Annotated in this window: 48 protein-coding genes and 3 tRNA genes; 31 read left to right on the forward strand and 20 right to left on the reverse strand. The window is 67.9% G+C overall.

All coding sequences use genetic code 11. The annotated features are described in order from the left end of the window. From OEL49_RS13665 to OEL49_RS13680, 4 genes are all read right to left on the reverse strand, one after another. Positions 1-116: GTP-binding protein (locus tag OEL49_RS13665; RefSeq protein WP_287875394.1), on the reverse strand; the 116-nt coding region annotated here is incomplete at its 3' end. 49 nt (positions 117-165) lie between these two features. After that, positions 166-240, reverse strand: a tRNA-Thr gene (locus OEL49_RS13670). A gap of 26 nt (positions 241-266) precedes the next feature. Continuing rightward, a tRNA-Gly gene (locus tag OEL49_RS13675) sits at positions 267-340 on the reverse strand. Between the two features lie 64 nt (positions 341-404). Continuing rightward, positions 405-489, reverse strand: a tRNA-Tyr gene (locus OEL49_RS13680). A gap of 172 nt (positions 490-661) precedes the next feature. Here OEL49_RS13680 and OEL49_RS13685 point away from each other — a divergent pair. The 4 genes from OEL49_RS13685 (at position 662) to OEL49_RS13700 (ending at position 8,783) form a co-directional block, all read left to right on the forward strand. Next, the gene (locus OEL49_RS13685) at positions 662-2,059 is read left to right on the forward strand and encodes an FAD-binding oxidoreductase (RefSeq protein WP_287875186.1); all 1,398 of its coding nucleotides are present in this window, start codon (positions 662-664) and stop codon (positions 2,057-2,059) included. A 257-nt stretch (positions 2,060-2,316) separates the two neighbouring features. Next, positions 2,317-5,868, forward strand: a complete 3,552-nt coding sequence (locus OEL49_RS13690) for an indolepyruvate ferredoxin oxidoreductase family protein (protein WP_287875188.1) — start codon at positions 2,317-2,319, stop codon at positions 5,866-5,868. A gap of 157 nt (positions 5,869-6,025) precedes the next feature. Further along, positions 6,026-6,838, forward strand: coding sequence for a class I SAM-dependent methyltransferase (locus OEL49_RS13695; protein WP_287875190.1), 813 nt, complete (start codon positions 6,026-6,028; stop codon positions 6,836-6,838). Between the two features lie 40 nt (positions 6,839-6,878). Next, positions 6,879-8,783, forward strand: coding sequence for an ATP-binding protein (locus OEL49_RS13700; RefSeq protein ID WP_287875192.1), 1,905 nt, complete (start codon positions 6,879-6,881; stop codon positions 8,781-8,783). A 1-nt stretch (position 8,784) separates the two neighbouring features. Here OEL49_RS13700 and OEL49_RS13705 read toward each other — a convergent pair whose 3' ends face one another. After that, positions 8,785-9,435 carry a response regulator gene (locus OEL49_RS13705; RefSeq protein ID WP_014235497.1) on the reverse strand — a complete coding sequence of 217 codons (651 nt, stop codon included), beginning with the start codon at positions 9,433-9,435 and terminating at the stop codon, positions 8,785-8,787. A gap of 123 nt (positions 9,436-9,558) precedes the next feature. Between OEL49_RS13705 and OEL49_RS13710 the strand changes: the two genes are divergently transcribed. Further along, entirely contained in the window at positions 9,559-10,071 is a 513-nt protein-coding gene (locus tag OEL49_RS13710; RefSeq protein ID WP_205229791.1) for a PhaM family polyhydroxyalkanoate granule multifunctional regulatory protein, read from the forward strand. Positions 10,072-10,167: 96 nt separating this feature from the next. Here the strand turns inward: OEL49_RS13710 and mpl are convergent, their stop codons facing one another. Next, positions 10,168-11,517, reverse strand: a complete 1,350-nt coding sequence (mpl, locus tag OEL49_RS13715) for a UDP-N-acetylmuramate:L-alanyl-gamma-D-glutamyl-meso-diaminopimelate ligase (RefSeq protein ID WP_287875197.1) — start codon at positions 11,515-11,517, stop codon at positions 10,168-10,170. Positions 11,518-11,569: 52 nt separating this feature from the next. Between mpl and OEL49_RS13720 the strand changes: the two genes are divergently transcribed. The 13 genes from OEL49_RS13720 (at position 11,570) to OEL49_RS13780 (ending at position 22,091) form a co-directional block, all read left to right on the forward strand. Continuing rightward, positions 11,570-12,181 (forward strand): hypothetical protein, encoded by a 612-nt coding sequence (locus tag OEL49_RS13720; protein ID WP_130459909.1) that lies wholly within the window; start codon positions 11,570-11,572, stop codon positions 12,179-12,181. Then, positions 12,178-12,726: a TlpA family protein disulfide reductase gene (locus tag OEL49_RS13725; RefSeq protein ID WP_014235501.1), complete on the forward strand. Its 549-nt coding sequence runs from the start codon at positions 12,178-12,180 to the stop codon at positions 12,724-12,726. The genes OEL49_RS13720 and OEL49_RS13725 overlap by 4 nt, the downstream gene beginning before the upstream one ends. Before the next feature lie 55 nt (positions 12,727-12,781). Continuing rightward, positions 12,782-13,282, forward strand: a complete 501-nt coding sequence (gene aroQ, locus OEL49_RS13730; RefSeq protein WP_014235502.1) for a type II 3-dehydroquinate dehydratase — start codon at positions 12,782-12,784, stop codon at positions 13,280-13,282. An 88-nt stretch (positions 13,283-13,370) separates the two neighbouring features. After that, positions 13,371-13,820 (forward strand): acetyl-CoA carboxylase biotin carboxyl carrier protein, encoded by a 450-nt coding sequence (accB, locus tag OEL49_RS13735; RefSeq protein ID WP_130459907.1) that lies wholly within the window; start codon positions 13,371-13,373, stop codon positions 13,818-13,820. 12 nt (positions 13,821-13,832) lie between these two features. Then, positions 13,833-15,200: an acetyl-CoA carboxylase biotin carboxylase subunit gene (accC, locus tag OEL49_RS13740; RefSeq protein ID WP_014235504.1), complete on the forward strand. Its 1,368-nt coding sequence runs from the start codon at positions 13,833-13,835 to the stop codon at positions 15,198-15,200. A gap of 6 nt (positions 15,201-15,206) precedes the next feature. After that, positions 15,207-16,094 (forward strand): 50S ribosomal protein L11 methyltransferase, encoded by an 888-nt coding sequence (gene prmA, locus OEL49_RS13745; protein WP_287875201.1) that lies wholly within the window; start codon positions 15,207-15,209, stop codon positions 16,092-16,094. Beyond that, positions 16,091-17,092, forward strand: coding sequence for a DUF3426 domain-containing protein (locus tag OEL49_RS13750; protein WP_287875203.1), 1,002 nt, complete (start codon positions 16,091-16,093; stop codon positions 17,090-17,092). The genes prmA and OEL49_RS13750 overlap by 4 nt, the downstream gene beginning before the upstream one ends. Positions 17,093-17,188: 96 nt before the next feature. Then, on the forward strand, positions 17,189-17,575 hold the full coding sequence (locus OEL49_RS13755) for a diacylglycerol kinase (RefSeq protein WP_014235507.1): 387 nt from the start codon (positions 17,189-17,191) through the stop codon (positions 17,573-17,575). Positions 17,576-17,657: 82 nt separating this feature from the next. Continuing rightward, positions 17,658-18,893, forward strand: a complete 1,236-nt coding sequence (locus OEL49_RS13760; RefSeq protein ID WP_130459903.1) for a glycosyltransferase family 4 protein — start codon at positions 17,658-17,660, stop codon at positions 18,891-18,893. A gap of 65 nt (positions 18,894-18,958) precedes the next feature. Continuing rightward, entirely contained in the window at positions 18,959-19,894 is a 936-nt protein-coding gene (locus OEL49_RS13765; RefSeq protein ID WP_014235509.1) for a carbohydrate kinase family protein, read from the forward strand. 22 nt (positions 19,895-19,916) lie between these two features. After that, positions 19,917-20,384: a glycine zipper 2TM domain-containing protein gene (locus OEL49_RS13770; protein WP_014235510.1), complete on the forward strand. Its 468-nt coding sequence runs from the start codon at positions 19,917-19,919 to the stop codon at positions 20,382-20,384. 124 nt (positions 20,385-20,508) lie between these two features. Further along, positions 20,509-21,267 carry a GNAT family N-acetyltransferase gene (locus tag OEL49_RS13775; protein ID WP_014235511.1) on the forward strand — a complete coding sequence of 253 codons (759 nt, stop codon included), beginning with the start codon at positions 20,509-20,511 and terminating at the stop codon, positions 21,265-21,267. Further along, on the forward strand, positions 21,264-22,091 hold the full coding sequence (locus OEL49_RS13780; RefSeq protein WP_014235512.1) for a lysophospholipid acyltransferase family protein: 828 nt from the start codon (positions 21,264-21,266) through the stop codon (positions 22,089-22,091). Before OEL49_RS13775 ends, OEL49_RS13780 begins: the two co-directional genes overlap by 4 nt. Here the strand turns inward: OEL49_RS13780 and galE are convergent. From galE to OEL49_RS13805, 5 genes are all read right to left on the reverse strand, one after another. Further along, positions 22,088-23,101, reverse strand: a complete 1,014-nt coding sequence (gene galE / locus OEL49_RS13785) for a UDP-glucose 4-epimerase GalE (protein WP_014235513.1) — start codon at positions 23,099-23,101, stop codon at positions 22,088-22,090. The genes OEL49_RS13780 and galE overlap by 4 nt on opposite strands. Before the next feature lie 2 nt (positions 23,102-23,103). Further along, positions 23,104-23,934, reverse strand: coding sequence for a symmetrical bis(5'-nucleosyl)-tetraphosphatase (locus tag OEL49_RS13790; RefSeq protein ID WP_014235514.1), 831 nt, complete (start codon positions 23,932-23,934; stop codon positions 23,104-23,106). A gap of 1 nt (position 23,935) precedes the next feature. Then, positions 23,936-25,798, reverse strand: coding sequence for a polysaccharide biosynthesis protein (locus OEL49_RS13795; RefSeq protein WP_014235515.1), 1,863 nt, complete (start codon positions 25,796-25,798; stop codon positions 23,936-23,938). A gap of 121 nt (positions 25,799-25,919) precedes the next feature. After that, the gene (locus OEL49_RS13800) at positions 25,920-26,924 is read right to left on the reverse strand and encodes an NAD-dependent epimerase (protein ID WP_014235516.1); all 1,005 of its coding nucleotides are present in this window, start codon (positions 26,922-26,924) and stop codon (positions 25,920-25,922) included. A 19-nt stretch (positions 26,925-26,943) separates the two neighbouring features. Continuing rightward, the gene (locus OEL49_RS13805) at positions 26,944-27,723 is read right to left on the reverse strand and encodes a glycosyltransferase family 2 protein (protein WP_014235517.1); all 780 of its coding nucleotides are present in this window, start codon (positions 27,721-27,723) and stop codon (positions 26,944-26,946) included. Positions 27,724-27,820: 97 nt separating this feature from the next. Here OEL49_RS13805 and waaC point away from each other — a divergent pair, with 97 nt between their 5' ends. Beyond that, complete coding sequence (waaC, locus tag OEL49_RS13810; protein ID WP_050804249.1) at positions 27,821-28,777, forward strand: lipopolysaccharide heptosyltransferase I; 957 nt, start codon at positions 27,821-27,823, stop codon at positions 28,775-28,777. A gap of 6 nt (positions 28,778-28,783) precedes the next feature. Beyond that, a complete protein-coding gene (gene waaA / locus OEL49_RS13815) occupies positions 28,784-30,067 on the forward strand; it encodes a lipid IV(A) 3-deoxy-D-manno-octulosonic acid transferase (protein ID WP_014235519.1) in 1,284 nt (427 codons plus the stop codon). On the opposite strand, the gene OEL49_RS13820 is transcribed toward waaA, so the two are convergent. From OEL49_RS13820 to OEL49_RS13845, 6 genes are all read right to left on the reverse strand, one after another. Next, on the reverse strand, positions 30,045-31,388 hold the full coding sequence (locus tag OEL49_RS13820; RefSeq protein WP_014235520.1) for a TolC family outer membrane protein: 1,344 nt from the start codon (positions 31,386-31,388) through the stop codon (positions 30,045-30,047). The two genes, waaA and OEL49_RS13820, sit on opposite strands and share 23 nt — an antisense overlap. A gap of 9 nt (positions 31,389-31,397) precedes the next feature. After that, complete coding sequence (locus OEL49_RS13825; RefSeq protein WP_014235521.1) at positions 31,398-31,721, reverse strand: rhodanese-like domain-containing protein; 324 nt, start codon at positions 31,719-31,721, stop codon at positions 31,398-31,400. 9 nt (positions 31,722-31,730) lie between these two features. Further along, complete coding sequence (locus OEL49_RS13830) at positions 31,731-32,396, reverse strand: protein-L-isoaspartate O-methyltransferase family protein (RefSeq protein ID WP_014235522.1); 666 nt, start codon at positions 32,394-32,396, stop codon at positions 31,731-31,733. Positions 32,397-32,461: 65 nt separating this feature from the next. Continuing rightward, positions 32,462-35,665 carry an efflux RND transporter permease subunit gene (locus OEL49_RS13835; protein WP_014235523.1) on the reverse strand — a complete coding sequence of 1,068 codons (3,204 nt, stop codon included), beginning with the start codon at positions 35,663-35,665 and terminating at the stop codon, positions 32,462-32,464. After that, entirely contained in the window at positions 35,662-36,816 is a 1,155-nt protein-coding gene (locus OEL49_RS13840) for an efflux RND transporter periplasmic adaptor subunit (protein ID WP_014235524.1), read from the reverse strand. The genes OEL49_RS13835 and OEL49_RS13840 overlap by 4 nt, the downstream gene beginning before the upstream one ends. Positions 36,817-36,842: 26 nt before the next feature. Further along, the gene (locus OEL49_RS13845) at positions 36,843-37,478 is read right to left on the reverse strand and encodes a TetR/AcrR family transcriptional regulator (protein WP_014235525.1); all 636 of its coding nucleotides are present in this window, start codon (positions 37,476-37,478) and stop codon (positions 36,843-36,845) included. A 369-nt stretch (positions 37,479-37,847) separates the two neighbouring features. On the opposite strand from OEL49_RS13845, the gene OEL49_RS13850 reads away from it, so the two are divergent. Genes OEL49_RS13850 through OEL49_RS13885 form a run of 8 tightly spaced genes read left to right on the forward strand, consistent with a single transcriptional unit; the run spans position 37,848 to position 46,751 of the window. Next, positions 37,848-39,458 carry an ABC transporter substrate-binding protein gene (locus tag OEL49_RS13850; protein WP_014235526.1) on the forward strand — a complete coding sequence of 537 codons (1,611 nt, stop codon included), beginning with the start codon at positions 37,848-37,850 and terminating at the stop codon, positions 39,456-39,458. 47 nt (positions 39,459-39,505) lie between these two features. After that, positions 39,506-40,459, forward strand: coding sequence for an ABC transporter permease (locus OEL49_RS13855; RefSeq protein ID WP_014235527.1), 954 nt, complete (start codon positions 39,506-39,508; stop codon positions 40,457-40,459). Positions 40,460-40,472: 13 nt separating this feature from the next. Further along, the gene (locus tag OEL49_RS13860) at positions 40,473-41,366 is read left to right on the forward strand and encodes an ABC transporter permease (RefSeq protein ID WP_014235528.1); all 894 of its coding nucleotides are present in this window, start codon (positions 40,473-40,475) and stop codon (positions 41,364-41,366) included. Then, positions 41,363-42,421, forward strand: a complete 1,059-nt coding sequence (locus tag OEL49_RS13865; protein ID WP_014235529.1) for an ABC transporter ATP-binding protein — start codon at positions 41,363-41,365, stop codon at positions 42,419-42,421. The genes OEL49_RS13860 and OEL49_RS13865 overlap by 4 nt, the downstream gene beginning before the upstream one ends. Next, positions 42,418-43,398 (forward strand): ABC transporter ATP-binding protein, encoded by a 981-nt coding sequence (locus tag OEL49_RS13870; protein ID WP_014235530.1) that lies wholly within the window; start codon positions 42,418-42,420, stop codon positions 43,396-43,398. Before OEL49_RS13865 ends, OEL49_RS13870 begins: the two co-directional genes overlap by 4 nt. After that, entirely contained in the window at positions 43,398-44,135 is a 738-nt protein-coding gene (locus tag OEL49_RS13875) for a GntR family transcriptional regulator (RefSeq protein ID WP_014235531.1), read from the forward strand. Before OEL49_RS13870 ends, OEL49_RS13875 begins: the two co-directional genes overlap by 1 nt. 17 nt (positions 44,136-44,152) lie before the next feature. Further along, positions 44,153-45,742: a gamma-glutamyltransferase family protein gene (locus OEL49_RS13880; protein ID WP_014235532.1), complete on the forward strand. Its 1,590-nt coding sequence runs from the start codon at positions 44,153-44,155 to the stop codon at positions 45,740-45,742. A gap of 34 nt (positions 45,743-45,776) precedes the next feature. Beyond that, positions 45,777-46,751: a bile acid:sodium symporter family protein gene (locus OEL49_RS13885; RefSeq protein ID WP_014235533.1), complete on the forward strand. Its 975-nt coding sequence runs from the start codon at positions 45,777-45,779 to the stop codon at positions 46,749-46,751. On the opposite strand, the gene OEL49_RS13890 is transcribed toward OEL49_RS13885, so the two are convergent. After that, positions 46,744-47,286, reverse strand: a complete 543-nt coding sequence (locus OEL49_RS13890) for a hypothetical protein (RefSeq protein WP_014235534.1) — start codon at positions 47,284-47,286, stop codon at positions 46,744-46,746. The two genes, OEL49_RS13885 and OEL49_RS13890, sit on opposite strands and share 8 nt — an antisense overlap. Before the next feature lie 141 nt (positions 47,287-47,427). Here OEL49_RS13890 and OEL49_RS13895 point away from each other — a divergent pair, with 141 nt between their 5' ends. After that, positions 47,428-48,837, forward strand: coding sequence for a PLP-dependent aminotransferase family protein (locus OEL49_RS13895; RefSeq protein ID WP_014235535.1), 1,410 nt, complete (start codon positions 47,428-47,430; stop codon positions 48,835-48,837). Between the two features lie 58 nt (positions 48,838-48,895). On the opposite strand, the gene OEL49_RS13900 is transcribed toward OEL49_RS13895, so the two are convergent. Next, positions 48,896-50,332 (reverse strand): carbonic anhydrase, encoded by a 1,437-nt coding sequence (locus OEL49_RS13900; RefSeq protein ID WP_014235536.1) that lies wholly within the window; start codon positions 50,330-50,332, stop codon positions 48,896-48,898. A 330-nt stretch (positions 50,333-50,662) separates the two neighbouring features. Here OEL49_RS13900 and thiC point away from each other — a divergent pair, with 330 nt between their 5' ends. Then, entirely contained in the window at positions 50,663-52,579 is a 1,917-nt protein-coding gene (gene thiC, locus OEL49_RS13905) for a phosphomethylpyrimidine synthase ThiC (RefSeq protein ID WP_287875219.1), read from the forward strand. Between the two features lie 50 nt (positions 52,580-52,629). Here the strand turns inward: thiC and OEL49_RS13910 are convergent, their stop codons facing one another. Continuing rightward, positions 52,630-53,688 carry an AI-2E family transporter gene (locus OEL49_RS13910; RefSeq protein WP_287875221.1) on the reverse strand — a complete coding sequence of 353 codons (1,059 nt, stop codon included), beginning with the start codon at positions 53,686-53,688 and terminating at the stop codon, positions 52,630-52,632. Positions 53,689-53,901: 213 nt separating this feature from the next. Here OEL49_RS13910 and OEL49_RS13915 point away from each other — a divergent pair, with 213 nt between their 5' ends. Then, a complete protein-coding gene (locus OEL49_RS13915) occupies positions 53,902-56,322 on the forward strand; it encodes a phosphoketolase family protein (protein WP_287875223.1) in 2,421 nt (806 codons plus the stop codon). Positions 56,323-56,324: the final 2 nt, after the last annotated feature.

The raw sequence follows: 56,324 nt of genomic DNA on the forward strand, positions 1-56,324 counted from the left end.
TTCTTGGACAGAATGGTGGTGATAGCAGCAGTCAGCGTGGTCTTACCGTGGTCAACGTGACCGATGGTGCCCACATTAACGTGCGGCTTCGTACGTTCAAACTTTTCCTTGGCCATTGCGGTACCTCGAATTTAGAAAATGTAAAAAAAACTTCGGGGCAATCAGTGGTGCCCATGGGCAGGATTGAACTGCCGACCTCTCCCTTACCAAGGGAGTGCTCTGCCACTGAGCTACATGGGCATCCGCTTTCAACCAACCGTGCGGAGTGGAGCGGGTGAAGGGAATCGAACCCTCGTCTTAAGCTTGGAAGGCTTCAGCTCTACCATTGAGCTACACCCGCGTTCGATTTTTCACCCACGACGCCCAAACTTCAGAACCGGACATCGCTAACCGCAACAAAAACTTGGTGGAGGAGGAAGGATTCGAACCTTCGAAGGCAGAGCCGTCAGATTTACAGTCTGATCCCTTTGACCGCTCGGGAACTCCTCCAAAACGAAGCCGCGAATTATGGCTATGCCGGTTGCCCGTGTCAAGCCCTGCATCGCGAAGCGAGGGCGCATTATAGCAAAAGATTCCCATACGTCCAGCCCGATTTGTACGAATTCGCTTCCCGCCCCTCTCGGCCTAGAATGCCGCCTTTGCTCAAGCCCCCACACTACCTATGACCATAGCCTCCGCGCCCCTGCCCGCCGCCCTCGTTGAAGCCCTGCGCCAGCAGTTCGGCACCCGTTACTCCCAGGGCGAATCCGTGCGGCTGCAGCATGGCCGCGATGAATCCAAGCACGAGCCCATGCTGCCCGACGGCGTGGTGTTCGCCGAAAGCACCGAGGAAGTGGCAGCCGTCGTCCGCCTCTGCCGCGAATACCGCGTACCCGTCATTCCCTACGGGGTCGGCAGCTCCGTCGAAGGCCATGTGCTGGCGGTACACGGCGGCATCAGCATCGACCTGTCCGGCATGAACCGGGTGCTGTCCATCCATGCCGAGGACCTGGACGTCACCGTCCAGGCCGGTGTCACCCGCAAGCAGCTGAACGACGAACTCAAGGGCACCGGCCTGTTCTTCCCCATCGACCCGGGCGCCGACGCCACCCTGGGCGGTATGGCCGCCACCCGGGCCTCCGGCACCAACGCCGTGCGCTACGGCACCATGCGGGAAAACGTGCTGAGCCTGACCGTGGTCACCCCCGAGGGCAAAATCGTCCGCACCGGCAGCCGGGCCCGCAAGTCCTCCGCCGGCTACGACCTGACCCGCCTTTTCGTCGGCTCCGAGGGCACCCTGGGCATCATCACCGAGCTGACGGTGAAGCTGTACCCCATTCCGGAAGCCATGTCTGCCGCCGTTTGCGCCTTTCCCTCGGTGGATGCCGCCGTGGACACGGTGATCCAGACCATCCAGCTGGGTGTGCCGGTGGCCCGGGTGGAACTGCTGGACGCCCTCACCCTGCAGGCCATCAACCGCTACTCCAAGACCACCCTGCCGGAAGCGCCGACCCTGTTCTTCGAATTCCACGGCAGCGGCAGCGGCGTCCAGGAGCAGGCCGAACTGACCCAGGAAATCGCCCAGGGTAACGGCGGCCAGGACTTCCAGTGGGCCACCCGCCAGGAGGACCGCAGCCGCCTGTGGCAGGCCCGCCACGACGCCTATTTCGCCTGCCTGCAGCTCAAGCCCGGCGCCCGCTGCTTCCCCACCGACGTCTGCGTACCCATCTCCCGCCTGGCCGAATGCATCCACGCCACCAATGAGGACATCGCCCAGGTTTCCCTGCCCATCGCCCTCTTCGGCCACGTGGGCGACGGCAACTTCCATCTGGTGGTGCTGGTGGATACGGACAACCCCAAGGAAATGGCCGAGGGCGAGTGGATCAGCCAGCGCGTGGTGGAACGGGCCATCGCCATGGAAGGCACCTGCACCGGCGAACACGGCATCGGCCTGGGCAAGCAGCACTACCTGCTGCAGGAGCACGGGGAAGACGGTGTGGCCCTGATGCGCACCCTGAAGACCGCCCTGGACCCCCTCAACCTGATGAACCCGGGCAAGATCCTGCCGCCCCAGGCCTGAGGCGCCACCTCCCCCACCAAGGGCGCTGCGGCGCCCTTTTTCATCGCATCTGCCGTTGCGTGCCGCGCCTGCTGCAACGCAACGTTACGCGCCCTCCGTGGTCCCATACAATGCCTGCGTCGCCCACCCGCGACGTATGACAAGACCGGCACAGCCCACAAGGCAGCGACCGGACAGACCAACCTGCCAACGCGATCCTGCCCGCCCGCAAACGGGATGAAGGCGAGACGCCGGCGACCAATGGAGGAGCAAATCGCATGAGCGATCTCTCTTTGCACGTCCCCAAGGAGCTGGCGTCCGCCAGCCTGGACGACAAGTACACCACCCTTTCCGGCCGCGCCTTTCTCACCGGCACCCAGGCCCTGATCCGCCTGCCCATGCTGCAGCGGCTGCGGGACCAGGCCCAGGGGCTCAGCACTGCCGGCTTCATTTCCGGCTACCGGGGCAGCCCTCTCGGCGGTCTGGACCAGGGCCTGTGGAAAGCCCAGAAATATCTGGCGGAAAACCACATCACCTTCCAGCCCGGGGTCAATGAGGACCTGGCCGCCACCGCCGTCTGGGGCAGCCAGCAGGTCAATCTCTTCCCCGGCGCCAAGTACGACGGGGTGTTTGCCCTGTGGTACGGCAAGGGCCCGGGGGTGGACCGCAGCGGTGACGTCTTCCGCCACGCCAACGCCGCCGGCAGCTCCCGGCACGGTGGCGTGCTGGTGGTGGCCGGCGACGACCACGCCGCCAAGTCCTCCACCCTGCCCCACCAGACCGAGCACGTCTTCAAGGCGGTGATGATGCCGGTGCTGTATCCGGCCAACGTCCAGGAGTACCTGGAATACGGCCTGCACGGCTGGGCCATGAGCCGCTATTCGGGCTGCTGGGTGGCCTTCAAGGCCCTGGCAGACACGGTGGAAACCTCGGCCTCGGTGTGGGTGGACCCCATGGCCCTGGACATCCGCCTGCCGGATGATTTCGAACTGCCGGCCGACGGCCTCAACATCCGCTGGCCCGACCCGCCCCTGGTGCAGGAGGCCCGCCTCACCCACTTCAAGCTCTACGCCGCCCTCGCCTACGCCCGGGCCAACCGGCTCAACCGCATCGTCATCGACTCCCCGGCACCGCGCCTGGGCATCATCACCGCCGGCAAGTCCTATCTGGACGTGATGCAGGCCCTGGACGAGCTGGGCATCGACCAGCAGCTGGCCGCCCAGATCGGCATCCGCCTCTACAAGGTGGGCATGGTCTGGCCCCTGGAATCGGAAGGGGTGCGCCAGTTCGCCGAGGGGCTGGACGAAATCCTGGTGGTGGAAGAGAAGCGCCAGATGCTGGAATACCAGTTGAAGGAAGAGCTCTACAACTGGCGCGAGGACGTGCGCCCCCGGGTGGTGGGCAAGTTCGACGAGAAGGGCGAATGGGCCCTGCTGCCCGACGGCAAGGGCCACCTGGCCCACGGCGACTGGCTGCTGCCGGCAGCCGGCGAACTGTCCGTGGCCCAGATCGCCCGGGCCATCGCCAGCCGCATCGAGCGCCACTTCACCAGCCCGGCCATCAAGGCCCGCCTGGACCTCATCGAGGCCAAGCAGAAGGCCCTGCAGACGCCCCTGATCCTCACCCAGCGCACGCCCCACTTCTGCTCCGGCTGCCCCCACAATACCTCCACCCGGGTGCCGGAAGGCTCCCGGGCCGTGGCCGGCATCGGCTGCCACTACATGGTGACCTGGATGGACCGCAGCACCTCCACCTTCACCCACATGGGCGGCGAGGGCGTCACCTGGGTCGGCCAGGCGCCCTTCACCGAAGAAAAGCACATCTTCGCCAACCTGGGGGACGGCACCTACTTCCACTCCGGCCTGCTGGCCATCCGCCAGTCGGTGGCGGCCAAAACCAACATCACCTACAAGATCCTCTACAACGATGCCGTGGCCATGACGGGCGGCCAGCCGGTGGACGGCATCCTCTCCGTGCCCCGCATCACCCGCCAGCTGGAGGCCGAAGGGGTGGGCCGGATGGTGATCGTCACCGACGAGCCGGAAAAATACGCCGAGGTGACGGACCTGGCGCCCAACGTGCCGGTGCGCCACCGGGACGAGCTGGACGCGGTGCAGCGGGAACTGCGGGAAATTCCCGGCACCACCATCCTCATCTACGACCAGACCTGCGCCACGGAAAAGCGACGACGCCGCAAGCGGGGCAAGCTGGCCGACGTGGACCGCCGGGTCTTCATCAACGAGGCAGTGTGCGAGGGCTGCGGCGACTGCTCGGTGCAGTCCAACTGCCTCTCGGTCATCCCGGTGGAAACCGATTTCGGACGCAAGCGGGCCATCGACCAGTCCAACTGCAACAAGGATTTCTCCTGCCTCAAGGGCTTCTGTCCCTCCTTCGTCACCCTGGAAGGGGCAAAGCTGAAAAAAGGCCAGGCCCTGGCCATGGACGAACAGGACTGGCCGCCGCTGCCCGAGCCCGTGCTGCCGCCCACCGCGCGGCCCTACAACCTGCTGGTGACGGGGGTCGGCGGCACCGGCGTGGTGACCCTGGGCGCCCTCATCGGCATGGCCGCCCACCTGGACGGCAAGGGCGTCTCGGTGCTGGACATGACCGGTCTGGCCCAGAAATACGGCGCCGTGTTCACCCACCTGCGCTTCGCCGACCGGCCGGAGGACATCCACGCCGCCCGCATCGCCACCGGCGAGGCGGACGCCATCCTGGGAGGCGACGTGGTGGTGACGGCAGGCAACGAGGCCCTGTCCAAGATGCTGGAAGGGCGCACCCGGGCCGTGGTGAACTGCACGGAAACCCCCACCGCCGAATTCACCCGCAACCCGGACTGGCAGTTCCCCCTGGCCCGCATGCAGCAGACGGTGGCCGCCACCGTGGGCGCCGACCACGCCTGGTTCCTCGACGCCCAGGCCCTGGCCACGGCCCTCATGGGCGACGCCCTGTATACCAACATGTTCCTCCTCGGCTACGCCTGGCAGAAAGGCCTGGTGCCGGTGAGCCTGCCGGCCCTGGGCCGGGCCATCGAGCTCAACGGTACTGCCGTGGCGGCCAATCTCCAGGCCCTCGACTGGGGCCGCCGCGCCGCCGTGGACGAGGCCCGGGTACGCCAGCTGGCAACGCCTGCCGCCGACACGCCGCCGCCCCGGCCTGACGCCGCCCTGGAGGAAGTGCTGGCCCTGCGGGAGCAGGAACTGACGGACTACCAGGACGCCGCCCTGGCCCGCCGCTACCGCCAGCGCATCGAAGCCCTGCGCCAGGCCGAGGCGCCCCTGGACCCGGCCCTGCCGGTGACCCTGGCCGCCGCCCGCAACTACTTCAAGGTTCTGGCCATCAAGGACGAGTACGAAGTGGCGCGACTGCATACCCGGCCCGAGTTCTTCGCCCGTCTGCGCCAGACCTTCGCCGGCGAACCGGGCAAGGACTACGCGGTGCATGTGCACCTGGCCCCGCCCCTGTGGGCCAGGCCGGATCCGCGCAGCGGCCAGATCCGCAAGCGGCAGTACGGCCCCTGGATGCTCGGCGCCCTGAAACTGCTGGCCCGCCTCAAGTTCCTGCGCGGCACGGCCCTGGACGTTTTCGGCCACACCGCCGAAAGGCGCATGGAACGGGCGTTGCAGGCCGGCTACGAGGCAGACCTGGAGCGCATTCTGGAGGCCCTGGCCGCCGGCAGCGCCCACCCGGCCCTGCTAGAACTGGCGCGGCTGCCGGAAAGCGTGCGCGGCTACGGCCACGTCAAGGCCGCCAGCGCCGAGAAAGCCCGACAGCAGCGCCAGGAGCTGCTGCGGCAACTGGAAGGGGGCGGAGCGGCCCCAGCGGTCTGAGGTCTGAGGTCTGAGGTCTGAGGTCTGAGGTCTGAGGTCTGAGGTCTGAGGTCTGAGGTCTGAGGTCCGAGGTCCGAGGTCCGAGGCCGGCGAGCCCGTCCGGGCCGGAACGGCGGGTCGGTTACAATGACCGACCCGCTTTTTTTCAGGCTCCGCCGTGCCCGCTTCTTCCCGCCAACTCGCCCTCCAGTTCGCCGCCGTCCTCCTGGTGCTGTCCCTGGCCTGGCCCTATTACGGCATGAAGGCCGAGCTGCTGCCCTGGGACCAGGTGGCCCTGGCCATCGGCGGCACCGCCCTGGTCTTCGCCACCCTCAGCCGCCAGGCCTGGTGGTGGCGCCTGATCCACGCCTGCTTCGCCCCCCTGGCCTGGGCCGTGGCCCAGCTCGACATTACCCCGGGCTGGTTCCTGCTGGCCTTCGTTCTCATGCTGCTGGTGTACCGGGGCGCCGTCTCCGGCCAGGTGCCGCTCTACCTCTCCAACCGGGAAACGGCGGCCGCCCTGGCCAACCTGGCCCGGGAGCGGGGCAGCCGGCGCATCCTGGACCTGGGGGCAGGCATCGGCAGCCTGCAGGCGCCCCTGGCCCGGGCCCTGCCCGAAGTCCGGGTGGATGGCCTGGAGAACGCCCCCCTCACCTGGCTGCTTGGCCGCCTGCGCCTCTCCGGCCAGGCCAATGCCGCCCTGCGCTACGGCGACATGTGGCGCACCGACCTGGCCGGCCACGACCTGGTGTACACCTTCCTTTCCCCCGAACCCATGGACTGGCTGGGCCAGAAGGCCGCCGCGGAACTGCCGGCCGACGGCCTGCTGGTGAGCAACAGCTTCCCCGTGCCCTGGGCCGAGGCGGATCGCATCATCGAAGTGGGCGACCGCCGCCGCACCCGCCTTTACTGCTACACCCCGGAGAGTCTGCGCACCCAGTTGGCCGCCGCAGTTGCCGCGGAAGACGCATCCGGGGACAATCCGGCCTAGCCTAACGTCATCAACCTTCCTACCGACAGCAGCCGCCATCTTGAAAAACTGGGGCATCCAGACCCGCATCCTCCTGCTCGCCCTGGCCCCCGCCGTGGCGGTGGCCGGCGCCCTCAGCGTCTACTTCGTCCTCGCCCTGCTCTCCGACCTGGACCGGGACCTGCGGGACCGGGGCTTGGGCCTGGCCCGGCAGCTGGCGGCCATCGCCGAGTACAGCACCTACTCCGGCGACCGCCAGACCCTGGGCAGCGTGGCCCTGGCCGCCCTGGAGGAAGCCCACGTGAACAGCGTCGAGGTCTACGACCAGGAGGGCGAGGCCCTGGCGGCCAGCGGCGCCCTGCCGGCGCCCCTCTCGCCCCTGCCGAGCCCGACCCAGAGCGACGTCATCCACGAGGACGAGGACCATCTGCGCATCGCCGCCCCGGTGCTGCGCCACCGCTTCGACATCCAGGACCCCTTCCTCGCCGAGTCCCCGGTAGCCGGCCGCCCCGAGCCGCCGCCCCTGCTCGGCTGGGTGGTGGTGGAAATGTCCCGCCAGTCCCTGGAGACCCGCCGCCAGGAAACCATCGCCTTCACCCTGACCCTGGTGCTGCTGACCGTGGCCGCCACCAGTCTGCTGGCCATGATCCTGACGCGCCAGGTGAGCCGCCCCATCGTGCGCCTGGAAAAGGCAGTGGAGCGCATCCGCGCCGGCCAGCTCAACCTGCAGCTGCCCGCCGACAGCGGCGGCGACCTGCAGCGCCTGGAGGAAGGCTTCAACACCATGGCCCAGGCCCTGCAGGAAGCCCGGGACAACCTGGAAGGCAAGATCGCCGACGCCACCCGGGAACTGGAACGCAAGCGGGCCGAGGCGGAGCGCTCAAGCCTGGCCAAGTCCCGCTTCCTGGCTGCCGCCAGCCACGACCTGCGGCAACCCCTGCACGCCCTCAACCTGTTCGCCTCCGACCTGAAGAACCACGCCCGGGGCCCGGACCAGGAAAAGCTGGCCGGCCAGATCGGCACCTCCATCCGCAGCATGTCGGAACTGCTGGACGCCCTGCTCAATATCTCCCGCCTGGATGTGGCCGGGGTCAATCCCCAGCCCCTGGCCACGCCCCTGCAGGCCATCTTCGACAAGCTGCAGCAGACCTATGCCCGGGAAGCGGAGAACCGGGGGCTGCGCCTGCGCTTCCGCCCCACCCGGGCCTGGGCCCATACGGACCCGGCCCTGGTGGAACGGCTGCTGGGCAACCTCATCACCAATGCCCTGCGCTACACCGAGCGGGGCAGCATCCTGGTCGCCGCCCGCCGCCGGGGCCAGGCCTGGCGGGTCGAGGTAAGGGACAGCGGCGACGGCATCGCCCCCGAGTTCCAGCGGGCCGTGTTCGAGGAATTCGTCCAGGTCGGCAATGCGGAACGGGGCCAGGGCAAGGGCCTGGGCCTGGGCCTGGCCATCGTGGACCGGCTGGCCAAGGCCATGGAGGCCCCCCTGGATCTGCGCTCCGCCCTGGGCCAGGGCTCGGTGTTCGCAGTCCAGCTGCCGGCCTGCGCGGCCGTGGCGGAGACGCCCGCCGCCGAACTGGAACAACGCCCGCCCCTGGCCGCCCTGCTGGCCTACGGCCCGGGCTTCATGGCCGAAAGCGCCGAGCAGCTGGAGGCCTGGCTGCGGGACTGGGGCCTGCGCTGCCGTCGGGTGGAATCGGTCGCCGCGGCCCAGGCCCTGCTGGCCGAGATGGCTGCCGGCAGCGAAGGCCCCTTCCTCTGGCTGGCGCCGGGCAACGGCACGACCTTGCGCGAAGTGCTGGCCCTGGCGCCGGAGCGCCCGGCCGTGATCATCGGCGGGGAAGAGCAGGAGGGAATGGCGGATGGGGGCTGGTTCAGCCTGCCCCATCCGGCGCGACCGGCCAAGCTGCGTGCCTTGCTGCAGCGCCTGGCCGGCGAACTGGAAAAGACGGAAAACGCCTAGGTCAGACCTTGATGCCCAGGCGGCTGACGGCCACCAGGGCCTGGGTCCGGCTGGAAACGCCGAGGGCCTTGAAAATGGCGGTGATGTGGATTTTCACCGTGCCTTCGGAGAGGCCCAGCAGATTGGCGATGTCCCGGTTGGACTTGCCCTTGGTCATCAGCCCCAGCACCTCGGCCTGACGCTCGGTCAGACCGAATTCGGAAGCGGGCGCTTCCTGCACCGCCGGCGTGGGCGCCAGTTCGGCCCCCAGGTTCACCGGCATGGTCTGCTCCGGCTTGTGGATGCTGCCGCCCAACACCTGCCGCACCGCCGCCACCAGCTTCTCGGTGGAATAGGCCTTGGGAATGAAGCCCAGGGCGCCGTGCTTGAGCGCCCGGTTCACCGTATGGGCATCGTCGTAGGCGGAAACGACCACCACCGGAACGGCGGGGAAGCGGCTGCGGAAGAGGTCCAGGCAGGCCAGGCCATCAAGCCCCGGCAGGGCGATGTCCAGCAGCACCAGATCCAGGTCCGCTTCCTTTTCCAGCACGGCGAGGGCGGAATGGCAATCGCCAGCCTCGAAGACGGTCACCTCCGCTTCCAGCTGACGCAGTACGCGAACCAGGCCCTCCCTGACGAGCGCGTGGTCTTCGATGACGAGCAAATTGAGCATAGGGTTATGGGATGACGTTGTTGTTTTGGCGCTAATTTAGCACTCCGGCGGACTCCCGGCTATTCCGGCGCAGAAAATATTCGCTACTATGGCAGGATACGGCGCCAACAAAGGAGACCCACCATGAGCCTCAACAACGGAAGCAACGATCCCCTGGATTTCGTCAAGAACATGTGGGGCAATATGGGCTTCTCCCTCCCCGGCATGGTCACCCCCACCCTGGACACGGACGAGCTGCAAAAGCAGATCACCGACCTGAAGGCAGTGGAAGGCTGGCTGCGCATGAACCTGTCCATGCTGCAGATGACCATCCAGGGCATGGAAATGCAGCACTCCACCCTCACCGCCGTAAAGACCATGGGAGCCATGGCCGCCCAGCAGCGGGAGGAAATGGCCCAGGACACCTCGGGCACGGCCGAAGCCGCCGGCGCCGCCGCCGAAGCCGCGGCCAGCGCTTTTTCCCAGGCTGCCATGTGGCCCTGGAACATGATGAACCAGGTACAGGAACACCTGCAGCAACAGCAGGCCGCCCAGCCGGAAGCCCCGGCCGAACCGCCCAAGGCAAAGGCTGCCGCCAAGACGGCAGCCAAGCCAAAAAAGCCTGCCGCCGGCAGCCGCAGCAAGAAAACCCAGTAACTTCTGGCAACAGCACCAATAAAAAACCCGGGACTAGCCCGGGCTTTTTATTGGCAGCGAAATAGGCGGCACGACGAGGCGGCGCGACGGCAACGCTCAGGCAGCCAGGGCCGTCAGCAGCTTCTGGTGGATACCGCCGAAGCCGCCATTGCTCATCACCAGCACCTGGTCTCCCGGCCTGGCGGCGGCGGCGATGCGGGCCACCAGCCCCTCCAGGTCGTCCAGCACCACGGCCCGCTCGCCCAGGGATGCCAGGGCGGCAGCCGCATCCCAGCCCAGATCCCGGGAATAGCAGAAGACCAGATCCGCATCCACCAGGCTGCCAGCCAGCCGGTCCTTCATCACGCCCAGTTTCATGGTGTTGGAGCGGGGCTCCAGCACCGCCAGGATGCGGCCGGAGCCTTTGCCCAGCTTGTGCCGCAGGCCGGCCACGGTGGTGGCGATGGCGGTCGGATGGTGGGCGAAATCGTCCAGCACCGTGATGTCGCGCACCGTGCCCCGCACTTCCATGCGCCGCTTCACATTCTGGAAGGAGGACAGGGCCTGCAGGCCGTCCTCGGGCCGCACCCCCACGTGACGGGCAGCCAGGATGGCGGCCACGGCGTTCTGCCGGTTGTGCTCGCCGGTCAGGCCCCAGGTGGTGCGGGCCACTTCCCGGCCATCCTGCAGCAGGACCAGAGAACCGTCGCCGTCGTCGCCGATGGCGGACCAGCTGTCGCCGCCGAACCACTCCACCCCAGACCAGCAGCCCCGGGCCAGCACCCGCTGCAAGCTTTCCTCCCGGGCATTGGCCACCACCAGGCCGGAACGGGGCATGGTGCGCACCAGATGGTGAAATTGGGTCTCGATCGCCGCCAGATCGGCAAAAATGTCGGCATGATCGAACTCAAGGTTGTTCAGCACGACCGTCCGCGGCCGGTAGTGGATGAACTTGGAGCGCTTGTCGCAGAAGGCCGTATCGTATTCATCCGCCTCGATGACGAAGAAAGGCAGGTCGGTGAGGCGGGCCGACAGGCCGAAATTCTGGGGCACGCCGCCGATGAGAAAGCCCGGGTTGAGGCCGGCGCACTCGAGAATCCAGGCCAGCATGGAACTGGTGGTGGTCTTGCCGTGGGTGCCGGCCACGCCCAGGACCCACTTGCCTTGCAGCACATGCTCGGCCAGCCACTGGGGGCCGGACACATAGGGCAGCCCCTGGTCGAGAATGGCCTCGAGCAGCGGATTGCCACGGGAAATGGCGTTACCGACGACAAAAATGTCGGGATCGACGGCGATCTGGCCAGCATCGTAGCCCTCGGTCAGTTCGATGCCCTGAGCCTCCAGCTGGGTGCTCATGGGCGGATAGACATTGGCATCGCAGCCGGTGACGCGATGGCCGGCAGCCCGGGCCAGCAGGGCGATACCGCCCATGAAGGTGCCGCAGATGCCGAGAATGTGAATATGCATGCAATATTCCGCCGGTTAGAATGAGGCCTGATTCTAACAGCCGGGGTCTGCCATGAAGCCATCCTCTCGCCGTGCCGATGCCCAGGCCTCCCGCAACGCCCACCTGCGCCAGCTCATCGCCAGCACCGCCGCCCGCCTCATGGCGGAAGACGGCATCGCCGACTACCCATTGGCCAAGCGCAAGGCAGCCCGGCAGCTGGGCAGCCCGGATACGGACGCCCTGCCCACCAATGCCGAGGTGGAAAGCGAGCTGCGGGCCTACCAGGCCCTCTACCAGGAGCGGGAACAGAAGGAACGGATCGACGAACTACGGGGAAAAGCGGCAGAAATGATGGAGATCATGACGCCATTTCACCCCTATCTCACCGGTTCCGTCCTGGACGGCAGCGCCGGCCGCTACGCCGAGGTGGACATTCTGCTCTACCCGGACAGCGCCAAGGAGGTGGAGATATTCCTCCTCAACCGGCAAATCCCCTTTGAACACACCACGCCCCGCCACGACCGGGTGGATGCGGTGCTGCAACTGGATATGGAAGGGGACACCATCAATCTGGTGATCTACCCGCCCCAGGACGAACGCACCGCCTACCGCAGCCGGGACGGCCGCCTGCGGGAGCGGGCCCGCCTGGAAGCCGTGCGCGCCCTGCTACCGGCAAATCCATGAAACCGACACGCCCCTTGTTAATGCGCCTGGCCCTGGCCATCGGCCTGGCCGCCACAGCCTTCGCCGCCGGCCTCTATTTCGGCCGGGGCGAGCACCCGGCCTTTACCCCCGAACCGCCGGCGAAGGCCGTACGGCAGCTCCTGCAACTGCAGCTGCCGACGGCTGACGGCAAACCCCAGGCCCTGGCCCAGTGGTCCGGGCAGGTACGGGTCATCAATTACTGGGCCACCTGGTGCCCGCCCTGCCGGGAGGAAATGCCCGAGTTTTCCCGCCTGCAGCAGGAGCTGGGGAGCAAGGGGGTGCAATTTATCGGCATTGCCCTGGATTCTGCCGACAGCGTGCAGGAATTCGCCGCCAAGCAGCCAACCGCCTACCCCCTGCTGATCGCCACCCCGGAAGCCGTGGGCAACCTGAAAAATCTGGGCAACAGCCGGGGCGGCCTGCCCTTCACCCTGGTGCTGGACCGCCAGGGCCAGGCCCGCCACGTACGCCTGGGCGGACTCAACGGCGCCGAACTGGCTGCCATCCTGCAACCCCTGCTATGACTTTCGAAAGAGGCAAACTGGACAAACTGTCGCGAATTGCGGCAAACTTGCCGCCATGAAGAAGCAAACTTCATCTTCCGCCAAGGGCAAGACCCAGGCAGAACAAACCATTCCGCCGCGCCTGCTGGTCCTGCACGGCCCCAACCTGAACCTGCTCGGCACCCGGGAGCCCCAGATTTACGGGAGCACCACCCTGGCCGACATCAACCGGGCTCTGGCCGTGCGCGCCGAATCTGCCGGCGTCGAACTGGAAGCTTTCCAAAGCAACCATGAAGGCGCCCTGATCGAACGCATCCATGCGGCCCGGGAGCAGGGAGTACGCTTCATCCTCATCAACCCGGCGGCCTACACCCATACCAGCGTTGCGCTGCGGGACGCCCTGGCCGCGGTCGGCATCCCCTTCGTCGAAGTGCATCTCTCCAATGTCTTCGCCCGGGAGCCGTTCCGGCACCACTCCTATTTTTCCGATCTGGCGATCGGGGTCATCAGCGGCCTGGGGTCCGAGGGATATTCCCTGGCCCTGGAGTTCCTGCTGAGCCGACTCAACGCCGACTGAGCTGCCACGCCAGACCCGGTTTCCGGTTTTTCACATCTAGCTACTTCCACCGCCAACTCAATAGGGCGGATTTTCGAGGGAGAATTCAATGGATCTGCGTAAACTCAAAAAACTCATCGACCTGGTACAGGAATCCGGCATCTCCGAGCTGGAGGTCACCGAAGGCGAAGAGAAAGTCCGCATTGCCAAGCATGTCGCCGCCCCCGTGGGCCAGCCCATGACCTACGCCGTGCCCGCCGCCGCACCGGCTGCCGCACCGGCCCCCAGCAGCGTGAACCTGGACGACACCGACGACCTACCGGAAGGCCACGTGGTCAAGTCGCCCATGGTCGGCACCTTCTACCGCGCCTCCTCCCCCGGCGCCGAGCCCTTCGTGCAGGTGGGCCAGACCGTCAAGCAGGGCGACACCCTGTGCATCATCGAAGCCATGAAGCTGCTCAACGAGATCGAAGCCGACGCTTCCGGCACCATCAAGGCCATCCTGCTGGACAACGGCGAACCGGTTGAATTCGGCGAACCCCTGTTCGTCATCGGCTAAGGAGTTTTCTCCATGTTCGAGAAAATCCTCATCGCCAACCGGGGCGAGATCGCCCTGCGAGTCCAGCGGGCCTGCCGTGAACTGGGCATCAAGACCGTGGTGGTGCACTCCGAGGCCGACCGGGAAGCCAAGTATGTGAAGCTGGCGGACGAATCCGTCTGCATCGGCCCGGCCTCCTCCGCCCTCAGCTACCTCAACATTCCGGCCATCATCTCCGCCGCCGAGGTCACCGACGCCCAGGCCATTCACCCGGGCTACGGCTTCCTCTCCGAAAATGCGGACTTCGCCGAGCGGGTCGAATCCTCCGGCTTCGTCTTCATCGGCCCCCGGGCCGAGACCATCCGCCTCATGGGCGACAAGGTTTCCGCCAAGGACGCCATGAAGGCTGCGGGCGTGCCCTGCGTGCCCGGTTCCGATGGCGCCCTGCCGGAAGACCCCAAGGAAATCATCAAGATCGGCCGCGCCGTCGGCTACCCGGTGATCATCAAGGCTGCCGGCGGCGGCGGCGGTCGCGGCATGCGCGTGGTGCATACCGAAGCCGCCCTCATCAACGCCGTGGCCATGACCCGCCAGGAAGCCCAGACCGCTTTCGGCAACCCCATGGTGTACATGGAGAAGTTCCTGGAGAACCCGCGCCACGTGGAAATCCAGGTGCTGGCCGATGAGTTCAAGAACGCCGTCTACCTGGGCGAGCGGGACTGCTCCATGCAGCGCCGCCACCAGAAGGTGATCGAGGAAGCACCGGCTCCCGGCATCCCCGCCCGCCTCATCGCCCGGGTCGGCGAACGCTGCGCCGAAGCCTGCCGCCGCATCGGCTATCGCGGCGCCGGCACCTTCGAGTTCCTCTACGAGAACGGCGAGTTCTACTTCATCGAGATGAACACCCGGGTTCAAGTGGAGCATCCGGTGACCGAACTGATCACCGGCATCGACATCGTCCAGGAACAGATCCGCATCGCCGCCGGCGAGAAGCTGCGCTTCAAGCAGCGGGACATCCAGTTCCGCGGCCACGCCATCGAATGCCGCGTGAACGCCGAAGATCCCTTCACCTTCGTGCCCTCTCCCGGCACCATCAGCTGGTGGCATCCGCCCGGCGGCCCCGGCGTGCGCGTGGATTCCCATGCCTATTCCGGCTACAAGGTGCCGCCCCACTACGATTCCATGATCGGCAAGATCATCACCTTCGGCGACACCCGGGAACAGGCCATCCGCCGCATGCGCATCGCCCTTTCCGAGACCGTGGTGCAGGGCATCAAGACCAATATCCCGCTGCATCAGGAACTGATGCAGGACGCCCGCTTCGTCGAAGGCGGCACCAGCATCCACTACCTGGAGCACAAGCTGGCCGCCAAGAACGAAGTGAAGTCGGTGGAAGGCTAAGCGCCGATGGCCTGGCTCCAGCTCCGCTGCGACACCGACGCTGCCAGCGCCGAAGCCCTCACCGACGCCCTGATGGAGGCGGGGGCACTCTCCGCCGGCATCGAGGATGCGGATGCGGGCACGCCGGAAGAGACGCCCCAGTTCGGCGAACCGGGCATGGACATCGCGGCGGCCTGGGACCATTCCCGCATCGCCGCCCTGTTCGAGGCCGATGCGGACGCGGGGGCGGTACTCGCCGCCTGCTGCGCCGGGCTGGGCCTGCCGACGCCCGCCTTCACCCTGGAAACGGTGGAAGAGCAGAACTGGGTGCAGCTGACCCAGTCCCAGTTCGACCCCATCCGCGTCTCCGACAAGCTGTGGATCGTGCCCTCCTGGCACGAGACCCCGGCCCCGGACGCCATCAACCTGATTCTGGACCCGGGCATGGCCTTCGGCACCGGCTCCCACCCCACCACCCGGCTCTGTCTGGAATGGCTGGAGCGCTACGTCACCGCCGATTGCAGCCTGCTCGACTACGGCTGCGGCTCCGGCATCCTGGCCATCGCCGCCGCCCGTCTCGGCGCCAACCCGGTGACCGGGGTGGACATCGATCCCCAGGCGGTGGATGCGGCCAAGGCCAATGCCGAGCGTAACGGGGTCAGCGCCCACTTCGCCGATTCCCGCGAGCCCATTGACGGCCAGTTCGACATCCTCATCGCCAACATCCTGGCCAACCCGCTCAAGGCCCTGGCCCCGGCCCTGGCCGCCCACGTCCGCCCCGGCGGCTGGCTGGCCCTGTCCGGCATCCTGGTGGAACAGGAAGAGGAACTGATGGCCATCTACAGCCCCTGGTTCGCCATGGCCGTGGCCGACCGCCGGGAAGGCTGGGTCTGCCTGGAAGGCCGCCGCATATGATCCTCACCCGCTGCCCCCAACCTGAGTGCCAGACGACCTTCCGGGTCACGCCGGAACAGCTCAAGGCCCGGGGCGGCAAGGTCCGCTGCGGCCAGTGCCAGCACGTCTTCAATGCCCTGGAGCACCTGCTGGACGAAGGCGGCGAGGAAGCCGCCTCCCCGCGCCCCGCCGCGCCGCCGGCCGGCCCGGTGGATGCGGGCGAGGTGGAACTCGCCACCGCAGCCACCGCAACGAGTACTGCGCCAGCGGGCGCAATGGAAGCCGATCTCCAGGCGGCCGTACCGGAGAACGGCGACACTCCTGACTCCCAGCCAGACACACTCGAAGACGACCGCCAGGAGCCGATCCTGGACGCCTCCGCCATCGAGGAGCCGAACGACGCGCCGGTGCTGGCCGACGCCGGCGCCGCGCCGGCCGATCTGGCCCATGACCCGGAAGACCCGATCCTGCCCCGGGAAACCACCGCCATTCCCGGCTACAGCAAATGGGCCGAGCGTCCCCTGGCCGGTGGCGGCGCCCTCATGGCCGAACCGGCGCGCAAGCCCCGCTGGCCCTTCCTGCTGGCCATCCTGATCCTCTTCTCCGTCCTCCTCGGCCAGATGGCCCACCGCTTCCGCAGCGACCTGGCCATCGCCCTGCCCTCCCTGCAGCCCCTCATGCTCGCCGCCGGCTGGGACATTCCCCTGCCGCGCAAGGCCGAGCTGGTGAGCATCGAAGCCTCCGACCTGCAGGCCGACGCCGCCAAGGGCCAGCTCATCCTGATGGCCACCCTGAAGAACCGGGCGCCCTACGTGCAGGACCTGCCGGCCCTGGAACTGGCCCTCACCGACACCCAGGATGCGGTGGTCTCCCGCCGCGTCCTGCAGCCCGCCGACTATCTCACCGGCACCGCCGCCCCCGCCGGCTTCCAGGCCAACGGCGAAATCCCCGTCAAGCTGTGGATCGAGGCCAAGGATCTGGTGCCCTCGGGCTACCGCCTCTACGTCTTCTACCCGTAATCCCCCGGTAACACGGCCACGGTAGGCTCTGTGGCGTTCGGAATGTTCGGCCCTTCCAGGCGGAAGGGCTTTTTTTCATCCCTGCACCCCGACCCCATGAGCCACGACTCCCAAAACGAAAGCCCGTTCAAGGGCAAGACCGGCCTCACCCGCCTGTGGAACGCCCTGCACTACTCCATCGACGGCCTGCGTGCCGCCTACCGCCATGAGGATGCCTTCCGCCAGGAGGTGTGGCTGGCCGTGCTGCTCATCCCCGTGGCGGTGCTGCTTCCCGGCAGCGGCATCGGCAAGGCCCTGATGATCGGCAGCGTGCTGTTGGTGCTGGTGGTAGAACTGCTCAACTCGGCGGTGGAAGCCACGGTGGACCGCATCTCCCTGGAAAACCACCGCCTCGCCAAGCGGGCCAAGGACATCGGCAGCGCCGCCGTGCTCATTTCCCTGGCCAACGTGGCCGCCGTGTGGAGCCTCGTGCTGCTGGACTAGGCATGGCCGCCTGCCGGCAACGTCAGCGAAACTTCATCGAACGGTCACACAAAAGTCACCATTGGTCGCCAGCATGGGCTCCATGCACGAAGACGACCTGCCCCCGCTCTGCGTCCACGACTACGCGCCCAGCCAGCCCCAGCTGCGCATCGCCGTGGTGACGGAAACCTACCCGCCGGAAGTCAATGGCGTGGCCATGACCTTGAGCCGCATGGTGGATGGATTGATCCGCCGCGGCCACCGCATCCAGCTGGTGCGTCCCCGCCAGCACGCCCAGGAGCGCCCGGCCAGCGGCCACGCCCTGGAGGAGGTGCTGGCCGCCGGTGTGCCCATCCCCAGCTATGCCGGCCTCAAGCTGGGCCTGCCCGCCAAGCGCGCCCTCACCCGCCTGTGGTCCCTGCAGCGGCCGGACGTGGTGCACGTGGTGACCGAAGGCCCCCTGGGCAGTTCGGCCATCGCCGCCGCCCGCAAGCTGCGCCTGCCCGTCACTTCCGATTTCCACACCAACTTCCACGCCTACAGCCACCACTACGGCATGGGCTGGCTGAAGCGCCCCATCGCCGCCTACCTGCGCCGCTTCCACAACAAAACCGACGCCACCTTCGTCCCCACCGGGCAGCTGGCCCGGGAACTGGGCGACAACGGCTACGACAACCTGCAGGTGGTGGCCCGGGGCGTGGATACCGCCCTGTTCCACCCGGAGCGCCGCTCCGCCGAACTGCGCCGCTCCTGGGGCGCCACCGACAACAGCCTGGTGGTGCTGTCCGTGGGCCGCATGGCGCCGGAGAAAAACCTCAATCTGGTGCTGGAGGCCTTCGCCGCCATCCAGGCCCGCCAGCCGGAGGCGCGCCTGGTCTTCGTCGGCGACGGCCCTGTGCGGGCGGGGCTGCAGGCCCGCCATCCCCAGCACGTCTTCGCCGGCATGCGCAGCGGCAGCGACCTGGCCAGCCACTACGCCTCCGGCGACCTGTTCCTCTTCCCCAGCCTCACCGAGACCTTCGGCAACGTCACCCAGGAGGCCCTGGCCTCCGGCCTGCCGGTGGTGGCCTACGACTACGCGGCGGCCTCGGAACTGATCGTGCCCGGCCGCAACGGCCTGCTGGCCCCGGCCGGCGACGCGACCGCCTTCGTCGCCGCCGCCCGGGAGGCGGCCGAACCCAATACCCTGCGGGTGCTGCGCAACCACGCCCGCATGAGCGTGGTGGGCAACGACTGGGAGCACATCCACGACGCCTTCGCCGCCGCCCTCGGCCAGGCCGTGCGCAGCCACGAGCGCCGCTACCAGGCCGCCACCGCCATCGTCATGGCGCCGGACTAGGGCCGGGCCGCCGGGCGGCGGCCCGGGTATAATCGCGGGCTTAATCCATTTACCCGACGATTCCCATGCGCGCACTCATCTGCGGTTCCATCGCCTACGACAACATCATGGTCTTTCCGGACCGCTTCAAGAACCACATCCTGCCGGAACAGATCCATATCCTGAACGTGGCCTTCCTGGTGCCCGAACTGCGCCGCGAATTCGGCGGCTGCGCCGGCAACATCGCCTACAGCCTCAAGCTGCTGGGCGGCGAGCCGGTCATCATGGCCACCGTCGGCGAAGATGCCGCCCCCTACCTGAAGCGCCTCGACGATCTGGGCCTGTCCCGGGAGCACGTGCGCCCCGTGGCCAACAGCTACACCGCCCAGGCCTTCATCACCACCGACCTGGACGACAACCAGATCACCGCCTTCCACCCCGGTGCCATGACCTTCTCCCACCTCAACAGCGTGGGAGAAGCCAAGGACATCGGCCTGGGCATCGTCGCCCCGGACGGCCGCGACGGCATGATCGGCCACGCCAAGCAGTTCGCCGAAGCCGGCATCCCCTTCATCTTCGATCCGGGCCAGGGCATGCCCATGTTCTCCGGCCACGAACTGCTGGATTTCCTGGCCCAGGCCGAATACGCCACCTTCAACGACTACGAGGCCAAGCTGCTCACCGACCGCACCGGCAAGTCCCTGGAAGAGCTGGCCAAGCTGGTCAAGGCCCTGGTGGTGACCCGGGGCGGCGAAGGCTCCCATATCTACGTCGGCGGTCAACGCCTGGATATTCCCTGCGTTAAGGCAGAAGAGGTGGTCGATCCCACGGGCTGCGGCGACGCCTACCGCGCCGGTCTGCTCTACGGTATCGCCAACGGCATGGACTGGGACCAGATCGGCCGCCTCGCCGCCCTCGTCGGCGCCATCAAGATCGCCCGTTCCGGCCCCCAGAACCACACCTTCACCCGTGAAGAAATCGGCGAGCAATACCACCAGGCCTTCGGCAGCCGCCTGTGGTAAGCCCCGCCGGCAAGGAGAAAGCATGACCCGTATCCCCTCCCTCGCCATCGCCGGCCTGGCCGGCCTGCTGCTGCTCGGCAGCCTGGCCGGCTGTGCCAACAGCCAGTCCGGCAGCTCCTACGGCCGCAGCAGCACCCGTCAGGAAATGACCGTGCGCCAGGGTGTCGTCGAATCCGTGCGCAAGGTCACCATCGAAGGCGGCAACACCCCGGTGGGCACCGTCGCCGGTGCCGCCATCGGCGGCATGGCCGGCAGCAACGTGGGTAGCGGCCGCGGCAGCACCGTCGGCGCCATCCTCGGCGCCGTCGCCGGCGGCATGGCCGGCAGCGCCCTGGAAGAGAAGATCAGCAAGAAGGACGGCGTCGAAATCACCGTCAAGCTGGACAACGGCAATCTGGTGGCCATCGTCCAGGAAGCCGACGAGGAATTCCATCCGGGCGAGCGGGTGCGCATCCTCTCCGGCAACGGCAGCAGCCGCGTCAGCCACTGAGTCCGACCCCGTGCCGGCACCACGCCGGCACGGCTCCCCGCTTCATCCAAACTTCACTACGGCGCAACCTCGGCGTAACAGACGCTCTCTAGATTCTGTCCTCATGACTCAAGGAGGACAGACCATGCAGAACGAACAGACGTCGCTGGAACAAAGCCGCCGCATCTACGCCCGCAACCTTTCCGTCGGCCTGGCCGAGAGCGAACGGGAAATCCTCGAAGCCCAGAAACTGCGTTACCGCGTCTTCGGCCAGGAGATGGGCGCCAAGCTGCCCAGCCGGGTGCCGGGCGTGGATCAGGACATCTACGACCCCTATTGCGACCACCTGGTCTGCCGCAACGAGGACAGCGGCGAGATCATCGGCACCTACCGCATCCTGTCGCCGGAAAAGGCCCGCAAGATCGGCGGCTACTACACCGAAAACGAATTCGACCTGACCCGCCTGCAGCACCTGCGCCCGCGCCTGGTGGAAGTGGGCCGCTCCTGCGTCCATCCGGATTACCGCACCGGCGCCACCATCACCCTGCTGTGGTCCGGCCTGGCCCGCTACATGCTGGAAAACGGCCACGAGTATCTGGTGGGCTGCGCCTCCATCAGCATGGCCGACGGCGGCCACGCCGCGGCGGCTCTGTATAATCAGCTGCAGGACCACCTGAGCCCCCTGGAGTACCGCGTCTTTCCCCGCTGCCCCCTGCCCCTGGAGGCCCTGCGCAACGAGGTGAAGGCCGAGACCCCGCCCCTGATCAAGGGCTACCTGCGAGCCGGCGCCTGGATCTGCGGCGAACCGGCCTGGGACCCGGATTTCAACACCGCCGACCTGCCGGTGCTGCTGCCCATGTCCAAGGTGGACGCCCGCTACGCCAAACACTTTCTGGGACGTTGAAACTGGATACATCGCCACTCCGCAGCGGGGCTGAAGCCCATCCCCTGCCCCGCCCCATCCGCTGGTTCCGTCTGTCCCGCCTGATGCTGCACCTGGTGCACGGCATCCTGGTGGTGGCCCTGTGGTATCCCCTGATCGGCACGGAACGGCGCCTGCGCCTGAAGCAGGCCTGGTCGGAGAAGCTGCTCAACATCCTCGGCGTGCACCTGCAGGCCCAGCTGCAGGGTCTGCCCCCGGGCAGCCTGCTGGTGGCCAATCATGTCTCCTGGCTGGACGTCTATCTGATCAACGCCGCCCAGCCGGCCGCCTTCGTCTCCAAGGCCGAAGTGCGGCAGTGGCCCGTCATCGGCTGGCTCTCGGCGCGCACCGACACCATTTTCCTGCGCCGCGGCAGCCGCGGCCACGCCCGGATCATCAACGAAGAAATCGGCGCCATCCTGGGCCGGGGCCACATGGTGGCCCTCTTCCCGGAAGGCACCACCACCGACGGCGGCAGCCTGCTGCACTTCCACGGCGCCCTGCTGCAACCGGCCATCGAGGCCGGACGCCCCATCGTTCCCCTGGCCCTCTCCTACCATGACCGCAACGGCCGGCGCAGCACCGCTGCCGCCTACGTGGGGGAAACCAGTTTGTGGCAATGCCTGCAATCCATCCTGGCGGCCGGCTGGCTGGAAGGTCGGGTGGAGGCATGCCCGCCCCTCACCGTGGAGGCCGCGGGAGGGCGCAAGGAACTGGCCCAGCAGGCCCGCCAGCAGATCGCCACGCGCCTCATGCTGGGCAGCAACGAGACAGGGGCAGTCGCGCCCCTGCAGGACGCCGCCTAGACCAACCCCAACGTCACCGCAGTCTGCTGCCAGCGCCACGTGTCGCGGCACATGGCGGCCAGGTCCCGCCGGGCGGTCCAGCCAAGGAGGGATGCCGCCAGGGCGGGGTCGGCGTAACAGGCGGCAATGTCGCCCGGCCGCCGTGGGACGAAATCGAAGGGAATGGTCCTCCCGCTGGCCGCTTCGAATGCCCGCACCAGATCGAGGACGCTGTAACCACGCCCTGTTCCCAAATTAACCGTCAGCATCCCTTCCCCACGCGCCAGGGCTGCCAGGGCTGCCAGATGCCCCTGGGCCAGGTCCACCACATGGATGAAATCCCGCACCCCGGTACCGTCAGGGGTGGGATAGTCGTTGCCGAAGACAGACAGGCGGGCACGCAGGCCGGCAGCAACCTGGGCCACATAGGGCATCAGGTTGTTGGGAATGCCGTTGGGCGCCTCGCCAAGCAAGCCGCTCTCGTGAGCCCCCACCGGGTTGAAATAACGAAGCCGGGCAATCCGCCATTGGGAATCGGCGGCCGCCATGTCGGCCAGCACCTCTTCCAGCATGAGCTTGCTGCGTCCGTAGGGATTGGTGGCCCGTAACGGAAAGTCCTCGCGGATCGGCACCGCATGGGGATCGCCATAGACCGTGGCCGACGAACTGAACACCAGGGTCTTGACCCCGGCTTCGGCCATTGCCTCGAACAGCACCAGGCTGCCGCCCACATTGCACTCGTAATAGCGCAGAGGCTGGGCCACCGACTCCCCCACCGCCTTGAGGCCGGCAAAGTGGATCACGGCATCGACAGTCTGCTCCCGGAAAATCCGGCACAGCAACTGGCGGTCCCGCACGTCGCCCTCGATGAAGATCGGCGCAGCACCGCCCAGGCCGGCAATGCGCTCGGCCACATCGGCACGGCTGTTGGAGAGGTTGTCGAGGATGGTGACGCCATGGCCGGCCTGCAGCAACTCGACGCAGGTATGGGAGCCGATGTAGCCCAGGCCGCCGGTGACCAGAATATGCATGCTCATTCCTTGAAAAGGGGCACGGCCTCGTCGGCGGCGCAGTCCACCTGGAACAGGGCCCGGTCCTCCAGACGCAGGGCGGACAGCTTGCCGCCCCACAGGCAGCCGGAGTCCAGGGCCAGCAGATTGGGCTCCAGGCGCAGCCCCAGGGCCGACCAGTGGCCGGTCACCAGGACCGTCGCGGCGCTGCGCCGGCCCGGCACCTCGAACCAGGGCAGATAGCCGGCCGGCGCCTGGCTCAGTTCGCCCTTGGCCTTGAAGTCCATTTCCCCGGCCGGGGAGCAGAAGCGCATGCGGGTCATGGCATTGACGATCACCCGCAAGCGGGGCCAACCGGTCAGGCTGGAATCCCAGGAACCCGGTTCGCTGCCCCACATGTTAGCCAGGAACTCCCGGTAGTTCTCCGCCTGCAGGGCCTGCTCCACCTCGCCCGCCAGGGCCTGGGCCTCGGCCACGGACCACGCCGGCAGGAGCCCTGCATGCACCATGGCGTAGTCGCCCTGCACATGCATCAGGCGCTGGTGCCGCAGCCAGTGGAGCAGTTCGTCCCGGTCCGTGGCGGCAAGGATGTCATCGATGGTGTCGCTGCGATGGCGCTTGCCGAAACCCTCCGCGGCCATGAGCAGGGAGAGGTCGTGATTGCCCAGCACCGTGACGGCCCGGTCGCCCAGGCCTTTGACGAAGCGCAGGGTCTCGAGGGAGCGGGGCCCCCGGTTCACCAGGTCTCCCACCAGCCACAGGCGGTCGAATTCGGGGGAAAAGCTGCACTTGTCCAGGAGCGCCTGCAAGGAGGCGAAGCAGCCCTGGATGTCGCCGACGGCGTAGGTGGCCATGTTATTGGGGCCGGTATTCCGGCACGAAACGGGCAAGCCCGGCCTTGATCCCGGCCACGTCCGCCGGCGGGGTTTCCAGCCAGCGGGCCAGGTCGCCGATCCACGCCTCTTCCGGCGCGCTTTCGGCCTTGGCCACCCGCAGCTTGGCGTGGGGGGTGGGCAGGGTCATTTCATTGTCGGCAAGCAGTTCCTCATAGAGTTTCTCGCCGGGGCGCAGCCCGGTGAACTCGATGGGAATTTCCTCCTCCGTGAAACCGGACAGCCGGATCAGGTCCCGGGCCAGATCGACGATCTTCACCGGCTCCCCCATGTCCAGCACGAAAATCTCGCCGCCGTTGCCCATCAGACCGGCCTGCAGCACCAGCTGGGCTGCCTCCGGGATGAGCATGAAATAGCGGATGATGTCCGGATGGGTCACGGTGACGGGGCCGCCCCGGGCGATCTGTTCGCGGAAGGTGGGAATGACCGAGCCGTTGCTGCCCAGGACGTTGCCGAAGCGCACCACGATGAACTGGGTACCGCCGCCGGCCTGCTCCAGGGACTGCACCACCCGCTCCGCCATGCGCTTGGTGGTGCCCATGACGTTGGTGGGATTGACGGCCTTGTCGGTGGAAATCAGGACCATCTTCTCCACCCCCGCCTGGCGCGCCGCCATGGCCACCCGCCAGGTGCCGAGGACGTTGTTGCGCACCGCCTCCCAGGCATTGGCGCTCTCCATCAGGGGCACGTGCTTGTAGGCGGCGGCATGGAACACCAGAGCCGGCCGGTAGGCGGCGAAGACCTGCTGCAGCCGCGCTTCGTCCTTGACGTCGCCAACGACGCAGACCACATCGAGGCCAGGGAAAGTACGACGGAATTCCTGCTCGATCTGGTACAGGGCGAATTCGGACACTTCGAACAACACCAGCTGGCGCGGCGCAAAACGGGCAATCTGCCGGGCCAGTTCGGAACCGATGGAGCCGCCCGCCCCCGTCACCAGGATCGTGCGCTCGGCGATGAGGCGACTGAGGCCGGCATCGTCCAGCTGCACCGGCTCCCGCCCCAGGATGTCCTCCAGTTCCACTTGGCGGATCTGGGACAGGGACACCCGGCCCGACAGCAGGTCGTCGAGAGCCGGTACGGTCAGCACCTTGAGCCCGGCCTGCACGGCCTGCTCCATGGCCCCGCGACGCACGGCGGCACTGACGCTGGGCATGGCGACAATGACATGGCCAACTTCCAGCTCCTTGGCCCAATGCACCATGCTGGCGATATCGCCCCGGATCTTCACTCCATGCACTTCCCGTCCATGCTTGGCCGGATCGTTGTCCAGCAGGCCGGCCACCCGCCATTGGGGGGAGCGCTGCAGCTCGCGGATCAGGCGTTCGCCGACCTCGCCGGCGCCGAGAATCAGCACCGACTCGCCGGACAGGGCCAGGTGACCGTAGAGGCAGCGGTCCTTCCAGGCCCGGTAGAGGAAACGACCGCCCCCCATCGCCAGAATCAGCAGGATCGGATGCAGCACCAGAACTGAACGGGGCACCCCCGGCATGCCGGTCATGAACACCGCCACCGCCGTGACGAGGCCACCCAAGCCGACGGAAACGATGATCCGGCGCAGGTCCATCAGACTGGCGTAGCGCCAGATCCCCCGGTACAGGCCGCTGAGCCAGAACAGGGGGACATAGACGGGTACCAGAATGGCCAGGGAAAAGAGGCCGGCCCGCAGGTACTCATCCGGCAGGGAGAGGTTGAAACGCAGCCAGTACGCGGCCAGCCAACAGACGATCAGGGCGACCAGATCGTAGGCGGAAGCGATGAAACGTCGGGAAATCAGGCCCAGAAAGGCCTTCTGGGCGGAATCGCCCTGGTGGGAGTCAGGCATCGGATCATTGTCTTGAGATATGCCGCCATTTTACTGCACCGCGACGCTCTGCACAGCGTCGGGACGACGGAAGGGGCTACGGCCCTGGCCCAGACGGGAACGGGCCGACACCGGGACCGACCTACCGGTAGTAATCCCGGTACCAGCGGACAAACTGGCCAACCCCGTCTTGCACCGAGGTCTTGGGGGCGAAGCCGACGGCCTGGCCCAGCAGGGCCGTATCGGCCCAGGTTGCCGGCACATCACCATCCTGCAGCGGCAGGAAGCGCTTGTTGGCGACCTGACCCAAGGCACCTTCCAGGGCCTCGATGAAGGCCAGGAGATCCACCGGTTGGTCGTTGCCGATATTGAACAAGCGGTAGGGCACATTGCTGCAGGCCGGATCGGGCGCAAGCCCGTCGAAGGACTCGCTGGCCCGGGCCGGTTGGTCGAGGACGCGCACCACCCCTTCGACGATATCGTCGATATAGGTGAAATCCCGCTGCATCTTGCCGTGGTTGAAAACGTCGATGGGTCTCCCCTCGAGAATGGCCCGGGTGAACAGGAACAGGGCCATGTCGGGGCGCCCCCAGGGACCGTAGACGGTGAAGAAGCGCAGCCCGGTGGTGGGCAGGCCGAACAGGTGGCTGTAGGTGTGGGCCATCAGTTCGTTGGACTTCTTGGTGGCGGCATAAAGGCTCACCGGGTGATCCACGGCATCGTGCTCGGAGAAGGGCATCTTCCTGTTGCCGCCATAGACGCTGGAACTGCTGGCATAGACCAGATGCTCCGCCTGGGCGTGCCGACACCCCTCCAGGACGTTCACGAAACCCACCAGGTTGGACTGGGCGTAGGCGTGAGGATTGGCCAGGGAATAGCGCACACCGGCCTGGGCGGCCAGGTGCACCACCCGCTGGAAGCCCTCGGCGGCAAAAAGCTCCTGCATGCCCTGGCTGTCGGCGATGTCGAGGCGGACGAAGCGGAAATTCGGATAGGCGGCCAGGCGTGCCAGGCGTGCTTCCTTGAGGGATACCTCGTAGTAGTCGTTCAGGTTGTCCACGCCCACCACTTCGTCGCCCCGCTCGAGGAGGCGCTGGGCGGTGTGCATGCCGATGAAGCCGGCGGCGCCGGTAACCAGGATTTTCATGGGAATTCCAGAAGAAAGCTCAGCGCCCGGAGCGCCGCTGCAGGTCGATCATTTTCGCATACTTGGCAAAGCTGTTCGTGCAGCCGATCAGGGTATGCACCAGGCCCGGCAGGCCGTCCAGGAAGCCCCTACGCACCAGGTAGAACTTGATGAAGCGGAACAGGGGCGACAGCAGCAGACGGCCGCTGCCGGCCCGCTTGCCGGCGCGATGGGCGGCCTCGGCCGCCAGGGTGGTGTAGCGGTTCTGTTTGGCCAGGTAGCTGTCCAGGGTTTCGGCCGAGTCGTGCAGCAGGTCCCCCGCCAGATCGCCCACGCTTTCCCCGGTCAGCACGTGCTCGTGCACCGCGTCGTCGGACCAGCGGGCATGGCCGCGGTGGAAGAGACGCAGGTTCCAGTCCGGATAGCCCTCACCATGGCGCAGGTAGCGCCCCATGAAACGGTTGCAGCGGGCCACCCGGTAGGCGTGATGCCGGGGCCCCTGCAGGGCGGCGCCAATGGCTGCCGCCAGGGCCGGCGTCACCTGTTCGTCGGCATCGATGCAAAAGACCCAGTCGTGGCGCGCCTGGCTGACGGCAAACTGCTTCTGGCGGCCGAAGCCCAGCCACTCTTGATGGATAACCCGGGCGCCGTAGTGCTCGGCCAGGGCCACGGTGCCGTCGCTGCTGCCCGAATCAACCATGACGATTTCGTCGGCGAACGCCAGGCTCTGCAGACAGGACGGGAGCGAATGGGCGGCATTCAGGGTGATCAGCACCGCACTGAGGGGCGCCGTCGCGGCGGGAGGAGGGGCAGAAGACATGCGCAAGCTATAATGGAGGCCAGCAGGGATTCTAAATCCCCCCGGCCCCGGCCCCAAGTCAAAAACCACCACCGCCGCCCCGATGCCCCAAATTCTTATGGTAAAGACCTCCTCCATGGGGGATCTGGTCCACAACTGCCCGGCCGTCACCGACATCCTGGCCCGCTTCCCCGAGGCCCGCATCGACTGGGTGGCCGAAGAAGCCTACGTTCCCATTCCCTCCCTGCACCCCGGCGTGCGCCGCGTCATTCCCATCGCCTGGCGCCGCTGGCGCAAGCAGTTGGGCCAGCGCCACGCCTGGCAGGAAATGGGGGAATTCCGCCGTGCCCTGCAGGCCCAGGCCTACGATTTCGTCCTCGACAGTCAGGGTCTGCTGAAGAGCGCCGCGGTGGACAAGCTGGCCCGGCTCGCTCCCGGCGGACGCATCGTCGGCGGCGACGCCCGCAGCATCAAGGAGCCTTTCGCCGCCCGCTTCTACGACCTGCGCCTGCCCATCAAATGGTCGCGCCATGTGGTGGACCGCTGCCGTGCCGTGGCTGCCGGCGCCCTTGGCTATGACCTGGATACGCCGCCGCGCTATGGCATCCAGGCTGAGCCCCTGGTGGCCGACTGGCTGCCCAGCCAGCCTTACGCCGTGCTGATGCACGCCGCCAGCCGCCCGCCCAAGCTGTGGGCCGAGGAGCACTGGGTCGCCCTGGGCCAGCGCCTGGCCCGGGACGGCATCGTCGCCGCCCTGCCCTGGGGCAGCCCCGAAGAGCGCCAGCGCAGCGAGCGCCTTGGGGCCCGGCTGCCCGGTTCCTTCATCCCGCCCCTGATGGACCTGGGCACGGCCGGCCGCTTTCTGGCCGGGGCCCGGGTGGTGGTGGGCCTGGACACGGGCTTCACCCACTTCGCCGCTGCCCTGGGACGCCCCACGGTCGGCATCTTCTGCGATTCGGACAGCGTGCAGGCGGCCGTCTTCGGCGACGCCTTCTGCGAAAGCTACGGCCAGAAGGGTGCGCCACCCAGTCTCGCCACCATCCTCGATGCCGTCGAGCGGGCCCTGGCCGGCTGACGCGCCATGGTTTCCCGCCTCCTGTACACCCTGCTGCTGCGCCTGGCCACGCCCCTGGTGCTGTTGCGCCTGCTGCGACGCAGCCGGCAGCAGCCGGAGTATCGCCGCCACTGGGGTGAACGCTTCGGCCTTAGCGGCGCGGCCATCCCGGGGCCGGTGATCTGGGTCCATGCCGTCTCCGTCGGCGAGACCCGGGCCGCCCAGCCCCTGCTGGCCGAACTACTGGCCCAGTATCCGCAGCACTCGATCCTGCTCACCGGCATGACGCCCACGGGCCGCGACACCGCCACCCAGGTGTTCGCCGCCCTGGGCCAGGACCACGCCCCGCGCCTCCATTACCGCTACCTGCCCTACGACTATCCCGGCGCCGTCAGCCGCTTCCTGGAGCGCTACCGCCCCAGCCTGGGCCTGCTCATGGAAACCGAGCTGTGGCCCAACCTGCTGCACCAGGCCCGGCACCATGGCGTCCCCATGCTGCTGGTCAATGCCCGCCTCTCGGCCCGTTCGGCCCGTGGCTACGGCCGCTGGCCCGGCCTGTTCGCCCCGGCCCTGGCCGGTCTCGACGGCATCGCTGCCCAGACCCCGGACGATGCAGCCCGCTTGCAAGGCCTCGGCGCCAAGCAGGTCAGCGTCTGCGGCAATCTCAAGTTCGACGTGCAGATCGCCCCGGCATTGCGGCAACAGGGACAGGACTGGCGCCGCCAGCTGGCCGGCCGCACCGTCTGGCTGGCAGCCAGCACCCGGGAGGGCGAGGAGGCCTTGATCCTGGACGCCTGCGCGGCCATGGACATTCCCGACCTACTGCTCCTGCTGGTGCCGCGCCACCCCCAGCGCTTCGGCGAAGTCGAAGCACTGGTCCAGTCCAGGGGAATGAGCTTGGTGCGGCGCAGCCAAGGCCTGCCGACACCGGAAACCCGGGCCTGGCTGGGGGACAGCATGGGGGAAATGGCGGCCTACTTCAGTTGTGCCGATTTGGCCGTGATGGGGGGCAGTCTGCTGCCTTTCGGCGGCCAGAACCTGATCGAAGGGGCGGCCTGCGGCTGCCCCCTGCTGCTCGGCCCCCACACCTTCAACTTCGCCCAGGCGGCGGAGGATGCCGTCGCCGCCGGTGCCGCCCTGCGTCTTGAGGCCGGCCAATCCCTGGCCGGCACGGCCCAGGCCCTGCTGCGGGACAAAGAAAAACGCCGCATCATGTCCGATGCGGCGTCAGCCTTCGCGGCGGCCCACGGCGGGGCCACCGCCAGGACCATGGACCTGATCCGTTCCCTTATCGCGCCAGCAGGCCGTTGACCCGCTGCAGGTCCTCGTCGGTGAGGCTGCCGACCACGCCCTTGAGGCGCAACTGGTTCACCAGGGTATCGAAACGGGCCTTGGCCAGGTCGCGCTGGGTCGAATAGACCTGTTGCTCGGCGTTCAGCACGTCGATGTTGATGCGCACCCCCACCTCGTAACCCAGCTTGTTCGAATCCAGGGCCGACTTGGAGGAGACCAGGGCTGCTTCCAGAGCCCGCACCTGGGCCAGGCCATTGACCACGCCCAGATAGTACTGACGTGCCCCCAGGGCCGCCTGACGGCGGGAATACTCCAGGGTCGAACGGGTCGCCTCGCGGCTGGCTTCGGCCTCACGCTGCTTGGAGAGCACGGCGCCGCCCTGGAACAGGGGAATGTTCAACTGCAGGCCGATGGCGGTGGAATCCTGCTCGTAGCCAACCCCCGGGAAGAGGGGGTTGGTCTGCACGCCATTGGTCTGCACCGCATTGCTGCGGGTGGCCACCAGGTCCAGGGTGGGGAAATGACCGGCGCGCTGCTTGCTCACTTCCTTGTCCGTGATTTCCAGCTGGGCTTCCTGGATCTGCACCGCCAGGGCGTCCTTCTCGGCGGAAGCCACCCAGTCATTCATGTTGGCGGGCTTGGGCGGCTCCAGGGTGGTGTCGGTACGCAGGGTGGCCAGCTCGCCCGCCTCCCGGCCGATGATGGCCTGCAGGTTGCGGCGCTTGATTTCCAGATCGCTTTCGGCGGCAATTTCCTGGGCGGTGGACAGGTCGTAGCGGGACTGGGCTTCGTGGGTGTCGGTGATGGTGGCGGTGCCCACCTCGAAGCTCTTCTTCGCCAGTTCCAGCTGCTGGGCAATGGCTGACTTCTGGGCCTGCAGGGAGCGCAGGTTCTCCTGGGCGTAGAGCACGTCGAAATAGGCCTGGGCGACGCGCAGGATCAGGTCCTGGCGGGCCTGGAGGAACTGGGCCTCGGCCTGGGCCACCTGCAGCTTGGCCTGGTCGTACTGCATCCAGTTCTGCCAGCGGAACAGGGGCTGGCTGAGGCTGACGCTGTAGCCGTGGCTGTTGTACTGGCCCGTGGCGACGGCCGCACCCGACACCCGGCGCTGGTACTCCACGTCGTTCCACATGGTGTTCACGGACACACCCAGGGTCGGCAGCAGGCCGGCCCGGCCCTGGGGCAGCTTTTCGCGGCCGGCTTCCAGGGTGTGCTTGGCGGCGGTGAACTGGGCGTCGTTGTCCAGGGCCTCCTTGTAGATCTGCAGCAGGTCGGCCCCCTGGGCCGCAGCGGCAATGAACAGGGAGGACAGCAGCAGGGAAACAGCTTTCAGTTTCATGGACAGCCTTCAGTAGGTCGGCATGGACGGATCCACCACCTGGGCCCAGGCGTGCATGCCGCCGGACAGGTTGTGGATGGCGCTAAAACCGCGGTTCTCGAGGAACATCGCCACCTGCATGCTGCGTCCGCCATGGTGGCAGATCACCACGATTTCCTTATCCCGGGGCAACTCGTCGGCCCGCACCGGCACCGTGGCCATGGGCATGGCCACCAGGTCCGGCAGGGCGCAGATGGCAAGCTCCTCCGGCTGGCGCACATCCAGCAGCAGGGGGCGGGGGCGGGCCGGATCGGCCAGCCAGTCGGCGAGGGAGGAAACGGAAAGCTGGTTCATCAGGGGCAATCAGAAACGGAAACGCTCCTTGGCCGGCGCGTTCTGCAGGGGCGCCACCACGGTTTCGAAAAGATTGAGGCTGGCGAAGGTGGTCTCGCCGGTGCGGGTGACGATCTGGGCTTCCATCACCGGGGCCTCACCGACAAATACGGCCATGCGACCACCAACCTTGAGCTGTTGCAGCAGTTCTTCGGGCACCACCGGCAGGGAACCGGAAACGACGATTACGTCGTAGGGAGCGCCGGCGGCCCAGCCATGCACGCCATCACCCACTTCGACGGAGACGTTGCTGATGCCGGCCTTGGCCAGGTTGGCCTTGGCGGTCTTGGCGATGGCCGGGCTGATTTCGACGCTGGTCACCTGGTCAGCCTTGGCGGCGAGCAGGGCGGCCATGTAGCCGGAGCCGGTACCGATTTCCAGGACCTTGTCCTTGGGTTGCACGGCAAGTTCCTGCAGCAGCTTGGCTTCCATCTTGGGGGCCAGCATCACGGCGCCTTCGCCCAGGGGGATCTCCAGGTCGGCAAAGGCCAGGGCCTGATGGGCGGCGGGGACGAACTCCTCGCGCCGGACCTCGGACAGCAGGTCCAGCACATCCTGGTCCAGCACGTTCCAAGGCCGGATCTGCTGCTCGATCATGTTGAAGCGGGCTTGTTCCATGTTTTGCACTTGTTCCATCACGAGTCCCCGTCTGCGGTCGTTATATTAGCACTTACTAATATGTGGTTGGCGGAAAAAGGCGATTATAACTGAGGCCCCTGGCGACTGCCGGCCAGGGTTTCGTCCACCGTTTGCAGGGACTCCGCCGGTGCGGCAGGCTTGACCTTGTGCCAGGCGGCGTACAGGGCCGGCAGGAAAATCAGGGTGAGCAGGGTCGCCACGGTCAGGCCGCCCATGATGGCCACGGCCATGGGGCCGAAGAAGGCGCTGCGGGTCAGGGGAATCATGGCCAGGATGGCTGCTGCCGCCGTCAGCACGATGGGCCGCAGACGCCGCACCGTGGAATCGACGATGGCCTCCCAGCGAGGCTTGCCCGCCTTCTCGTCCTGGTCGATCTGGTCCACCAGGATCACCGAGTTGCGCATGATCATGCCGGAGAGGGCAATGGTGCCGAGCATGGCGACAAAGCCGAAGGGCTTGTTGAACAGCAGCAGGAACGCGGTCACCCCGACCAGGCCCAGGGGCGCGGTCAGCAGCACCATGGCCACCTTGGAGAAGCTCTGCAGCTGCAGCATCAGCACCGTCAGCACCACCAGGAAGAAGAGGGGCACGCCGGCGGCAACGGAAGCGCCGCCCTTGGCCGACTCTTCCACGGCGCCACCCACTTCCAGGGTGTAGCCCAGGGGCAGGGAGGCTTTGATGGACTGCAGGGACTTCTCCACCTGGGCCGACACCACCGGCCCCTGCATGTGGCCGTAGATATTGCCGCGCACGGTGATGGTGGGCACCCGGTTGCGGCGCCAGACGATGCCTTCCTCGAAGCCGTACTCCAGGGTTGCCACCTGGGACAGGGGCACGGCCTTGCCGGCCCGGGTCGGCAGCATCAGGTCCGGCAGCAGGGAGAGACGCCGCCGTTCCATTTCGGTACCGCGCAGATGCACATCCACCAGTTCGGCGCCGTCGCGGAACTCGGTGACGCTCTGGCCCTTGAGGGCGGTGTTGATCAGGTTGGCGATGTCGCTGGAGGTGACGCCCAGCAGACGGGCCTTGGACTGGTCCACGGTGAGGCGGACCACCTTGGCTGGCTCCTCCCAGTCCAGGTGCACATTGGCCAGACTGGGATTGGCCCGCATCACCTGGGCCACCTCGTGGGCGTAGCCACGCAGCACATTGAGATCGGGGCCGGCGACGCGGAACTGCACCGGGAAGCCCACCGGCGGGCCGTTCTCCAGACGGTTGATGGCCGCCCGCAGGCTGGGGAAGTCATGCTCGAAAAGATCGATCAGCTTGCTGCGCAGGGTCTCTCGTTCCGGCGACCCCTGGGTCAGGATGACGAACTGGGCGAAGTTCTTCTGCGGCATCTGCTGATCCAGGGGCAGATAGAAGCGGGGGCTGCCGGTACCGACGTAGGCCACCACATTGTCGATGCCGGGCTGCTCGGCCAGCCAGGACTCCAGGCGCTTGGCCTCGGCGTCGGCGGCATCCCAGGAGGCGCCCTCGGCCAGGCGCAGGTCCACGATCAGTTCGGGCCGTGTGGAATCTGGGAAGAACTGCTGCTGCACCAGGCCGAAACCGACGATGGAGGCGACGAAGGCACCCACGGTGATGCCGATCACCAGCCAGCGGCGCCGCACGCAGGCATCCACCAGGGCGCGGAAGCGGCGATAGAAGGGCGTGGCGTAGATATCGTGCTCGCTGTGGGTGTGGGGCTCCTTGTGCAGCCAGCGTTCGAGCCAGGGCAGGCGGCGCATCAGCCAGCGGCTGAGGCGTCCCGGCTCCTGATGGGCCACCCGGTGGTGGGCGAAGTCCGGCAGCAGCTTGTAGCCAAGATAGGGCACGAACAGCACCGCCGCCACCCAGGAAATGAGCAGGGCGATCACCGTCACCTGGAAGATGGAACGGGTGTACTCGCCGGTGGCGGAAGCGGCGGTGGCGATGGGCAGGAAGCCCGCGGCCGTCACCAGGGTGCCGGAGAGCATGGGCATGGCGGTGGATTCGTAGGCGAAGGAGGCCGCCTTGGCCCGGGCCCAGCCCTGTTCCATCTTGGTCGCCATCATTTCCACGGCGATGATGGCGTCGTCCACCAGCAGGCCCAGGGCCAGGATCAGGGCGCCGAGGGAAATCTTGTGCAGGCCGACACCGAAGATCTGCATGAAGAGGAAGGTGATGGCCAGCACCACCGGAATGGTGATGGCCACCACGATGCCGGTGCGCAGGCCGAGGGAAAGCAGGCTGACGCCGAGGACGATGATCACCGCCTCAATCAGGGAACGCACGAACTCATTGACCGAACGCTGCACCGCCTGGGGCTGGGAGGAGACGGTGTGCAGTTCCAGGCCCACCGGCAGGCGGTCCTGGATGGAGGCCACGGCACCGTCGAGACCGCCGCCGAGGCGGATGATGTCGCCGCCCTTGGCCATGGAGACGCCGATCAGCACCGCCTCCTTGCCCATGTAGCGGATCTTCTGGGTGGGCGGATCCTCATAGCCGCGGCCGATGCTGGCGATGTCGCCCAGGCGCACCTCGCGGCCGTTGGCCCGTAGACGGGTTTCCCGCAGGGCCGTCAGGTCGTCGTAACGGCCGCTGACGTCGATGCGGATGTGCTCGCTGGGGGTATCGAAGCTGCCGGCTGCCAGCACCGCATTCTGGTTCTGCAGGGCGGCCACCACGGCGGCGCCGTCGATGCCCAGGGTGGCCAGCTTGGCGTTGGAGAGTTCGATATAGACCCGCTCCTTCTGCTCGCCGAAGAAATCCACCTTGGCCACGTCCTTCACCCGCAGCAGTTCGGCCCGGATGGCCTCGGCCTGGCGCTTCAGTTCCGTATAGCCGAAACCGTCGCCGACCACGGCGTAGAGATTGCCGTACACGTCGCCGAACTCGTCGTTGAAGGTGGGGCCCTCGATACCCTTGGGCAGGGTGTAGCGCATGTCGCCCACCTTCTTGCGCACCTGGTACCAGATGTCCGGCACCGCGGCGGCGGGGGTCGCGTCCTTGGCCTGGAAGAAGATCATGGATTCGCCGGGCCGCGAATAGCTGCGGATGATGTCCGCGTAGGGCACGGACTGCAGGGTCTTCTCGATCTTCTCGGTGACCTGGCGCTCCACCTCCTGGGCGCTGGCGCCGGGCCAGGCGGTGCGCACCACCATGACCTTGAAGGTGAAGGGCGGATCTTCCGACTGGCCCAGCTTGGAATAGGCCAGCAGACCCACCAGGGTCAGGGCCACCATGAAATAGAGCACCAGGGCCGGATGCCGCAGGCCCCACTCGGAAATGTTGAAGCGCTTCACTTGGCGGACTCCGCCGGCTTGGCCGCCGCCGGGGTCGCGGCTACGGGGCCGGCCCCGCCGCCGCCCACCATGGGCAAGGGCACGTTGCTCGGCTCCACGGCCCGCACCAGTTGGCCGGGTTGCAGCTTGTGCACACCGGCGATGACCACCCGCTCACCCCGGGCCAGGCCCTTTTCCACCACCACGCCGTCCTCCCGGAAGGGCCCGGTGGTGACGCTGCGGGGCTGCACCTCGCCGCTCTGGGGATTGACCACCCACACCGTATTCTTGCCGTCCTGACGGGTCAGGGCTGCGGTGGGCACCAGCAGGGGCGCCTCGGCGCTGCCGATCAGCACGCCGGCGGTCATGCCCAGGCGCAGGCCGGCATCCGGCTCCAGCACGGTGACCTTGACCTGGAAGCTGCGGGTGGCGGCGTCGGCTGCCGGCGCCACTTCCCGCACCCGGGCGGCGTAGGACTGGTCCTGGTTGGCCCACAGGCGGATGACGGCGCTGGTGCCGGGCTCGATACCCTTCATGCGGCCTTCCGGCACCGCCACCACCACTTCCTTGTCGCCCGCCAGGGCCAGGCGGATGGCCGGCTGGCCGGCGCTGACCACCTGCCCCGGCTCCACCTTGACGTCGGTCACCACCCCGTCCTTTTCCGCCACCAGGTCGGTGTAGCCGGCCTGGTTGCCGGTCACCGCGGCCTGGGCCCGGGCCTGGTCGAGGCGGGCCAGGGCCGCCTTGAACTGGGCTTCCCGGCTGTCGAAAGCACTCTGGGAGATGAACTGTTTTTCCAGCAGCTTCTTCTGCCGCTCGTATTCCGCCTTGGCCACCAGGAAGTCGGCTTCGGCCGCCTTGGTCTGGGCATTGGCGGCGGCCGCCGAGAGGCCCGCATCCACCGGGTCCAGGCGGGCCAGAATCTGGCCCTTCTTCACCACGGCGCCGATATCCACCTTGCGCTCCACCACCTTGCCGCCGATGCGGAAGCCCTGGTCGGTCTCGTAGCGGGCCCGCACCTCGCCCACCCACAGCATGTCGCTCTGGCCGGCGGCGCCTACCACCTGGGTCAGGGCCGGGCGGGGCTCGGGCGCCTTGGGCGCCTCCTTGCCGCAGGAGGCCAGGACCATGGCCGTGGCGGCCAGCAGCGCGAAGGAAGGAATGGTTTTCATGGGGAGGACTCCGGAAGGGGCGGCGCTCACGGCCGTAGGCCCTTGATCAACAAATCGAAATGGGTGTCGAGGAAACGGACGGGGTCCCGCTCCTCCTCGGCGCAGCAGGGGCCGATGGAATAGCGCCACACGGCCAGCATCAGGATGGGGGCGAAGATGACGTCCACCGCCATGCCCACATCTACGGGACGGAACTCGCCCTGGTCCATGCCGCGCTGCAGGGCCTCCCGCAGCAGGGCACGGCCCGGATCGATGACGTTCTCCCGGTAGAACGCCGCCACCTTGGGGAAGTTGCCGGCCTCGGAAACCATCAGCTTGGGCACGCCGCCCAGGGGACTTTCCCCCAGCAGTTCCCACCAGCCGAGCAGCAGGCAGCGCAGCAGTTCGCTGGCCGAGCCCTGGTGCTCCTCCAGCATGGTGCGGCCCTCGTTCATGGCCGGGATGATGCCTTCCCGGATCACCGCCTCGAACAGGGCTTCCTTGCTGTCGAAATACAGGTACAGGGTGCCCTTGGAGACGCCGGCCCGGGCGGCGATGTCCTCCAGCCGGGTGGCGGCGAAACCGCGTTCGGTAAACAGCTCCAGAGCAGCAGCCGTCAGCTCCTGGGGGCGGGCTTCCTTGCGGCGGCGGCGGGGTGGATCGGCGGAATCACAGAGGGACATGGGAATACATTACTGACTGACCGGTCAGTAATGTATTGAAAAGGGAAGGCCCGGTCAACCCACCGCCAGCCCGCCCCTTTTCCCTTGATGCCGCCTCTTCCTTTCGCTGACAAAGGGCCACGCCCCAGGCCGGCCCTACGGCCAATGACGGAACCTGGCCTGGCACCTAAGCAGTGATCTTCTCCGGGCATGCGCCCCGTCCAGGTGCATCTTGTATGCAAGTTCGACTGCCGCCGCCGGCGCGTCAAAAAATACAATTTGCCAACTAGCAGAGCACATTCAAGCGACTAGGAAATACATCGGCGCTCCGGCCCGGATTGGCACGTTGCATGCAATTCATGGACTGTCTCCCCAACCTAGGAGTAGTCGATGAAACCCCGCAATTTCAAGCTTCGCCACTGGCTGGCAGCCCTCCCCCTGAGCTTCGCCCTGCATGCAGGACTGCATGCAGAAACGGTGGCCCGCTACGGCATTTCCATGGCCGACATTCCCCTCACCACCGGCCAGCCGGACCGGGGCGCCGGCGCCTACCAGTTCACCGGCCACACCTTGTACGACCCCCTGATCGCCTGGGAAGCCAATGTGGGCAACCGCCCCGGCAAGCTGGTGCCCGGCCTGGCCACCGAGTGGAAGGCTGATCCGAAGGACAACAAGAAGTGGCGCTTCACCCTGCGCAAGGGCGTCAAGTTCCATGACGGCTCCGAATTCACTGCCGATGCGGTGATCTGGAACCTGGACAAGGTCCTGGCGGAAAAGTCGCCCCAGTTCGACGCCAAGCAGAGCGCCCAGGTGCGCCCGCGCATTCCCTCCATCGCCTCCTACCGCAAGGTCGGCCCCTACGAGGTGGAGATCACCACCAAGGAAGTGGATGCCCTGTTCCCCTACCAGTTGCCCTGGTTCCTGGTCTCCAGCCCGGCCCAGTGGGAAAAGCTGGGCAAGGACTGGAACAAGGTGGCCAGCCAGCCCTCCGGCACCGGCCCCTTCAAGCTGGACAAGCTGGTTCCCCGGGAACGGGCCGACCTGGTGAAGAACGCCGCCTACTGGGACAAGAGCCGCCTGCCCAAGACCGACCGCATCGTCCTGCTGCCCATCCCCGACGCCATGACCCGGGCCAACGCCCTGCTCAACGGCCAGGTGGACATCATCGAGACGCCGCCGCCGGACGTGCTGCCCCAGCTCAAGGCCGGCGGCTTCAAGCTGGTGCAGAACGTCACGCCCCACGTCTGGCCCTACCACTTCTCCACCTACCCGGGCTCGCCGTGGACCGACATCCGGGTGCGCAAGGCGGCCAACCTGGCCATCGACCGGGATGCGGTGGTCAAGCTGATGAGCGGCCTGGCCACCCCGGCCAAGGGCCAGGTGGACGCCACCAGCCCCTGGTTCGGCAAGCCCAACTTCAAGATCGGCTACGACCTGGCCGCCGCCCGCGCCCTCATGGCACAGGCCGGCTACGGCCCCTCCAAGCCCCTCAAGGCCAAGGTCATCATCGCCCAGGGCGGCACCGGCCAGATGCTGTCCCTGCCCATGAACGAGTTCGTGCAGCAGAGCCTGGCGGAGATCGGCATCGAGGTGACCTTCGAGGTGGTGGAACTGGAAAACCTGTACCGCCACTGGCGCGCCGGGGCCAAGGCCGACATCAACGCCGGCAAGGGCATCACCGCCATCAACCTGGGCTACGTCACGGCCGACCCGTTCTACGCCATCACCCGCTTCACCGACAGCCATTACGTGGCGCCCAACGGGGTGAACTGGGGCGGCTACAACAACCCCAAGGTTGACGCGGCCCTGGAGAAGATCCGCACCACCTTCGACAGCAAGACCCAGGACGGCCTGCTCGCCTTCGTGCACCAGAGCATGGTGGACGACGCCCAGATGCTGTGGGTGGTGCATGACGTGAATCCCCATGCCCTGTCGCCCAAGGTCAAGGAGTTCATCCAGGCCCAGCACTGGTTCCAGGACCTCACCACCATCCGCATGTAATCCCCACCGGGCCGGGGTTAGCCCCGGCCCATGACGGAAAGCCCGCCATGTTTGCCTACATCCTGAAACGGCTGATCTACGCCATCCCCATCGCCCTCAGTGTGACGGTGGTGTCCTTCGTCCTCGTCTATCTGGCCCCGGGCGACCCCCTCAACGCCATCGCCCCGGCCGACGCGCCGGAAGAGGTGATCCAGGCCTTGAAGAGCGCCTACGGCCTGGACAAGCCGGTGCCCGTGCAATACGGCCTGTGGCTGATGCGCGCCGTGCAGGGCGACCTGGGCCTGTCCATCGCCTCGGGCCGGGAAGTCACCGCCGAAGTGCTCAGCGCCGTCAGCAACACCCTGCTCCTGGCCGGCATGGCCGCCGCCATCGGCGTGGTCCTCGGTTGCATCCTCGGCGCCCTTGCCGGCTACCGCCACGGCACCTGGATCGACAAGGCGGCCACCGCCCTCTCCGTGGTCGGCGTCAGCATCCCCCACTACTGGCTGGGCCTGGTCCTGACCATCCTCTTTTCCATCTGGCTGCCCTGGTTCCCGGCCATGGGAGCCGGCCCCGGCGGCTCCGGCGAATGGCTGTGGGACCTGGAGCACCTGCGCTACCTGGTGTTGCCGGCCCTGACCCTGTCGGTGATCCCCATGGGCATCATCACCCGTACCGTGCGGGCCCTGGTGGCCGACATGCTGGGCCAGGAATTCGTCACCGCCCTGCGCGCCCGGGGTCTCTCCGGCGGCGCCGTCTTCCGCCACGTGGCCAAGAACACCGCCCCCACCGTGCTGGCCGTGGCCGGCCTGCAGATCGGCTACCTGATGGGCGGTTCCATCCTGGTGGAAACCGTCTTCGCCTGGCCCGGCACCGGCTTCCTCCTCAACACCGCCATCTTCCAGCGGGACATCCCCCTGCTCCAGGGAACCATCCTGGTGCTGTGCATGTTCTTCGTGGTGCTCAACCTGCTGGTGGACATCCTGCAACCCCTGATCGACCCGCGCATGGGCCGCAGCTGAAAGAGGAACGACCATGTCCGCAACCCTTCCCCTCCCCCTGCCGGCCGCTGCGGCGCCGGCCCAGCCCAGCCGCAGCTACTGGACCGTGGTGTGGCGCCAGCTGCGGCGCGACCCCATGGCCATGGCCAGCGCCGCCGTGCTGCTGCTGATCGTCGGCGCCGCCGTCTTCGCGCCCTGGCTGGCCCCGGCCGATCCCTACAAGGCCAGCATGATCAAGCGCCTGCTGCCCATCGGCAGCCCCGGCTTCCTTCTCGGCACCGACGAGCTGGGCCGCGACCTGTTCAGCCGCCTCATGCACGGCGGCCGCCTCTCCCTGCTCATGGGTGTGGTGCCGGTGCTGGCGGCCTTCGGCATCGGCACCACCATCGGCCTCCTGGCGGGCTACGTCGGTGGCCGGGTGAACATGGCCATCATGCGCGTGCTCGACATCTTCTACGCCTTCCCCTCGGTGCTGCTGGCGGTGGCCATCTCCGGCGCCCTGGGGCCAGGTATGAGCAACAGCCTGATCGCCCTGACCCTGGTCTTCGTGCCCCAGGTGGTGCGGGTGGCCGAGAGCGTCACCACCCAGGTGCGCCAGCTGGACTACATCGAGGCGGCGCGCATGAGCGGCGCCGGGGCCTTCTCCATCATCCGCACCCACGTGCTGGGCAATGTGCTGGGACCGGTCTTCGTCTATGCCACCGGCCTCCTCAGCGTCAGCATGATCCTGGCCTCGGGCCTGTCCTTCCTCGGTCTCGGGGTGAAGCCGCCGGAACCCGAGTGGGGCCTCATGCTCAACACCCTGCGCTCGGCCATCTACAGCAATCCCTGGGTCGCCGCCCTGCCCGGCGTGCTGATCTTCGTCACTTCCATCGCCTTCAACCTGCTCGCTGACAGCGTGCGCTCCGCCATGGACATCCGCAAATGAACGCCGCCCTCGCCCCCACGCCCGCCCCCCACGACATGGGCGGCCCCGCCCAGCCCCTGCTCATCGTGCGCGACCTGAAGAAGCACTTTCCCGTACGCAGCAGCCCCCTGGACCGGGAACGCAAGTTCGTCCACGCCGTGGACGGGGTCAATTTCTCCGTCCCCAAGGGCAAGACCCTGGGCATTGTCGGCGAATCCGGTTGCGGCAAATCCACCACCGCCCGCCTGGTGGCCCGGCTGATGCCCGCCGATGCGGGCGAGCTGATCTTCGACGGCGAGGGGGTGGAGGAATTCCGCGGCCTGCGCCTCAAGGAGTTCCGCCGCAACCTGCAGATGGTGTTCCAGGATTCCTTCGCCTCCCTCAACCCGCGCCTCACCATCGCCGAAACCATCGCCTACGGGCCCAGGGTGCACGGCATCGCCCGGGCCGACCACCAGGCCAGGGAACTACTCGACCGGGTGGGGCTGGACCCGAGCCACTTCGCCGGCCGCTATCCCCATGAGCTTTCCGGCGGCCAGCGGCAGCGGGTTAACATCGCCCGGGCTTTGGCCTTCGACCCGCGCCTGGTGATCCTGGACGAGGCCGTGGCGGCCCTCGACAAGTCGGTCCAGGCCCAGGTGCTCAACCTGCTGCAGGAGCTGAAGGCGGAGCGCCAGCTCACCTATCTCTTCATCTCCCACGACCTGCACGTGGTGCATTACCTGTCGGACTACGTGATGGTGATGTACCTGGGCCAGGTCATCGAGAGCGGCCCGGTGGAGCGCATCTACGGCCAGCCGGCCCACCCCTACACCCGGGCCCTGCTCTCCGCCGTGCCCTCCATGGACCCGGAGCACCGCACCCAGGCCTCGCCCCTGGCCGGCGACCCGCCCAACCCCATCAACCCGCCCAGCGGCTGCCGCTTCCGTGACCGCTGCCCCCACGCCCACGCCGTCTGTGCCAGCGCCACGCCGGCCCTGCGGGACATGGGCCGCCATAGCGAGCACCTGGCGGCCTGCCATCTCAACGATCCCGCTTCCGGCCACCCGGAAGCCCACCAGGAGCAACGTCCATGAGCGCCCCCCTCGTCTCCATCCAGGATCTGACCGTGCAATTCAACGGCGCCCGCCGCGCCAGCGCCCTCAACCAGGTGAGCCTGGAACTGGGCCAGGGCGAAGTGCTGGGCCTGCTGGGGGAATCGGGCTCGGGCAAGAGCGTCACCCTGCGCACCCTGCTGCGCCTGCACCCGGAGCGCCACACCCGCACCGCCGGCCGCATCCGGGTGGACGGCCAGGACGTGCTGGCCCTGCGCGGCCGGGAGCTGGACCGCTACCGGGGCGGCACCGTCTCCATGGTGTTCCAGGAGCCGGGCCTGGCCTTCGATCCGGTGTACACCATCGGCCAGCAGATCAGCGAGGCGGTGCGGGTGCACGAGGGCGTGGACCAGGCCACCGCCGCCGCCCGGGCCCTGGCCATGCTGGAGCGGGTGCAGATTCCCCAGGCCCGCCGCCGCTTCGACGCCTATCCCCACGAGCTGTCCGGCGGCATGCGCCAGCGCGCCATGATCGCCCTGGCCCTGGCCTGCAAACCCAAGCTGCTGCTGGCGGACGAGCCCACCACCGCCCTCGACGCCACGGTGCAGATCCAGATCCTGCTGCTGTTGCGGGAGCTGCAGCGGGAAACCGGCATGTCGGTGATTTTCGTCACCCACGACATCGGCGCCGCGGTGGAGGTGGCCGACCGCATCGCCGTCATGTACGCCGGCCGCATCGTCGAGCAGGGCCCGGTGGGCCAGCTGGTGCGCCAGCCCTGCCACCCCTACACCCGGGGCCTGCTGGCGGCCACCGTCGGCCACGAGCACCGGGGCCGCCCCCTGGAGGCCATCCCCGGCTCGCCGCCGGACCTGGCCGCCCTGCCCCCGGGCTGCAGCTTCGCCCCCCGCTGCAGCCACGCCAGCGAGCGCTGCCACCGCGACATCCCGCCCCTGGAGCAGCAGGGCGCCCGCACCCTGGCCTGCTGGCATCCGGTGCGCCTGCTGGGGGAGGCCGCCTGATGGAAAGCGCCATCCACACCGCCGCCCCGCCGGAGGCCGGGCGCAGCCGGGGCAGCCTGGCGGAGGACGTCTGCCGCAGGATTGCCGACGAGATCGTCCTCGGCCAGCTGGCCCCCGGCACCCGCCTGGACGAAGTGACCCTGGCCGCCCGCTTCGCCGTCTCCCGCACCCCGGTGCGGGAGGCCCTCAAGCAGCTGGCCATCATGGGCCTGGTGGAGACCCGCCCCAACCGGGGCTCGGTGGTGGCCGCCCTGTCGGTGGAACAGCTCAACCACATGTTCGAGGCCATCGCCGAACTGGAGGCCGCCTGCGCCCGCCACGCCGCCCTGCGCATGAGCGAGGCGGACCGGGCCGCCATGCGCCAGCACCACGCCGAGGGCCGGGCCGCCATGCAGGCCGGCGACATCGAGCGCTACGAGGCGGCCAACATCGCCCTCCACGCCACCATCATCCGCGGCTGCTACAACCCGGTGCTGATCGACATGGCCACCAGCCTGCGGGACCGGGTCTCCAGCTTCCGCCGCACCCAGTTCCGCAACCTGGAGCGCATGAGCGAATCCTTCGAGGAGCACTCGGTGATCGTGGAGGCCATCCTGGCCCACGACGTCATCACCACCTACCGGGAAATGCGCTCCCACCTCATCTCCGCCCGCAGCGCCACCACCCGGGCGGCGCCGGCCTGGGGCAACGCCCCGGCCGCTGCGGCCGCCCCCCTCCCGCCCGACCCCCTGCCCTGATCGCGAAAGGCCATTCCATGAATCCCGTACTCGGAACCCGCGGCGCCGTCGTCGCCTCCCATTCCCTGGCCGCCCAGGCCGGGCTCGACATCCTGCGCGAAGGCGGCAACGCCATCGAGGCCACCATCGCCGTGGCCGCCACCCTGGCCGTGGTCTATCCCCACATGACCGGCATCGGCGGTGACGGCTTCTGGCTGCTGCACGCCCCCGGCCAGCCGGTGCGCTCCATCGACGCCTGCGGCGCCGCCGGCGCCCAGGTCACCCCGGAGCTCTACGGCAACCTGGAAAGCATTCCTTGGCGCGGCCCCCTGGCCGCCAACACGGTGGCCGGCACCGTCTCCGGCTGGGCCGCCGCCCACGCCCACAGCCGGGCGGCCTGGGGCGGACGCCTGCCCCTCTCCCGCCTGCTGGAAAGCGCTATCCACTATGCCCGCCACGGCTTCCCCGTGACCCGCAGCCAGCAGGACAACACCCGGGCCAAGCTGGCGGAACTGCGGCAGCAGCCGGGCTTTGCCGCCGCCTTCCTCAACGACGGCCAACTGCCGGTGTACGGCCAGCAGCACCGTTTCCCCCGCCTGGCGGAGACCCTGGAGCAGCTGGGCCGGGCCGGGGCGGAGGACTTCTACCGGGGTGACCTGGCCGGCGTCATCGCCCGGGACCTGGCCCGGGTGGGCAGCCCCGTCAGCGGCGCCGACCTGGCCGCCCACCGGGCCTCCCTGCAGGACCCGCTGGCGGTGAAGCTCTCCGTCGGCACCGTGTACAACCAGGCGCCGCCGACCCAGGGCGTCGCCTCCCTGCTCATCCTCGCCATCTACGACCGCATCCGCCGGGAGGGCTGGAACCCGGACAACGCGGAGGGCATCCACGCCCTGGTGGAGGCCACCAAGCAGGCCTTCCTGCAGCGGGACCGCCACGTGGGCGACCCGGGCTCGATGCAGATTGATCCCCGGGAGTTGCTGGCAGACGGATTGGTGGAACGCCTGGCCGCCGCCATTCCCCTGGAGCAGGCCAGCCCCTGGCCGGCCCCCATGTCGGATGGCGACACCACCTGGATGGGCGCCATCGACAGCGCCGGCCGGGCGGTGAGCATGATCCAGAGCATCTACTTCGAATTCGGCAGCGGCGTGGTGCTGCCCGAGAGCGGCATCTGGTGGCAGAACCGGGGCTGCTCCTTCGACCTGCGCCCGGGCTGGCTGCGCACCCTGGCCCCGGGCCGCAAGCCCTTCCACACCCTCAATCCGGCCCTGGCCCGGTTGGACGACGGCCGCCTGCTGGTCTACGGCACCATGGGCGGCGAGGGCCAGCCCCAGACCCAGGCCGCCGTCTTCTCCCGCTACGTCTGGGGCGGCCACAACGTGCGTTCCGCCGTGGCGGCACCGCGCTGGCTGCTGGGCCGCACCTGGGCCGAGCAGAGCACCAGCCTGAAACTGGAATCCCGCTACGACCCGGCTCTGGTGGAACGACTGCGGGCCATGGGGCATCCGGTGGAAATGGCCGGCGACTTCGACGAACGCATGGGCCACGCCGGCGCCCTGGTGCTGCACCCGGAGGGCTGGATCGAGGGCGGCGAGGACCCCCGCAGCGACGGCTGCGTGGCGGCCTGGTAAGGCGTCACGGACATTTCCCCAGGGAGACAACACGATGGGATTCAAATTCGACTGGTTCATGAAGGGCATGCTGGGGGCGGTGCTGCTGGCCTTCCTCTGGCCCGAGCCCGGCGCCAAGGGCGGCTTCCTGCAGCCGGAGCTGCTCAACAAGCTGGGGGTGGCCCTGGTCTTCTACCTCAACGGCCTGGCCCTGTCCCTGGCCTCGATGAAGGACGGCGCCCTGCGCTGGCGGGTGCACCTGCTGGTCCAGTGCAGCACCTTCCTCCTCTTCCCCCTGCTGGGCGTCGCCCTGCTGTGGGGCAGCGCCGGCTGGATGGCGGCGCCGCTGCAGATCGGCTTCTTCTACCTGTGCGCCCTGCCTTCCACCGTCTCCTCCTCGGTGGCCCTGACCATCGCCGCCCGGGGCAATGTGGCGGCGGCGGTTTTCAACGCCACCCTCTCCAGCCTCATCGGCGTGCTGCTGACGCCCCTATGGATGGCCTGGGTGCTGCACCAGAGCGGCGGCAATTTCGCCGTCGGCCCGGTGATCGTGGACCTGCTGCTGTGGGTGGTGCTGCCCCTGGCCCTGGGCCAGTTCAGCCGCCCCCTGTTGAAGGATTGGGCCAGTCGGCACAAGGGCCTGCTGCAAAAGGTGGACCGCATCACCATCCTGCTGCTGGTCTACACCTCCTTCGCCGACACGGTGAAGGAAGGGGTATGGTCCCGCTACAACCCCCTGCTGCTGGTGGAAACGGTGGCCGGCTGCGCCCTGCTCTTCCTCCTCGTGCTGGCGCTCACTCAATGGGGCGCCCGGCTGCTCGGCATGCCCCGGGGGGACCGCATCGCCAGCGTCTTCTGCGGCTCGAAGAAGACCCTGGCCTCGGGGGTGCCCATGGCCCACCTGATCTTCGGCGCCAATCCGGCCATCGGCCTCATCCTGCTGCCGATCATGATCTACCACCCGCTGCAGCTGCTAGCCGGCGGCATGCTGGCCCAGCGCTGGAGCAGTGCCGAGGCGGCCCCTAGCTAGCCCGGCGCACCTGCCAGGCGAGGCGGCCACCGGCCATCAGGTCGGCGGCGCCCAGGCGGTACTCGGCCCCGTCCGCCGCCAGCACGGCCAGGGGACGGGAGGGCGACGTCCCCTCCAGCAGGGACTGGAAGGCCACCCCGGCGGGAGCCGGCCAGTGGCCCAGCAGCACCTGGCTGCGGGCATCGTAGAGGCTGAGGCCGGCCACATCCAGCACCCACAGGCGCTCCGCGGCCCCATCCAGGCCCAGGGCGCGGATGCTGCGCCGGGGGCCCGGCGCCAGGGTGGCCACCGGCACCGGCAGGTCGCCCCGCAGGCGGAACACCCGCACCTGGCCGTTGCGCTGGTCTGCCAGATAGAGCAGGCCGGCCTCCCGCCACTCCGCCCGGCTCATGCCCGGCATCGTCTCCGCCGTACCGGCACCGCCCGCCCCGATGCCGGCCCCCAGCAGCAGGGCGGCGGCGGCAATGGCCAGGGCACAGCCCACCAGCAGCAGGGGAAGGGGCAGACGGGGATGGAGGTGCTCGTAACAGGCCATGGCGGGCTCCTTGGGCCAAGCGACAATGGGAGACCTGACAATAGCGAACACTTTTTTCCATCGGAATATACAATCAGCCCATCCGACCGCGACACTGTTCCGGTGAAAACACCGGGCCAATCCCGTCCCAGGAGCGAACAGATGCTGAACCTCTCCCTCAACCCCGATTCCCCCCAGCCCCTGGTGGACCAGATCGTCGCCGGCGTCCGCGCCCGCATCGAGGACCGGCTGCTGCGCCCCGGCATGCGCCTGCCGCCCATCCGCCACTTCGCCGACAACCACGGCGTCAGCCGCTTCACCGTGGTGGAGGCCTACGACCGGCTGGTAGCCCAGGGCCTGCTCAAGTCCCGCCGCGGTTCCGGCTTCTATGTCGAGGCCCGCAGCCTGCCCCAGGCCGCGGCGGAGCCGGTGGCCGGCCAGGTGGCCCGGGCCTTCGACAACGCCGGGGTGCTGCACCAGAGCCTGGAGGATTCGCCCAACCGGCTCAAGGTGGGCGTCGGCTGGCTGCCGCCGGAATGGCACGACCAGGAAGGGGTGCGGCGCCAGCTGCGGGCCCTGGCCCGGCGCGACGAGGTCAAGCTGACCTGCTACGGCACACCCCTGGGCTTCGCCCCCCTGCGGGAACAGGTGCGGCTCAAGCTGGCGGACCTGGGCATCGCCGCCCAGCCCGGGCAGATCATGCTCAGCCACGGCGCCACCCAGGGCCTGGACCTGCTCATCCGCCTGCTGCTCAAGCCCGGCGACTGCGTCTTCGTGGACGACCCGGGCTACTGGAACCTGTTCGCCAACCTGCGCCTGCACGGGGTGCAGCTGGTGGGCGTTCCCTGGGGCCAGGACGGCCCCGATCCCCAGGCCCTGGAATCCCTGCTGGCGGAACACCGGCCCCGGGCCTTCTTCACCCATTCGGTGCTGCAGAATCCCACCGCCTGCAATCTCTCGCCGGCCAACGCCTTCCGCATCCTGCAGCTGGCGGAGAAGCACGACTTCCTGCTGGTGGAGGACGACACCTACGGCGACTTCCATCCCGGCGGCGCCACCCGCCTGTCCACCCTGGACCAGTTGCAGCGGGTGGTCTACGTCGGCAGTTTCTCCAAGACCCTCTCGGCCAACCTGCGGGTGGGCTTCGTCGCCGGCCGGCCGGACCTGATGGCGGCCCTCACCGACGTCAAGATCGTCAGTTGCGTCTCCACCTCGGAAGTGGCGGAACAGCTGGTCTACGAAATGCTCACCGCCGGCCACTACCGCAAGTACCTGGAGCGCATCCACGGCCGCCTGCGGGAAGCGGCGGACAAGACCCTGCGCCTGCTGGAACGGGTGGGCATGGAGGCCTACGCCGAACCGGCCGGCGGCATGTTCGTCTGGGCCCGGGCGCCGGGTCTGGAGGACGCGGCGCGGCTGGCCACCCAGGCCGCGGCGGCGGACATCATGCTGGCCCCGGGCCACATCTTCCGTCCCCAGCTGCAGGCCTCGCCCTGGATCCGCTTCAACGTGGGCTACACCCAGGACCCGCGCCTGGAGCGCTTCCTCGGCGAGACCCTGGGCCGGGGCTGAAACGACGCCGGGCGCCCTCAGGCGCCCGGCGGTCAAACATCCATGAAGAAACCGGCGCCTAGCGCGATTCCTTGATCAGGCGGCCGTTGGAGGGCTGCACCGGGCGGGCGTTGTTGCGGTAGAGGCGGGAGAAGATGGCGATCTGCTGGGCCGAAACCTGCACCGGCTGCTGCATCACCAGCCACAGCACGCCTTCGCTGCAGGGCGGCGTGGTGAGGGAACCCATGTAGGTGTAGTAGCCGCGCTTCTCCGGCAGCAGCTGGTTGAGGTCCACCGCCGCGTCGGGCGGCAGCACTTCCTGGTTCTTCTCCAGGGGAATGTAGTTCCACAGGGTCTGGATCACCGGGTGTTCCTGGGCGCCCTTCTCCAGCAGCACCGCCACCACCGCCAGCTGGTTGTCGTCGGAGCGGTGCACCATGTGGGCCACCATGTCGAAGGCCTTGCCGTTCACCCGCTCTTCCGAGGGCCGGTGGAAGTGCACCTGGACCAGGTCGTAAGTCTTGCCCAGATGAGTCAGGCTGCCGTGGCCGAAGGAGGCCTGCAGAGTGTGGCCGTTGTCCACCAGGCGGAAGCGGGTGGGCCGGTAGGAAAACTCGATGGGCGGCAGATCGACGCGGATGCCGTCCCAGATGTCGATGGGCGACTGGCGCCGGCCCTTGTCGCAGGTGGCGAAATCGGGCTTGAGGCGGCCCCAGAAGTCCGGCCCGCCTTCCCCTTCGTAGGACCAGTGGATGGCGTGGTGCTGCTCGGCCCCCTCCAGCCCCTCCGGCTTGGCAGCGGGGCGGGGCTTTGCCGCCCGGGGTGCCGCCGCCGTGTAGGGCGCCGGACGCGGGACGTAGGCCGGTGCTGCCTGGGGCTTCTGGATTTCCATGTGCTCCAGGCTCTTCACCGGGGTCGGCGCCTGGGTGGATTCCCGTTGCACCGCCTTCTTCACCATCTCCTCGTTGGCCTTCTTCAGCTCCTCGGCCGCCACATTGGCCTTGGCCACGGTGGCCTGGGTCAGCTTGCGCATGTCCGCCGCCGTGGTGGGCCGGCAGATGTCCCGCAGCAGTTTGTCGTCCAGGGTGTTGGCGCGCACCGGCATGTCGGTGGCCACCTTGATTTCCTCTTCCCGCAGCAGTTCGCCGCTGGCCTTCACATAGACCCGCTTCAGGGTGGCGTAGGTGCGGTTGCTGCAGTCGTAACGGCCCAGGGCCTCGATGCTGCGGTAATTGCTGGCGCTCTGGGCGTCGGGCAGGTCCTTCTCCAGGACGATGCGGCCCCAGGCCGAAACCTTGCCCGACTCGTCCCGCTTGATGCTGGCCCGGTCCACCTCGATGCGCTTTCCGGGCTCGGTGGAGATGGCCTGCCAGGTGCGGCCGTCGTCGCCCACCTTGGTCGGCGCCGCGCTCGGAGCGGCCTGCAGCAGGCCGGCCGTCAGCAGCAGGGCCGTGGTCAGCGCTCCCCGGGTCAGGGAGGCGGGGGCGGAAATGGGATTTGTCTCGAGGGCGGGCATGGCGCGTCTCTCTGCTCGTTATTTTGGGCTAACGTTACTCTGACGGATGGCAAAAGAAAAACTTTAGGCCCGGCTCGGCTTTTCTTGCATTTTCCCAGGCTTTCCAGTAACTTGCGCCCGTACCTTGGGGGTGCCTGAAAGCCTTGGAAATACTGGCTTCCGGCTGAGAAATACCCTTATGACCTGTACGGGTAATGCCGTCGTAGGGAAAGCGTCGCCGGGCCGCCTCTTGCGCCCTCCCCCGCCCCTCCTTGCACCTTTGCCTGACCGGGTCCGTCCCGCCGGCCTCCCGGCCGCGCTACCGCACCCCCTCCCCAGCAAGGAGACACCATGAACGCCAACGACAAATTCATTGCCACCGCCGCCCAAGTGGACGAAGCGGCGGTCCAGCCCCTGCCCAATTCCCGCAAGATCTACGTCGAGGGCTCCCGCCCCGACATCCGGGTGCCCATGCGGGAAATTTCCCAGGCCGACACCCCCACCGGTTTCGGCGGCGAGAAGAACCCGCCCATCTACGTCTATGACTGTTCTGGCCCCTACACCGACCCCAACGCCAAAATCGACATCCGTTCCGGCCTGCCGGCCCTGCGTCAGCGGTGGATCGAGGAGCGGGGCGACACCGAGGTGCTGCCCGACCTGACCAGCGAATACGGCCGCCAGCGGGCCGCCGACCCGGCCCTGGACGAACTGCGCTTCCCCGGCCTGCACCGCAAGCCCCGCCGCGCCAAGGCCGGCGCCAACGTCAGCCAGATGCACTACGCCCGCAAAGGCATCATCACCCCGGAAATGGAATACGTGGCCATCCGGGAAAACCTGAACCGCCAGCAGTACCTGGAAAACCTGCGCAACACCGGCCCCATGGGCGAAAAGATGGTCAAGCTGCTGGGCCGCCAGCACAAGGGCCAGGATTTCGGCGCCGCCATTCCCCAGGAGATCACCCCGGAATTCGTGCGTTCCGAAGTGGCCCGGGGCCGCGCCATCATCCCCAACAACATCAACCACCCGGAAAGCGAGCCCATGATCATCGGCCGCAACTTCCTGGTGAAGATCAACGCCAATATCGGCAACTCCGCCCTGGGTTCTTCCATCAGCGAGGAAGTGGACAAGATGACCTGGTCCACCCGCTGGGGCGGCGACACGGTGATGGATCTGTCCACCGGCAAGAACATCCACGAAACCCGGGAATGGATCATCCGCAACAGCCCCGTTCCCATCGGCACCGTGCCCATCTACCAGGCCCTGGAGAAGGTGAACGGCAAGGCCGAGGAACTGACCTGGGAAATCTTCCGCGACACCCTGATCGAGCAGGCCGAGCAGGGCGTGGACTACTTCACCATCCACGCCGGCGTGCTGCTGCGCTACATCCCCATGACCGCCAACCGCATGACCGGCATCGTCTCCCGCGGCGGCTCCATCATGGCCAAGTGGTGCCTGGCCCATCACAAGGAAAGCTTCCTCTACACCCATTTCGAGGACATCTGCGAAATCATGAAGGCCTACGACGTGGCCTTCAGCCTCGGTGACGGCCTGCGTCCCGGCTCCATCTACGACGCCAACGACGAGGCCCAGCTGGGCGAGCTGGAAACCCTGGGCGAACTCACCGACATCGCCTGGAAGCACGACGTGCAGACCATCATCGAAGGTCCCGGCCATGTGCCCATGCACATGATCAAGGAGAACATGGACCTGCAGCTGAAGCACTGCAAGGAAGCCCCCTTCTACACCCTGGGCCCCCTGACCACCGACATCGCCCCCGGCTACGACCACATCACCAGCGGCATCGGCGCCGCCATGATCGGCTGGTACGGCACCGCCATGCTCTGCTACGTCACGCCCAAGGAACACCTGGGCCTGCCGGACAAGAACGACGTCAAGGAAGGCATCATCACCTACAAGCTGGCCGCCCACGCCGCCGACCTGGCCAAGGGCCACCCGGGCGCCCAGATCCGCGACAACGCCCTGTCCAAGGCCCGCTACGAGTTCCGCTGGGACGACCAGTTCAACCTGGGCCTGGACCCGGACAAGGCCAAGTCCTTCCACGACGAGACCCTGCCCAAGGAATCGGCCAAGGTGGCCCACTTCTGCTCCATGTGCGGCCCCCACTTCTGCTCCATGAAGATCACCCAGGACGTGCGCGACTTCGCCGCCCAGCAAGGCATCGGCGAAGCCGAGGCCCTGGAGAAGGGCATGGAGACCAAGGCGGTGGAATTCGTGAAGAGCGGCGCCGAGCTGTACCGCAAGGTCTGAGGCAGCGGCGGCAACTCACCCGGAAACGGCGGCCTTCAGGCCGCCGTTTTTCATTCCCGGGGCATGCCTTCCGCCAGGCCGGCGGTCCATTCGGTCATCAGCCGGTAGCCCACCGCCAGCAGGGTGGGACCGAGGAAGACGCCGATGAAGCCGAAGGCGAGAACGCCGCCGAGGACCCCCAGCAGCACCAGGATGAAGGGCAGGCTGGCGCCGCGGCTGATGATGAGGGGCTTGAGCACGTTGTCCACGGTGCTGACAACGAAGAAGCCCCAGGCGGCGACGAAAATGGCCCAGCCCAGCTCCCCCTGCTGGAACAGCCAGAAGGCGGCCGGCCCCCAGATCAGGGGCGGCCCCACGGGCACGGCGGAAAGGAAGAAGGTGGCCAGGCCAAGCAGCAGGGCGCCGGGCACCCCGGCCACGGCGAAACCGATGCCGGCCAGGACCCCCTGGGCCAGGGCGGTGCCGATGATGCCGTACACCACGCCGCCCACGGTGCCGTGGGCCAGGTGCAGCAGGCGCCGCCCCCGGGCCCCGGCCAGTCGCTCCAGCACGGCGGTGAGGTGGGCGGTGACGGCCTCGCCGTCGCGGAAGAGGAAGAAGACGATCAGCACCGACAGCATGAGGTGGAAGACCCCCATGCCGATGGCCCGGCTGCCGTTGAGCACCAGGCCCTTGGCCGGCTCCACCAGCTGGCCCAGTTCCGCCACCAGGCGCTGGCCGTTGTGGGCGAAGCCCTGCCAGTAGGCATGCAGGCGTTCGCCGACGAAGGGGATGTCCTGCAGCCACTGGGGCGCGTCGGGCAGGCCGCCCTCCAGCAGGGTACGGGTGGCGGCGGCCAGTTCCGCCACGTTGCTGCCCAGGCCCACCGCCACCACGATGAAGGGCGCCACCAGCACCAGGGCGGTGGCCAGGGTGGTGAGCAGGGCCGAGGTGTTGCGCCAGCCCGGCAGGCGCTGGTCCACCCAGCGGAACACCGGCCACACCGTGGTGGCCAGGATCGCCGCCCAGAGCACGGCGGAGAGGAAGGGGCGCAGCACCAGGAAGCAACCGACGATGAGGAAACCCAGGGCGGCAAAGCCGAGGACGCGGTCAGAACGGAAGGGCTGCATGGACAGGATTTCCAGGAAAGCGTGGTCGAAACGGTGGTCGAAGCGGTGCTCGAAACGAAAAGACGCAGTGCCGGGCCGCACCGCATCCGACGGCTATGCTAACAAATCGGCATGACGATTACCCGCCTTCCCCGCCCGGCGGACCGCGCCCGGCAAGGCCCGGACTGTAAGCCGGGGCGCCAATGGCCTACCATGGCGCCATTGCCCTTGCTCATGTCCGCCATGCCTGCCTCCGCCGCCCCCACCCCGCCCCGCGCCACCGTCGCCATCGACGACGCCGAACTGCAGCAGCTGGATGCCTTCTGGCGCGCCGCCAACTACCTGGCCGGGGCCATGATCTACCTGCAGGACAATCCCCTGCTGCGCCAGCCCCTGGCGCCGGAGCACATCAAGCAGCGACCCCTCGGCCACTGGGGCGCCAGCCCGGGCCTGGCCTTCGCCTACGCCCACCTGACCCGGCTCATCCGCCACCACGACCTGGACGCCATCTTCCTCGCCGGCCCGGGCCACGGCGCCCCCGGCATCCTGGGCCCGGCCTGGCTCGACGGCAGCCTGGGCGACCGCCAGCCGCAACGGGGCTGGGGCCTGGCCGGCCTGACCCGCTTCTGCCGCGACTTCTCCTTCCCCGGCGGCCTGGGCAGCCACTGCACGCCGGAAGTACCCGGCTCCATCCACGAAGGGGGCGAGCTGGGCTACAGCCTCTCCCATGCCTTCGGCGCCGCCTTCGACAACCCGGAGCTGCTGGTGACCGTGATGGTGGGCGACGGCGAGGCCGAGACCGGCCCCCTGGCCACCGCCTGGCACTCCAACAAGTTCCTCAACCCGGCCCGGGACGGGGCGGTGCTGCCCATCCTGCACCTCAACGGCTACAAGATCGCCAACCCCACCATCCTGGCCCGCATCCCCCGGGAGGAACTGCTGGCCCTGTTCAGCGGCTACGGCTGGGCGCCGAAGATCGTCGAAGGCCATGAGCCGGCGGCCATGCACCGGGCCATGGCGGCGGCCATGGACGAATGCCTGATGGAGATCCGGGCCATCCAGCAGGCGGCCCGCAGCGGCAAGGGCCCCTTGCAGCGGCCCCGCTGGCCCATGATCGTGCTCGTCTCGCCCAAGGGCTGGACCGGGCCCAGGCAGGCCGACGGCCATCAGGTAGAAGGCACCTGGCGGGCCCACCAGGTGCCCCTGGCCGATCCGCGTAACAACGCAGAAAACCGCCGCCTGCTACAGGAATGGCTGCTGTCCTACCGGCCGCAGGAACTGTTCACCGAGGACGGCGAACCGGCGCCCCTACTGCAGGACTTCGCCCCCCGGGGCCGCCGTCGCCTGGGCGCCAATCCCCACGCCAACGGCGGCCTGCTGCGCCTGCCCCTGGACCGGCCCGACTGGCGCCAACAGGCGGTCACCTTCGCCGCCCCGGGCAGCCGCCGCCACAGCAACACCGATCCCCTGGGCCGCCACCTGGGGCAGATCATGCAAAAGAACCCCAGCAATTTCCGCCTCTTCGGCCCGGACGAAACCGCCTCCAACAAGCTGGGTGCCGTCTTCGAAGTCACCGGCAAGACCTGGCTGGGGGAATCCCGCCCCGAGGACGCGGACGGCGGCCATCTCGCTGCCGACGGCCGGGTCATGGAAATGCTCTCGGAACACACCCTGGAAGGCTGGCTCGAAGGCTACCTGCTGACCGGTCGCTACGGCCTCCTGTCCACCTACGAAGCCTTCGCCCACGTCATCGACTCCATGTTCAACCAGCACGCCAAGTGGCTGGAGATGTGCCGGGACGTGCCCTGGCGGGCGCCGGTGGGAGCCCTCAACCTGCTCATCACCTCCACCGTGTGGCGCCAGGACCACAACGGCTTCACCCACCAGGACCCGGGCTTCCTCGACCTGGTGGTGAACAAGAGCCCGGCAGTGACCCGCATCTACCTGCCGCCGGACGCCAACTGCCTGCTGGCGGTGGCCGACCGCTGCCTGGGGGAAACCGACGTCATCAACGTCATCGTCGCCGACAAGCAGGCCCACCTGCAGTACCTGGACGCGGAAGCCGCCGCCCTGCACTGCGCCCGGGGCATCGGCCTGTGGGACTGGGCCAGCAGCGACGATGAGGCCGGCACCGAGCCGGAGGTGGTGCTGGCCAGCTGCGGCGATGTCGCCACCCAGGAAGCCCTGGCGGCGGCGGAACTGCTCTACCGCCACTTCCCCGACCTCAAGCTGCGCTTCGTGAACGTGGTGGACCTGTTCACCCTGACGCCGCCGGAGGAGCACCCCCACGGCATCAGCGAGCGGGACTGGACCGGCCTGTTCACCGCCGACAAGCCCATCGTCTTCAACTTCCACGGCTACCCCTGGCTGATCCACCGCCTCGCCTACCGCCGCCCCAACCACGCCAATCTGCATGTGCGCGGCTACAAGGAGCGGGGCAGCATCTGCACCCCTCTGGAACTGGCCATGGACAACCAGATCGACCGCTACTCCCTGGCCATCGACGTCATCGACCGGGTGCCGCGCCTGGCCGTGGCCGGCGCCCACGTCAAGCAGGCCCTGGAGCAGAAGCAGCAGCAATGCCGGGCCCATGCCCACCGCCACGGGGTGGACCCGGAGGAGATCAACACCTGGACCTGGGGCGGCCAGCCATGAGC

Source organism: Azospira sp., from assembly GCF_030247495.1.
Classification (GTDB): domain Bacteria; phylum Pseudomonadota; class Gammaproteobacteria; order Burkholderiales; family Rhodocyclaceae; genus Azospira; species Azospira oryzae.

Excerpts from the sequence above, each read along its gene's own strand:
- OEL49_RS13685 (WP_287875186.1), top strand. The coding sequence starts at position 662 with ATGACCATAGCCTCCGCGCCCCTGCCCGCCGCCCTCGTTGAAGCCCTG.
- OEL49_RS13690 (WP_287875188.1), top strand. The coding sequence starts at position 2,317 with ATGAGCGATCTCTCTTTGCACGTCCCCAAGGAGCTGGCGTCCGCCAGC.
- OEL49_RS13705 (WP_014235497.1), bottom strand. The coding sequence starts at position 9,435 with ATGCTCAATTTGCTCGTCATCGAAGACCACGCGCTCGTCAGGGAGGGC.
- OEL49_RS13710 (WP_205229791.1), top strand. The coding sequence starts at position 9,559 with ATGAGCCTCAACAACGGAAGCAACGATCCCCTGGATTTCGTCAAGAAC.
- mpl (WP_287875197.1), bottom strand. The coding sequence starts at position 11,517 with ATGCATATTCACATTCTCGGCATCTGCGGCACCTTCATGGGCGGTATC.
- OEL49_RS13720 (WP_130459909.1), top strand. The coding sequence starts at position 11,570 with ATGAAGCCATCCTCTCGCCGTGCCGATGCCCAGGCCTCCCGCAACGCC.
- OEL49_RS13725 (WP_014235501.1), top strand. The coding sequence starts at position 12,178 with ATGAAACCGACACGCCCCTTGTTAATGCGCCTGGCCCTGGCCATCGGC.
- aroQ (WP_014235502.1), top strand. The coding sequence starts at position 12,782 with ATGAAGAAGCAAACTTCATCTTCCGCCAAGGGCAAGACCCAGGCAGAA.
- accB (WP_130459907.1), top strand. The coding sequence starts at position 13,371 with ATGGATCTGCGTAAACTCAAAAAACTCATCGACCTGGTACAGGAATCC.
- accC (WP_014235504.1), top strand. The coding sequence starts at position 13,833 with ATGTTCGAGAAAATCCTCATCGCCAACCGGGGCGAGATCGCCCTGCGA.
- prmA (WP_287875201.1), top strand. The coding sequence starts at position 15,207 with ATGGCCTGGCTCCAGCTCCGCTGCGACACCGACGCTGCCAGCGCCGAA.
- OEL49_RS13750 (WP_287875203.1), top strand. The coding sequence starts at position 16,091 with ATGATCCTCACCCGCTGCCCCCAACCTGAGTGCCAGACGACCTTCCGG.
- OEL49_RS13755 (WP_014235507.1), top strand. The coding sequence starts at position 17,189 with ATGAGCCACGACTCCCAAAACGAAAGCCCGTTCAAGGGCAAGACCGGC.
- OEL49_RS13760 (WP_130459903.1), top strand. The coding sequence starts at position 17,658 with ATGCACGAAGACGACCTGCCCCCGCTCTGCGTCCACGACTACGCGCCC.
- OEL49_RS13765 (WP_014235509.1), top strand. The coding sequence starts at position 18,959 with ATGCGCGCACTCATCTGCGGTTCCATCGCCTACGACAACATCATGGTC.
- OEL49_RS13770 (WP_014235510.1), top strand. The coding sequence starts at position 19,917 with ATGACCCGTATCCCCTCCCTCGCCATCGCCGGCCTGGCCGGCCTGCTG.
- OEL49_RS13775 (WP_014235511.1), top strand. The coding sequence starts at position 20,509 with ATGCAGAACGAACAGACGTCGCTGGAACAAAGCCGCCGCATCTACGCC.
- galE (WP_014235513.1), bottom strand. The coding sequence starts at position 23,101 with ATGCATATTCTGGTCACCGGCGGCCTGGGCTACATCGGCTCCCATACC.
- OEL49_RS13790 (WP_014235514.1), bottom strand. The coding sequence starts at position 23,934 with ATGGCCACCTACGCCGTCGGCGACATCCAGGGCTGCTTCGCCTCCTTG.
- OEL49_RS13795 (WP_014235515.1), bottom strand. The coding sequence starts at position 25,798 with ATGCCTGACTCCCACCAGGGCGATTCCGCCCAGAAGGCCTTTCTGGGC.
- OEL49_RS13800 (WP_014235516.1), bottom strand. The coding sequence starts at position 26,924 with ATGAAAATCCTGGTTACCGGCGCCGCCGGCTTCATCGGCATGCACACC.
- OEL49_RS13805 (WP_014235517.1), bottom strand. The coding sequence starts at position 27,723 with ATGTCTTCTGCCCCTCCTCCCGCCGCGACGGCGCCCCTCAGTGCGGTG.
- waaC (WP_050804249.1), top strand. The coding sequence starts at position 27,821 with ATGGTAAAGACCTCCTCCATGGGGGATCTGGTCCACAACTGCCCGGCC.
- waaA (WP_014235519.1), top strand. The coding sequence starts at position 28,784 with ATGGTTTCCCGCCTCCTGTACACCCTGCTGCTGCGCCTGGCCACGCCC.
- OEL49_RS13820 (WP_014235520.1), bottom strand. The coding sequence starts at position 31,388 with ATGAAACTGAAAGCTGTTTCCCTGCTGCTGTCCTCCCTGTTCATTGCC.
- OEL49_RS13825 (WP_014235521.1), bottom strand. The coding sequence starts at position 31,721 with ATGAACCAGCTTTCCGTTTCCTCCCTCGCCGACTGGCTGGCCGATCCG.
- OEL49_RS13830 (WP_014235522.1), bottom strand. The coding sequence starts at position 32,396 with ATGGAACAAGTGCAAAACATGGAACAAGCCCGCTTCAACATGATCGAG.
- OEL49_RS13840 (WP_014235524.1), bottom strand. The coding sequence starts at position 36,816 with ATGAAAACCATTCCTTCCTTCGCGCTGCTGGCCGCCACGGCCATGGTC.
- OEL49_RS13845 (WP_014235525.1), bottom strand. The coding sequence starts at position 37,478 with ATGTCCCTCTGTGATTCCGCCGATCCACCCCGCCGCCGCCGCAAGGAA.
- OEL49_RS13850 (WP_014235526.1), top strand. The coding sequence starts at position 37,848 with ATGAAACCCCGCAATTTCAAGCTTCGCCACTGGCTGGCAGCCCTCCCC.
- OEL49_RS13855 (WP_014235527.1), top strand. The coding sequence starts at position 39,506 with ATGTTTGCCTACATCCTGAAACGGCTGATCTACGCCATCCCCATCGCC.
- OEL49_RS13860 (WP_014235528.1), top strand. The coding sequence starts at position 40,473 with ATGTCCGCAACCCTTCCCCTCCCCCTGCCGGCCGCTGCGGCGCCGGCC.
- OEL49_RS13865 (WP_014235529.1), top strand. The coding sequence starts at position 41,363 with ATGAACGCCGCCCTCGCCCCCACGCCCGCCCCCCACGACATGGGCGGC.
- OEL49_RS13870 (WP_014235530.1), top strand. The coding sequence starts at position 42,418 with ATGAGCGCCCCCCTCGTCTCCATCCAGGATCTGACCGTGCAATTCAAC.
- OEL49_RS13875 (WP_014235531.1), top strand. The coding sequence starts at position 43,398 with ATGGAAAGCGCCATCCACACCGCCGCCCCGCCGGAGGCCGGGCGCAGC.
- OEL49_RS13880 (WP_014235532.1), top strand. The coding sequence starts at position 44,153 with ATGAATCCCGTACTCGGAACCCGCGGCGCCGTCGTCGCCTCCCATTCC.
- OEL49_RS13885 (WP_014235533.1), top strand. The coding sequence starts at position 45,777 with ATGGGATTCAAATTCGACTGGTTCATGAAGGGCATGCTGGGGGCGGTG.
- OEL49_RS13890 (WP_014235534.1), bottom strand. The coding sequence starts at position 47,286 with ATGGCCTGTTACGAGCACCTCCATCCCCGTCTGCCCCTTCCCCTGCTG.
- OEL49_RS13895 (WP_014235535.1), top strand. The coding sequence starts at position 47,428 with ATGCTGAACCTCTCCCTCAACCCCGATTCCCCCCAGCCCCTGGTGGAC.
- OEL49_RS13900 (WP_014235536.1), bottom strand. The coding sequence starts at position 50,332 with ATGCCCGCCCTCGAGACAAATCCCATTTCCGCCCCCGCCTCCCTGACC.
- thiC (WP_287875219.1), top strand. The coding sequence starts at position 50,663 with ATGAACGCCAACGACAAATTCATTGCCACCGCCGCCCAAGTGGACGAA.
- OEL49_RS13910 (WP_287875221.1), bottom strand. The coding sequence starts at position 53,688 with ATGCAGCCCTTCCGTTCTGACCGCGTCCTCGGCTTTGCCGCCCTGGGT.
- OEL49_RS13915 (WP_287875223.1), top strand. The coding sequence starts at position 53,902 with ATGTCCGCCATGCCTGCCTCCGCCGCCCCCACCCCGCCCCGCGCCACC.